Annotated in this window: 54 protein-coding genes (1 of these 54 running past the window's edge); 16 read left to right on the top strand and 38 right to left on the bottom strand. The window is 60.4% G+C overall.

Annotation, left to right across the window (positions count from 1 at the left end; genetic code table 11):
* The 3 genes from HHL08_RS22015 to HHL08_RS22005 form a co-directional block, all read right to left on the bottom strand.
* Window positions 1–640, bottom strand: the 5' end (the start) of a protein-coding gene (locus tag HHL08_RS22015; protein ID WP_169575105.1) for an efflux RND transporter permease subunit. 2,462 nt of this gene lie to the left of the window's left edge; 640 of the gene's 3,102 nt are visible here — the first part of the coding sequence; the start codon lies at window positions 638–640; its stop codon lies beyond the left edge, outside the window.
* Entirely contained in the window at window positions 640–1,374 is a 735-nt protein-coding gene (locus HHL08_RS22010) for an efflux RND transporter periplasmic adaptor subunit (protein WP_235955225.1), read from the bottom strand. The genes HHL08_RS22015 and HHL08_RS22010 overlap by 1 nt, the downstream gene beginning before the upstream one ends.
* Window positions 1,375–2,014: 640 nt before the next feature.
* A complete protein-coding gene (locus tag HHL08_RS22005) occupies window positions 2,015–2,413 on the bottom strand; it encodes a TfoX/Sxy family protein (RefSeq protein ID WP_328804733.1) in 399 nt (132 codons plus the stop codon).
* Between the two features lie 379 nt (window positions 2,414–2,792).
* Here HHL08_RS22005 and HHL08_RS22000 point away from each other — a divergent pair, with 379 nt between their 5' ends.
* From HHL08_RS22000 to HHL08_RS21990, 3 genes are all read left to right on the top strand, one after another.
* Window positions 2,793–3,290, top strand: coding sequence for a helix-turn-helix domain-containing protein (locus HHL08_RS22000; RefSeq protein ID WP_169575104.1), 498 nt, complete (start codon window positions 2,793–2,795; stop codon window positions 3,288–3,290).
* 257 nt (window positions 3,291–3,547) lie between these two features.
* A complete protein-coding gene (locus HHL08_RS21995) occupies window positions 3,548–3,835 on the top strand; it encodes a hypothetical protein (protein ID WP_169575103.1) in 288 nt (95 codons plus the stop codon).
* Entirely contained in the window at window positions 3,832–4,734 is a 903-nt protein-coding gene (locus HHL08_RS21990; RefSeq protein WP_169575102.1) for a TIR domain-containing protein, read from the top strand. The genes HHL08_RS21995 and HHL08_RS21990 overlap by 4 nt, the downstream gene beginning before the upstream one ends.
* A gap of 114 nt (window positions 4,735–4,848) precedes the next feature.
* On the opposite strand, the gene HHL08_RS21985 is transcribed toward HHL08_RS21990, so the two are convergent.
* The gene (locus HHL08_RS21985) at window positions 4,849–7,827 is read right to left on the bottom strand and encodes a RelA/SpoT domain-containing protein (RefSeq protein ID WP_169575101.1); all 2,979 of its coding nucleotides are present in this window, start codon (window positions 7,825–7,827) and stop codon (window positions 4,849–4,851) included.
* 56 nt (window positions 7,828–7,883) lie between these two features.
* Between HHL08_RS21985 and HHL08_RS21980 the strand changes: the two genes are divergently transcribed.
* A complete protein-coding gene (locus HHL08_RS21980; RefSeq protein ID WP_169575100.1) occupies window positions 7,884–9,158 on the top strand; it encodes a hypothetical protein in 1,275 nt (424 codons plus the stop codon).
* Window positions 9,159–9,189: 31 nt separating this feature from the next.
* Here the strand turns inward: HHL08_RS21980 and HHL08_RS21975 are convergent, their stop codons facing one another.
* From HHL08_RS21975 to HHL08_RS21960, 4 genes are all read right to left on the bottom strand, one after another.
* Entirely contained in the window at window positions 9,190–9,483 is a 294-nt protein-coding gene (locus HHL08_RS21975) for a nucleotidyltransferase family protein (protein WP_169575099.1), read from the bottom strand.
* Window positions 9,483–10,121 (bottom strand): hypothetical protein, encoded by a 639-nt coding sequence (locus HHL08_RS21970; protein ID WP_169575098.1) that lies wholly within the window; start codon window positions 10,119–10,121, stop codon window positions 9,483–9,485. Before HHL08_RS21970 ends, HHL08_RS21975 begins: the two co-directional genes overlap by 1 nt.
* On the bottom strand, window positions 10,118–10,810 hold the full coding sequence (locus HHL08_RS21965; protein ID WP_169575097.1) for an HNH endonuclease: 693 nt from the start codon (window positions 10,808–10,810) through the stop codon (window positions 10,118–10,120). The genes HHL08_RS21970 and HHL08_RS21965 overlap by 4 nt, the downstream gene beginning before the upstream one ends.
* A gap of 420 nt (window positions 10,811–11,230) precedes the next feature.
* Window positions 11,231–11,758, bottom strand: a complete 528-nt coding sequence (locus tag HHL08_RS21960; protein WP_169575096.1) for a hypothetical protein — start codon at window positions 11,756–11,758, stop codon at window positions 11,231–11,233.
* Between the two features lie 188 nt (window positions 11,759–11,946).
* Between HHL08_RS21960 and HHL08_RS21955 the strand changes: the two genes are divergently transcribed.
* Both HHL08_RS21955 and HHL08_RS21950 read left to right on the top strand, forming a co-directional pair.
* Window positions 11,947–12,204 carry a hypothetical protein gene (locus tag HHL08_RS21955; RefSeq protein WP_169575095.1) on the top strand — a complete coding sequence of 86 codons (258 nt, stop codon included), beginning with the start codon at window positions 11,947–11,949 and terminating at the stop codon, window positions 12,202–12,204.
* A 143-nt stretch (window positions 12,205–12,347) separates the two neighbouring features.
* Complete coding sequence (locus tag HHL08_RS21950) at window positions 12,348–12,740, top strand: hypothetical protein (RefSeq protein ID WP_120252699.1); 393 nt, start codon at window positions 12,348–12,350, stop codon at window positions 12,738–12,740.
* A 2-nt stretch (window positions 12,741–12,742) separates the two neighbouring features.
* Here the strand turns inward: HHL08_RS21950 and HHL08_RS21945 are convergent, their stop codons facing one another.
* The 22 genes from HHL08_RS21945 to HHL08_RS21840 all read right to left on the bottom strand — a co-directional run bounded on the left by HHL08_RS21945 (window position 12,743) and on the right by HHL08_RS21840 (window position 34,691).
* Window positions 12,743–16,486: a conjugal transfer protein TraG N-terminal domain-containing protein gene (locus HHL08_RS21945; protein WP_169575094.1), complete on the bottom strand. Its 3,744-nt coding sequence runs from the start codon at window positions 16,484–16,486 to the stop codon at window positions 12,743–12,745.
* A gap of 8 nt (window positions 16,487–16,494) precedes the next feature.
* Window positions 16,495–17,919 carry a conjugal transfer protein TraH gene (locus HHL08_RS21940; RefSeq protein WP_169575093.1) on the bottom strand — a complete coding sequence of 475 codons (1,425 nt, stop codon included), beginning with the start codon at window positions 17,917–17,919 and terminating at the stop codon, window positions 16,495–16,497.
* A 47-nt stretch (window positions 17,920–17,966) separates the two neighbouring features.
* Window positions 17,967–18,530 carry a hypothetical protein gene (locus HHL08_RS21935; RefSeq protein ID WP_169575092.1) on the bottom strand — a complete coding sequence of 188 codons (564 nt, stop codon included), beginning with the start codon at window positions 18,528–18,530 and terminating at the stop codon, window positions 17,967–17,969.
* A gap of 35 nt (window positions 18,531–18,565) precedes the next feature.
* Window positions 18,566–19,453, bottom strand: a complete 888-nt coding sequence (locus HHL08_RS21930) for a conjugal transfer protein TraF (RefSeq protein ID WP_169575091.1) — start codon at window positions 19,451–19,453, stop codon at window positions 18,566–18,568.
* Complete coding sequence (locus HHL08_RS21925; RefSeq protein WP_169575090.1) at window positions 19,450–20,046, bottom strand: S26 family signal peptidase; 597 nt, start codon at window positions 20,044–20,046, stop codon at window positions 19,450–19,452. The genes HHL08_RS21930 and HHL08_RS21925 overlap by 4 nt, the downstream gene beginning before the upstream one ends.
* Entirely contained in the window at window positions 20,018–20,614 is a 597-nt protein-coding gene (locus HHL08_RS21920) for a type-F conjugative transfer system pilin assembly protein TrbC (RefSeq protein ID WP_328804732.1), read from the bottom strand. The genes HHL08_RS21925 and HHL08_RS21920 overlap by 29 nt, the downstream gene beginning before the upstream one ends.
* 265 nt (window positions 20,615–20,879) lie before the next feature.
* A complete protein-coding gene (gene traN, locus HHL08_RS21915; RefSeq protein WP_169575088.1) occupies window positions 20,880–21,974 on the bottom strand; it encodes a conjugal transfer protein TraN in 1,095 nt (364 codons plus the stop codon).
* Window positions 21,971–23,902 (bottom strand): hypothetical protein, encoded by a 1,932-nt coding sequence (locus tag HHL08_RS21910; protein ID WP_169575087.1) that lies wholly within the window; start codon window positions 23,900–23,902, stop codon window positions 21,971–21,973. The genes traN and HHL08_RS21910 overlap by 4 nt, the downstream gene beginning before the upstream one ends.
* A 319-nt stretch (window positions 23,903–24,221) precedes the next feature.
* Window positions 24,222–25,235 (bottom strand): TraU family protein, encoded by a 1,014-nt coding sequence (locus HHL08_RS21905; protein WP_169575086.1) that lies wholly within the window; start codon window positions 25,233–25,235, stop codon window positions 24,222–24,224.
* Window positions 25,232–25,834, bottom strand: coding sequence for a conjugal transfer protein TraW (locus tag HHL08_RS21900; RefSeq protein WP_169575085.1), 603 nt, complete (start codon window positions 25,832–25,834; stop codon window positions 25,232–25,234). Before HHL08_RS21900 ends, HHL08_RS21905 begins: the two co-directional genes overlap by 4 nt.
* Before the next feature lie 58 nt (window positions 25,835–25,892).
* A complete protein-coding gene (locus tag HHL08_RS21895; protein WP_328804731.1) occupies window positions 25,893–26,129 on the bottom strand; it encodes a hypothetical protein in 237 nt (78 codons plus the stop codon).
* Window positions 26,126–26,506 (bottom strand): hypothetical protein, encoded by a 381-nt coding sequence (locus HHL08_RS21890; RefSeq protein WP_169575083.1) that lies wholly within the window; start codon window positions 26,504–26,506, stop codon window positions 26,126–26,128. The genes HHL08_RS21895 and HHL08_RS21890 overlap by 4 nt, the downstream gene beginning before the upstream one ends.
* Window positions 26,503–26,829 carry a hypothetical protein gene (locus HHL08_RS21885; RefSeq protein WP_169575082.1) on the bottom strand — a complete coding sequence of 109 codons (327 nt, stop codon included), beginning with the start codon at window positions 26,827–26,829 and terminating at the stop codon, window positions 26,503–26,505. Before HHL08_RS21885 ends, HHL08_RS21890 begins: the two co-directional genes overlap by 4 nt.
* A complete protein-coding gene (locus tag HHL08_RS21880) occupies window positions 26,826–29,348 on the bottom strand; it encodes a TraC family protein (RefSeq protein WP_169575081.1) in 2,523 nt (840 codons plus the stop codon). Before HHL08_RS21880 ends, HHL08_RS21885 begins: the two co-directional genes overlap by 4 nt.
* On the bottom strand, window positions 29,345–29,950 hold the full coding sequence (locus tag HHL08_RS21875) for a TraV family lipoprotein (RefSeq protein WP_169575080.1): 606 nt from the start codon (window positions 29,948–29,950) through the stop codon (window positions 29,345–29,347). Before HHL08_RS21875 ends, HHL08_RS21880 begins: the two co-directional genes overlap by 4 nt.
* A gap of 26 nt (window positions 29,951–29,976) precedes the next feature.
* Complete coding sequence (locus tag HHL08_RS21870) at window positions 29,977–31,305, bottom strand: TraB/VirB10 family protein (protein ID WP_169575079.1); 1,329 nt, start codon at window positions 31,303–31,305, stop codon at window positions 29,977–29,979.
* Window positions 31,302–32,021, bottom strand: a complete 720-nt coding sequence (locus HHL08_RS21865) for a type-F conjugative transfer system secretin TraK (RefSeq protein WP_169575108.1) — start codon at window positions 32,019–32,021, stop codon at window positions 31,302–31,304. Before HHL08_RS21865 ends, HHL08_RS21870 begins: the two co-directional genes overlap by 4 nt.
* Window positions 32,022–32,058: 37 nt before the next feature.
* Entirely contained in the window at window positions 32,059–32,688 is a 630-nt protein-coding gene (locus HHL08_RS21860; protein ID WP_408021799.1) for a TraE/TraK family type IV conjugative transfer system protein, read from the bottom strand.
* Between the two features lie 11 nt (window positions 32,689–32,699).
* Window positions 32,700–32,966 (bottom strand): type IV conjugative transfer system protein TraL, encoded by a 267-nt coding sequence (locus HHL08_RS21855; RefSeq protein WP_169575077.1) that lies wholly within the window; start codon window positions 32,964–32,966, stop codon window positions 32,700–32,702.
* 129 nt (window positions 32,967–33,095) lie between these two features.
* Window positions 33,096–33,410, bottom strand: a complete 315-nt coding sequence (locus tag HHL08_RS25395; protein WP_206378038.1) for a hypothetical protein — start codon at window positions 33,408–33,410, stop codon at window positions 33,096–33,098.
* Window positions 33,411–33,606: 196 nt separating this feature from the next.
* Entirely contained in the window at window positions 33,607–34,413 is an 807-nt protein-coding gene (locus tag HHL08_RS21845) for a DsbC family protein (RefSeq protein WP_169575075.1), read from the bottom strand.
* Window positions 34,410–34,691, bottom strand: coding sequence for a hypothetical protein (locus tag HHL08_RS21840; protein ID WP_169575074.1), 282 nt, complete (start codon window positions 34,689–34,691; stop codon window positions 34,410–34,412). Before HHL08_RS21840 ends, HHL08_RS21845 begins: the two co-directional genes overlap by 4 nt.
* Window positions 34,692–35,051: 360 nt before the next feature.
* Between HHL08_RS21840 and HHL08_RS21835 the strand changes: the two genes are divergently transcribed.
* The 6 genes from HHL08_RS21835 to HHL08_RS21810 all read left to right on the top strand — a co-directional run bounded on the left by HHL08_RS21835 (window position 35,052) and on the right by HHL08_RS21810 (window position 39,452).
* Window positions 35,052–35,465: a hypothetical protein gene (locus HHL08_RS21835; protein WP_169575073.1), complete on the top strand. Its 414-nt coding sequence runs from the start codon at window positions 35,052–35,054 to the stop codon at window positions 35,463–35,465.
* A gap of 159 nt (window positions 35,466–35,624) precedes the next feature.
* Window positions 35,625–36,038, top strand: coding sequence for a helix-turn-helix domain-containing protein (locus HHL08_RS21830; protein WP_051520135.1), 414 nt, complete (start codon window positions 35,625–35,627; stop codon window positions 36,036–36,038).
* A gap of 14 nt (window positions 36,039–36,052) precedes the next feature.
* Entirely contained in the window at window positions 36,053–36,703 is a 651-nt protein-coding gene (locus HHL08_RS21825) for a GntR family transcriptional regulator (RefSeq protein WP_169575072.1), read from the top strand.
* Window positions 36,704–36,863: 160 nt separating this feature from the next.
* The gene (locus tag HHL08_RS21820; RefSeq protein WP_161774400.1) at window positions 36,864–36,995 is read left to right on the top strand and encodes a benenodin family lasso peptide; all 132 of its coding nucleotides are present in this window, start codon (window positions 36,864–36,866) and stop codon (window positions 36,993–36,995) included.
* A 67-nt stretch (window positions 36,996–37,062) separates the two neighbouring features.
* Complete coding sequence (locus HHL08_RS21815) at window positions 37,063–37,728, top strand: lasso peptide biosynthesis B2 protein (RefSeq protein WP_169575071.1); 666 nt, start codon at window positions 37,063–37,065, stop codon at window positions 37,726–37,728.
* Window positions 37,725–39,452, top strand: coding sequence for an asparagine synthase-related protein (locus HHL08_RS21810; RefSeq protein WP_169575070.1), 1,728 nt, complete (start codon window positions 37,725–37,727; stop codon window positions 39,450–39,452). The genes HHL08_RS21815 and HHL08_RS21810 overlap by 4 nt, the downstream gene beginning before the upstream one ends.
* Here the strand turns inward: HHL08_RS21810 and HHL08_RS21805 are convergent.
* The 4 genes from HHL08_RS21805 to HHL08_RS21790 all read right to left on the bottom strand — a co-directional run bounded on the left by HHL08_RS21805 (window position 39,388) and on the right by HHL08_RS21790 (window position 45,788).
* Complete coding sequence (locus HHL08_RS21805) at window positions 39,388–41,454, bottom strand: Atxe2 family lasso peptide isopeptidase (protein ID WP_169575069.1); 2,067 nt, start codon at window positions 41,452–41,454, stop codon at window positions 39,388–39,390. The genes HHL08_RS21810 and HHL08_RS21805 overlap by 65 nt on opposite strands.
* Before the next feature lie 89 nt (window positions 41,455–41,543).
* Window positions 41,544–43,949 carry a TonB-dependent receptor gene (locus HHL08_RS21800; RefSeq protein ID WP_268932749.1) on the bottom strand — a complete coding sequence of 802 codons (2,406 nt, stop codon included), beginning with the start codon at window positions 43,947–43,949 and terminating at the stop codon, window positions 41,544–41,546.
* A 242-nt stretch (window positions 43,950–44,191) separates the two neighbouring features.
* A complete protein-coding gene (locus tag HHL08_RS21795) occupies window positions 44,192–45,241 on the bottom strand; it encodes a FecR family protein (RefSeq protein ID WP_169575067.1) in 1,050 nt (349 codons plus the stop codon).
* A 1-nt stretch (window position 45,242) separates the two neighbouring features.
* Window positions 45,243–45,788, bottom strand: a complete 546-nt coding sequence (locus HHL08_RS21790; protein ID WP_169575066.1) for an RNA polymerase sigma factor — start codon at window positions 45,786–45,788, stop codon at window positions 45,243–45,245.
* Window positions 45,789–46,167: 379 nt separating this feature from the next.
* On the opposite strand from HHL08_RS21790, the gene HHL08_RS21785 reads away from it, so the two are divergent.
* Window positions 46,168–46,326, top strand: a complete 159-nt coding sequence (locus HHL08_RS21785; protein WP_235955223.1) for a DUF6961 family protein — start codon at window positions 46,168–46,170, stop codon at window positions 46,324–46,326.
* Window positions 46,327–46,336: 10 nt separating this feature from the next.
* Here HHL08_RS21785 and HHL08_RS21780 read toward each other — a convergent pair whose 3' ends face one another.
* The 3 genes from HHL08_RS21780 to HHL08_RS21770 form a co-directional block, all read right to left on the bottom strand.
* A complete protein-coding gene (locus tag HHL08_RS21780) occupies window positions 46,337–46,930 on the bottom strand; it encodes an alpha-ketoglutarate-dependent dioxygenase AlkB (RefSeq protein ID WP_169575065.1) in 594 nt (197 codons plus the stop codon).
* Between the two features lie 520 nt (window positions 46,931–47,450).
* A complete protein-coding gene (locus HHL08_RS21775) occupies window positions 47,451–48,305 on the bottom strand; it encodes an HNH endonuclease (RefSeq protein ID WP_235955222.1) in 855 nt (284 codons plus the stop codon).
* A complete protein-coding gene (locus HHL08_RS21770; RefSeq protein ID WP_169575064.1) occupies window positions 48,305–49,948 on the bottom strand; it encodes an AAA family ATPase in 1,644 nt (547 codons plus the stop codon). Before HHL08_RS21770 ends, HHL08_RS21775 begins: the two co-directional genes overlap by 1 nt.
* Before the next feature lie 776 nt (window positions 49,949–50,724).
* Between HHL08_RS21770 and HHL08_RS21765 the strand changes: the two genes are divergently transcribed.
* The 3 genes from HHL08_RS21765 to HHL08_RS21755 are packed head-to-tail and all read left to right on the top strand — an operon-like array spanning window position 50,725 to window position 55,119.
* Entirely contained in the window at window positions 50,725–51,978 is a 1,254-nt protein-coding gene (locus HHL08_RS21765) for a metallophosphoesterase family protein (protein WP_169575063.1), read from the top strand.
* The gene (locus HHL08_RS21760) at window positions 51,975–54,098 is read left to right on the top strand and encodes an ORC-CDC6 family AAA ATPase (protein ID WP_422633769.1); all 2,124 of its coding nucleotides are present in this window, start codon (window positions 51,975–51,977) and stop codon (window positions 54,096–54,098) included. The genes HHL08_RS21765 and HHL08_RS21760 overlap by 4 nt, the downstream gene beginning before the upstream one ends.
* 40 nt (window positions 54,099–54,138) lie before the next feature.
* On the top strand, window positions 54,139–55,119 hold the full coding sequence (locus HHL08_RS21755; RefSeq protein ID WP_169575061.1) for a hypothetical protein: 981 nt from the start codon (window positions 54,139–54,141) through the stop codon (window positions 55,117–55,119).
* A gap of 617 nt (window positions 55,120–55,736) precedes the next feature.
* Here HHL08_RS21755 and HHL08_RS21750 read toward each other — a convergent pair.
* A protein-coding gene (locus HHL08_RS21750) for an IS3 family transposase (RefSeq protein WP_169575060.1) occupies window positions 55,737–56,875 on the bottom strand; the annotation gives its coding sequence in 2 pieces (ribosomal slippage) (window positions 55,737–56,608 and window positions 56,608–56,875; 1,140 coding nt in all).
* Between the last annotated feature and the right edge of the window lie 208 nt (window positions 56,876–57,083).

Genomic DNA, 57,083 nt, shown 5'->3' with positions numbered 1-57,083 from the left:
GCACCGCATCGCCGGCCGCGGTGCGCAGTTCGGCGAGCGTCACGCCGGCCGCGCGCAGCCGGTCGGGATCGACCAAAACCTGCAATTGGCGGTCGCGCAGACCCCAGATTGCGACGTTTGCGACGCCCGGCACCGCCATCAGGCGCGGCCGGATCGTCCATCGCGCCAGTTCGGAGAGCTGCATCTGATCGAGCTTTGCCGACGATATGCCGATCTTCATCGCCCGACTGGTTGACGACAGTGGCGGCAGCATCACCGGGGGACGCGCCGCGGCGGGCAACCGCGCCTGCACCTGTGTCACCCGCTCCTGGACGAGCTGGCGGGCGCGGATCACATCGGTGCCGCGATCGAACAGGATCGATACCGACGACAGGCCCAGCACGGACTTGGACCGTAGCGTCATCAGATCGGGGACGCCGTTGACCGCCGTTTCGATCGGTACGGTAATCAGGCTTTCCACCTCTTCGGTCGAAAGACCAGGCGCTTCGGTCTGGATCTCGACCATAGGCGGTGCGAACTCGGGAAACACGTCGAGCGGCACATCGCCGGTCGCGCGTAGCCCAAGGACGACCAGCAGCGCAGCGAGCGCGAGGACGAGAACGCGCTGGGTCAGCGCGGCACGGACCAGCCAGGCGAGCATCAGTGCGGCGTCCCGAACTCGGTCCCGAACAGCTCGGCCGCCCCGTCCGTCACGACTTCGGCACCGCGCTCCAGGCCCCGCGACAACAGCGCACGGCCGTCCGCGACGCTCGCGACCTCAATCCGCTGCCGGACATAGGTGTCGGGCGCAGTCTTCCGGTACACCCATTCGCCGCCATAGATGTCGCGGACGATCGCTGCGGTCGGGACCGACAGTCCATCCGCCCTCCCGCCAAGCGGCAACGCCACGGAGACGCGCTGGCCGACGCGGTAGGCACGGTCCCGATTATCGAGCGCGAAGAACAGATCGACGGTGCCCGCGACTGCATTGGCCGAGGGTGGGGCCTGGACCGGGCGCGCAGCGCGCGGAGCGGCGCGATTGTCGCCGAGGGGGCGAACCGTAGCGGTGCGACCGCGTTCGATGGCGCTCACGTCGGTGCCGAACACAGGCACCCGCACCCACAGCGTCGAGAGATTGCCCATAGACGCGATCGAGGGACCGAGCAGCCTGCGTTGCGCGCGGGCCGCATCCAGTGCTGCCCGCGCGGTGGCAAGTGCCGCCGCGGCTTCGTCGCGCCCTCGCACGCTGCCCGCCTCCTCGCGCACCAAGGCGTCGGCGCGGTTATAGGCAATGACGGCGAGCCGCACTTGCGCTTGCGCCCGCGCGACCTCGCCTTCGGCCGCAACCTGACTGACCCCGATTTGAGCGAGGTTGCTCGTAGATCCCGTTGGCACACCGGCCCCGCCGGTTGCCGGCACGACGACCTCCCCGCTCGTCTCGCGGACTTGCGCGGCCGAGCCATCGCCAATTCTTACCGTTCGGATGCCGAGACGCTGTTGCGCTTGCGTTGTGAGGGTGAGCTTCAGCAGATCGCTTTCGTGAGCGACCGCCTCCGCTTTCGCCGGGGGAGCCGGGGGAGCCGGATCACCGCCGCAGCCCGTCAGGACCGCCAGCAGGGGCAATGTGGCGATCGAAAGGTATCGGATAGGCGTCATGCTACGACGGTAGCAGCCTCATGTTGGCGGCAGCTTGGGGCGACTATACAAAATCCCAATGTTCGGCAGGAAGCGATGAGCTGGTGTCACAACCGGTCGGTTGTGACACTGCAGAACCTACCACGGTCGTCCAAGGGTTTGCGTGTGTCAGAACCCCGGTTCAGAATATTCGCTCCCGAGATCGGAAACGTGCCTCGCCTATGACTGCCTTTGGGTCGGAAGCTGCCGAAAGACTGAACCGCCGCGAACGGCCGGTTTGTCCCACAACCCGGCGTTCGCCCCTCCGATATCGACCCTTCCCGGGCATTCAACGATCCCACCTCCAGATTCCAAAGGCGGACATTAGGTTAACGAACACGGGCTTCTGCCAGGCGTTGCATCAACCGGATTTGCGCTTGGTCCTGACCTTGGGAGCAGGCAATTCCTGGGATGTGATACGAACGATCTCGGCAAGCCACTCACGGTCATCCCATTTTTCCGCGTCGATCAGGAGACAGGGCTTTGCACCGGGATATGGAGGGGCTTCTTCCGCACCGGCAGCGAATGCCCGCCCTCCAACTGTGGGCTTTACGAATAGGTGGTCGTCGCAGACCAATGCGACCATTTTCCCATCGCAATAAATGCCAAACTCGCCAAACATTGCCTTGGCTGAAACGGTGCTGCCGCCTGCCATCTGCTCGACAAGGAATTCAACGGTTTTACGATCGGACGCCATAAGGCGATATCGCCGGTCCTGATGAAAAGGTCGAGGGTCAATCGACCCTTCTTTGCCATTCACGGGTAAATTTTCGATACCCAGGTCCGGACGGTCCGCTACTTGAATGGCTACGCCCAAGAAGCGCCGATTGCGGATCGTCAGCTTCTAGCAGCAGAAAGGCGGAACCTGCCGTTCGTGGCGTTCACTCAAATTCTAGACCTACTTGGCGCCGGAATTTTATTGACCGACCAGTCATCCGCGACCGGTCCGCTTAGAGTGCTATGTTCGTATGCCCTTGTGTCGATGTGTAGGTTAACCGGCTGTCCTATTTCATCGGACGTAGGCGACCTGTCAGGACCAGACGCTGATGTCCATGCGCGATCGGACATAGAAGTCCACTCGGCTGCCATTGCAAGTAGACAGAAATCGCCACATATTGCGTTCAACGAGGTAACGCAACATGGTCAAAATCGTCTCATCTATCGAGCCTACCAAAGTCTTGCCGATCAAACCAAAGGCCGACACCCGCAAGGCGTCGGAGAAGAAATACGGCAAGCCGGTCATGGACCTGGGTTTCTGTATCGTACCATCGCTGCTGATGCAGGCGCAGGCACGCCTTGGCATTAACCCGGTGCAGTTCAACATAATTATGCATCTGGCCGACATCTGGTGGGACGTCGCGCAACGGCCTTGGCCGAAAAAGCAGCTGCTGGCTGAGCGCATGGGTATGAGCGAGCGGCAGGTGCAGCGTCAGATAGCCGAGCTGGAAAGTGCCGGCCTTGTTCAGCGTATCGAGCGCACCCGGCCTGGGCGCGGCAAAACCAGCAACGAATACGACCTGTCCGGTCTGGTGAAGCGATTGAAAGAACTGGAGCCAGCGTTCACTGAAATGAAGCAGGAGAACCAGAAGCGCCGCAAGGCGGTTTCCCTGCCCAAGCATCGCCGGGTCTCGGCGTAAGGTTTAAAGGTCGCGGTCCACAGCAGACTTTCAGGACATAGGACATGGCGCTTCGACCAGAAGCATCGGCCCCTTCCATAAGGGCAGGATGACTCCGCCACGTCCTATGTTCAATTATGTAGTGCTGTGCGCGGTATTTGCGAGAGTTTCTTACCGTAGCAGTCCGTCCAAGATTCCGTGTCGCAGGGGCACTCTGACATATTCGTTCGCCCGGCCATAGGCGTAGGATAGGCTAAAGGTTCATCTAAGGGGTACCCATGGTCAAGATTTCCGGTCTCAATAAACTGACCCGCACACTCAACGACGCCCAGAAGGCCATCGCCGCGATCGACGGCGAACTGGGAGCCGTCAATTTCAATCCCAACGATCCGGGTAGCATCGAGGCGGCTATCGCCCAGATGGAAGCAATGATCGACGAGCGCCTCGGAGGCTACGCTTCCAATCCCATTGTCGCGCCGATGATGGAAGGGATGAAGGAGCGCTATCGTGACGCAATTATTGAACGCGCCGCGCAGGCCCGTGTGGAAGGCGATAGCGACCAATGAGCCACAGTCCTGATCTGTTTGAACAAATCAATAATGCGGTGCTCGATCTTCAGAGCGCCCAATATCAGAGTTACGATCGTCCGCTGAAGACGCTGGCGCATTTGCTGAAGAACCCGGATTTGGCGCCCTACAACGTGCAACTGACCGATGGGCTGGACCTCGATGCCTTCTTGGCTGAAAATGATTCGCGTGGTGGCATGGTTGGTGGTGACAAGCTGGCCTGGCCGGTCGAACCAGAGAAAGTGTTAGGTCTAACTCTGCTACTCATTCAGCGATTCGCGGAAAAGCCGCACGACATGGCGAGTTTCGGACACACCTACTATTACACTGGCCGTAAGATCATCGGCGATGTTCGCGCCGTTACATCCCAGGTCATCATCCCCTTCGCACGAGATTATAAAGCCTATGTCATGAGCCACGGCAGCTCTGCCCCAGCACTGGCGCGCCCTTCGTCACACAATACCAAAGTGTTCATCGTCCACGGGCATGACGGCGAGGCGCGCGAGACGGTTGCCCGCTATCTGGAAAAAATCGGGTTTGCCCCGATCATTCTGCATGAGCAGGCCAATCGCGGCCGCACCGTCATCGAAAAGGTGGAGGCCAATAGCGATGTGGGTTTTGCCGTCGTTTTGCTGACCCCGGATGACGAAGGCTGTAAAAAGGGAGATACCCCAGAACCACGTGCCAGACAGAATGTGCTTCTTGAACTGGGCTACTTTATCGGGAAGCTGGGCCGCGACCGCGTGTGCGCTTTCCAACGCGGTACGGTGAATATTCCGAGTGACTTCGCCGGAGTGGTTTGGACCATGATGGATGAGAGCAATGGCTGGAAGCAGGAGCTGGCGCGCGAACTTTCGGCTGCCGGTTACGCGATTGACTGGAATACTGTCATGAAGTGACCAAATGCCCGCACACGTCGAGGCGGGCGTTGAGCCGCGGCGACTATCTCTCGCTGATGCGCAAGGAGGGTTTGCTGATCGAGGTGCTGTGACCGCCGACCGTCTGGTTGGACATCATTCCTCGTTCCAGTGGCGCCGTCGTTGGGCCACGTCGCGCGCCGCCCTTCGCTGTTCCCACGCCATATGCTGGGCAAGCTCGCGCGCCCGGTCCCTCGCATAAGCCCGCACGCGCGGCCTTGCATCGTCGCGATAACGCTCGATCAGCTCCTTGCGCCGGGCATGCGCCTCGACGAAGCCGAACTCACCGGTCACGACACCGGTCGCGCCCAGCATATCCGAGACTCGGTTGAGGAGCTTGTCGCCCGGCTCGAGGCGATCGACCACCTCCATCGCGACGGGATACAGCTGTTCGTCCCCCTCATAGGGTGCGAGGCTCTTGAGGATGAACTTCAGATCTCGCTCATCGCCTCGCCGGGCGAGGTCGGTGAGCTGTTCCGAGACCGCATCGGTCAGCTTGGGAAAAGTGTGCTTGAGAAGCCGGCCGCCGCGATATTCGTGGAAGCTCGGCTCCTCGTCATACCATTGACGCACCGCCGGCAGGAGGAGGTCCGCATGGGGTGACAGCACCTTCGCCAGATCATGCGGTTCGAACGGAACCGGGTCGAAGCGATCGCGGGATTCGCCGCGCTCTCTCCCCAAGCGGGTGCCGAAAAAATCTATGATCAGCTGCGGATGCCGGCTCCCGACATCAACCAGCAGCCGCACAGCCCGATAGTCGAGCATTGGGATGTCGATGAACGAGGTCAGCAGCACATCGGCTTGTTCCGGGGTCAGGTCCCGGAGAATTTGCCCATAGCCGTGCGCGTGGAAGCTGCCGATCCAGTGGGGCAGCCGATGGTCGGACGCGTAGCGGGCGACCGGTATCAGCACGAGCTCGATTAGAGCCGGATCGGCCGCGCCATGATACCATTTCGCCGCGATCGTTGCCGTGCTCACCACCGAGACCTGTTCGTCCCGCTCGATTGCCTTCGACACATAGGCGGTCAGCCGCTCTATGTCAGGAGCCGGCTTGCGGTTGAGATAGTCGCCGATCGCCGAAAGGTAGTGCCCGTCCGCAAGCCAGCGATCGATCAACGCCAGGGCCGCATCCAGGCGCCCCGCGCGCTCAAGCCCAGCGAGAATGTCGGAGAGAAAATAGGAGCCCTGCTCGCTGACACCCTCTGCCATCAGCAACCCGACCTCGGGTTTCTGTTCGGCCAGAAGGCCAAGGAAGGTACGCATCGGCATGAAATGTCCGCCATCGAAGCCGACGGCATCGCTATAACGGTCGATGCGCGCCTTCCATTCCGGAACAGTTTGAGCTGTCACCTCGGCGATGATTGCTGGGTAGCAGTCACGCCGCCACTCGTCTGTCGCCTCATAGTCGAAATGGTCGCCGTCCCAGGCCCCGGGATGGACGCTGTCGTGCCCGATCAGAGTCTTATAGAGCATGAAGTCGGGATCGGCGGCGAGCTGATCGCGCAGGTCGAGCAAAGCGTCGATCAACGCCCTCTGCGCTTCGACGAGTTCGGGCTTCTCCGCCAGGGTCGGCGGCAGGACATGGTAGCGATAATGGGTATGGAGCGCGTCCACCTCACGGCCGCGACGCAATTCCAGTCCCCAGTGCGGCGCGCGATCGAGAATGAGGCGCGCGACGCGAACGCCGTCCTCAAGCAGCATCAGCATGAGCTCATCGCCGCCCTGCATGGGCATGGAGTCAGCCTTGCCAAGCGCCTGCAGGATCGGCAGCCGCTCGGCATCGCTGGCCGCGGCATCAAGCCACTGTTCCAGCTCGGCGATCGACCTGTTCCGCAGGGCGCGTAGGACGTCCGACGGCCGAACTGCACCCTGGTGGATCATCACGCTGTCGGAGCGCCACGTCGCGCCGCCGACTTCGGCCGAAAGGACATGCGCCAGCATCGCCACAAGCAGCGGGCGCGCCTCGACGATCGCGTCGCCGTCGAGCCGATCCAGCTCGTCCAGGATTACCTGCTGTGCTTCCGGACCATATTGCTTCCAGACAGCAAGATTATGCTTTGCGAGTTCCTCGCCGGCCTCGATCCAGAGCCGTCGCTCATCCTCTTTGCGCGCGCCTTGGTAAAGCCGAACCAGCGCATGGAAGGTGCGGTCGGGCTCGAAATAGCGGTGCGAGCGGATCAACTGGGCGACCCGCCACGCGACATCGTGACCGGACTTCCCGGGAAGTTCACCATGCTCCCATCGAATGGGAATGACCGGATAGTCGCGCGATCGCTCGACCGCATCTATTAGAGCCTCGAGCCGGACTGAAAACTCTGCATCGGGCTCGTCGAAATGTGGCAGGACGAGATCGGTATAGGTCTCGAGCGCATCCTCGAGTTCGTTGTTATTGTCTGCGTACTCGATCGTCGCGATCATCGCTTCCGAAGCGCCATCGGCCCGTAGCAGCCGGCCGAAGTCGCCCGCGATCTTGTCGAAATCATGCCCGGCCGGAATCAGGTGATCCTGCATGACCTTGTTCATGCGTTCGCCGATCGCTGCCATCCGCGCCTTGCCGACATGAGTGAGCTTGGGCTTCTTGTAGATGGTGTCGTGCCCCATCTCGGCCCAGGCATGATTGAGGAGCGTTTGAATCTGGATTTCGGCGCTGAGGCCCTCGAATTGGCGATATTCCGTGAGCGCCAACCGCTCCGGCTTCAGCCGGACCAGGTAATTGGTGCTGTCAAACAGCTTCGTCTCGGTATCAGTGCCCGGCACCGGGTGATGGACGTTAACGCTCAGCACCTCGAAATTCTCGTGGAGTGCGCGGGTGTTATTGAAGGCGTCGACCTGGGAATTGGTCAGGAACACGACCCGACATCCTGCCAGATCCTTGATCTCGTCCATCGGCTGATCGAGCCCGATTTCGCGATCCCCTAGCTTTTTACGAAGTGAAGCAAACTCCTTTGCTCGGCCGGTCAGCCCGTGCGCGACCATCTCATGCTGGGCGAGCGCATGCCGAAGAATGTTTTGCACTGCGTCAACGAGCGCGAGATAGCGCCCGCGCCCGCCCTGCTGATAATCCTCGAATGTCATTCGCCCCCCATCTACTGTGCCAGACCGTCCCGTTACTCACACGATTGGCTAATAGCATGCGTCTCACAGTCCTCTACCCCGAAGTGATGCCGCACATTGCCGAGTTTGCCGCGGGGTTGATGCCTGTTCGTCTGGGCGATGATGAGCGGCTTTCCCTCGTCGTGAAAACGCAGAAGGAAGCGATCCTTGCCGCCCAGATGCACGGACTGTTCGCCTTCTACCTGCCGGCGCTGCCCGCGTCCTCGGGCACAACCACCTCGCTCATCACCGCGTTTTTCGATGACGATGACGAGCCGCTCGCCATTCGCACGCCCTTGTTCGGCGATGATGCCTTCTCGCAGGGCATCATCGAGATCCTGAAATATGACGAGGTCGACGTCTATTTCTTCGACGAGCACAATTACGAGTGGATGAGCTATCGAACGGCTCTGGAGGATAATGGAAGCTGCCTCATTGGCGACAAGAATATCTGCCTGCTCGGCTACCATCCTGAAACGGTGAAGAGCATCCACGCCGTGTTGAACGACTGGTTCGGTGCGCGCACGGCCGAGGATGACGAGCGCACGATCCAGGCCGTGTTCAAGGAGGCGCTATCGCCGGGCGATCTTTTCGTCCTCGACATGACGCCGGAAATGAACGGCTATCACGGCGGCACCGGCTTCCGCCACGACACGTTGACGAGAACCGATCCCGGTTATCATCAGGAGCGGGACATTTCGGCATGCCTGCTGCGAGCCTTTGAGCCCGGCCAAATCATCATGAACCCCAGGCGCAAGGATAATTGCAAGGAAATCCTCGATCATCTGGTCCTGACCGACGAGCTGGCGATCCTCGTCCAGGCAAAGGACAGTCCAACGACGGAAGCCGGGATAACCCGAACGCTCCAGCGCAAGCGACTGGCAACCCATAACCAGATCGACGCGGCGATACGGCAGATCAACGGAGCCGCCCGTTACCTGGATCGCGACGGCGCTGCGAAGCTGGTCGTTGTCGGACAGGATATCGATGTCGACCTCGGCGATCGGCGCGTCATCGGTCTCGCGATTGTCAAGGAGAGTTTCGACGATGAAGGCACCGCCTATGCGGCAGCATGCGCGAAGATGGCGGGCCTTTCCGGGGGCGGCATGGTGATGGACTATAATTCCTTCCATGCCTTCACCCATCGCTTCGCGTCGCACGATGCCTTCGTGGAGGCGCTTGAGAAGCTCATAGCCCATGTGCGGACTAAAGGATGGATTCGGGTAAAAGACGAAGTGTTTGACGCTATTCTGGATTGGATAGAGCGTTACCGCGCCAACGGCTCGGAAGGCAGCGACACCCCCAGCCTGTGAGAAGGCATGCGCGAAGTTGTAGGCGCGCCGATTAACTCCGTGGGGCGATGGCCAGCTGCGCGAGCGGGACGCACTTTTCCCTCGTCACAAAATCAGTGTGGCGCGCTTCGGAGGGCTGCATGTAGAGAATGTGGAGCGGCAGGCACTCGCCTGCTGCCTGCATCTCCCGTTTGAGTTGGGACAGAGCGTCGCCGCCGAGGCCGACGATCAGGATGTCGATATCCTCGCCGATCCCGCGCAGGGTCGAACCGAACATGTATGACTCAAACTGCCCCAGCGATCCGCAACAGCTCAACAGATGGGCGGCAACCTCACCGGCGGTCATCAGGCCGTTCTCAGATATTCCCTCAGTTCGTCCCATTTCATCACCTCGCACCCAAGCTCTTGCCCAGCGTTAATCGCGTCGGGCGAAGGATTTCCGTTAGGATTGATGTTCCAAACGGTGTCGACGGGCCCGAAGTCGTCCCAAAGGCTGCGAACGGCCTCGGCGGTGGGTTCATAATCTGCAATCATGCCGATCCTGACACTGGTCCCGCTTTTGAGCGAAACCCGGTGGATACGATCATATTCCCGGATCACCTCCTGCACCTGACCATATTGACGAAGGAGCCTGTCAGCGAATTTGTACACCTTGTGGGACGCGCTATTCGCATTTCCATCGAGCGCGGCCGAGCCGAGGGTTCCGAGGCTTCCCCAGCCGATGCCGGCGTCTTCGAGATACTGGATGGCTTCACCGTACCAGACGCAGGTTTTCCGATAGCCACACAGAAAATCCAGTTCGGGATACTTCTCCCTGTAACTCGCCGCCGTCGCCGCACCGATCTCGTTTGCGGCCGATATCGCAGCCGATACGTCCGGCTGATCCGGCGTCGCAATCCGGATCAGCTCGCCCTCCACATGCTCCGCGGTTGACCGCGTCTCCTTGGCAATATTGGCGAGCGCGTATTTGACCTGCCAGTTCAAGAAAAAATGCCTTCCATCGTTTCGGGGAAACGGATTGCGCGGCCGGCGACGCCGCAGACGTGGCGTTCCGACAGACCACGAACATGTTCCTGATATTCTGCAAATGTCCGGCGTTCGTCGTCAGTGGCAAGCCCCAGGTTCGCCTTGATAATCGCCTGAGCGTGATAGTGGTTGGGGAGGATGACGCTCCTCATCCGCTGCCTCCAGGCTTGGGAGGCTTCGGACTCCGGATCATACTCGAATTCGGAGCCATGCTCGGGGGCGAACTTGTCCCAGATTGCTTTGTTCTCGGCCATCACCCCGACGACGGCAGCTCTTACCTGAGCGCGATCTTCATAAGTCCTGATCCCTTGCTGTGAGGCCAGGTTAGCGAGGTGGTTCTGCTTCCACTCCAGGAGGATGGTGCGCGGGAAACCAACGGGATCCTTATCGATCTTCGTATGGCACGTCGGGCACAGCAAGATCAGGTTTTCAAAGGCGTCGGGGTCGAAATCGCCAGCCGGTCTATCTCCATGACGCGGTCCGGCCTCGCCATGCGGAATGACATGCGCCATTTCAGCAATGTGCTTGTCCCCGCCCAGTTCGACCGGGAAAAGAGCATCGAGGCATTCCGGCTTCTGACAATAACCTGCTGCTTCGGAAAACAACCGAAGTCGTGTAGCCACCGGTAATGCCTTTCGGTCTGCCATCAAGAAACCTCATCTTTTTGCTCACGGCCAACATAGGAATGGCCGCATGATCGTCAGCAGTCCAGCTTCCTTCGGTTGAAAGAATGGCGAGCGTATTTTGGCCTCCGATCAGCGCGGCAAGCCAGATGAACGTACGGCAGGTTCCAAGATCAGGAATTTAGGTGCTGAAAGGCCAGAAGAGGGCGCGAAGCGGCAACGCCGCACCACGCCGAAAATGTCCGCTATCCTATTGGATTTGCTCTGAAGCGGACCGGGCATAAAGTCCCACTTATGCATTCACCCCGCTCTCATTTAAAACCCTTAACCTGCGCCAAAGATGCAGCATACCCTGATCGTTGTGCCATTTCGCAAGACGCTGCAACAGGCCCAGCCCACTGACCCGGACCCGAATACACCGGAGACTGCTGTATAAAGTCCAGCTCAGATATCGTCGCTAAGACAAAGGCCTCGTTCCCACAGCCAGGCTTCTATCTCGGCAAGAGTGACCTTGCCCGAATTGCCTACATTCATTATTTTACCGCGCGTCAATGTTGCAACCCGCTCCGGAAGTAGCCGGTCGCGCTCAGCAGGGTCCGCTTCCGGCTCGATGACTAAATATCGTAACACGTTGTTGGCCCGGCCTGACAATGCGGCACGGTTGGTTTGAATAGCTTCTTCCCGGGCACGCAACTCTTCACGTGACATGACATCGCGCACCCGGCCGATGCTGATCCCAAATGCTGCGGCAATTTCGCGCTGTTTCATGCCTTTGGCTTTCATGGCAATCATACGCTTTCCGCGCTCTTCTGCATCTCTTGGCTTCTTCCTGGGTTGCCGCATCGCAGGGCGTTTCACCTCGATTACGCGAACACCGTCCCAGAAGCGGATGGTGTGCAATGACGCAGATCTGATCGCATCCATTGCCCATCTTTTCGCAGCGTCAACATCTGGCACATCGACCAGCCTCATTGATGGCTCGCCATCGTCGGAAACTAGATAGAATGCAAACGCTGGCACAAGTTCGTCCTTAGGAAAGACCGTGATTTTCAGATAAAATCATCCTGTGGGCAAGATCGCAATTGCACCGCCGTACGGCGCAAAAATACGCCGACACAAGCAAGGAATAGCGGCATATTTGCCGCAACATTCGGCCGACAATGGTTCATCTGAGATTGAAAGGGCTGGACACGCAAACCTCATTCGCACGATTTGGGCGGGACGTCGGTGCGCTTTTCTCGCTGTTGTCGTTCCTGATCAAGTTCACGCGCGATCTGACGGCCCAGGAGGCGCGCAAGTCGCAGGATGGCGGCATCCGCTTCGGTAGAAAGACGGGGAGGTGCATCTCGATTGGGCCGCTTCTTCTTCATTGCGGCCATGTCCAGGATTTGAAGTACGCCCAGTTGTTAGAACCGTAAAACAAAGCTCGATGGAGGGCAGGAGGAAAGGAGGGGGCAAGATGATTGCGGTGGCTATGGGCGATCGGTCCACGGTGATCAGGGCGGATCGGTTTCCAGTCGGATGAACCTGTGCTATTTTTCCAGATGGAAAGGCTCTGCAAATGCAGGATGTTGATCATGTTGAGCAGACAGATGAGGCAGGCTCGCCATCGCCGCGCGCTGCCGATTGGTTTTGGCGGCCATGGTACGCGAAGCTCTACTGGGTAACGGCGCTGCTGTACTGGATTGGCCTGGAAATCATGATAACCATCCCGTACGATCGGATTAATACGTCCGTGGCTACCGCGATGGTGCTGCTTATCTTCATCTTCAATCCGATCACGGTCGTGGCGGTTCTCGGTTATGGGTTTTTGAAAGCCAAGGTTTCGTGCGGCGAATGGGTGATCACGCGGGGACAGCCTTCGCAAACGCCGACGATGGATCCCTACACTGATCCGTTTGATGCTCGGTCCGGTTTCCGCCACCTTCGCCATCTCGGCGTGATCAAAGACTGACATCATGGATCCCTCCGCTCCTTAAAGCTGGAATCTCCGTCCGCCATTCCATTGTCGCGATCGAACAGCAGTCGACCGGAACTAAGAATCGAAGACTGCTCGATTGATGTTATTGGGCCTGTGACATCAACAGTCCCACGACCTGCATCCGCTTGCCTCAAATATCGGTTGCGCAAGCCATCATCACCAAGCACTTGCTCACTCAGATATTTCGCAAAAGTCTCTTCTGGTCTGCTGGTTCGAGCAGCGGCCTTTTCAGCCGAAGCAATTGCTTCCCGAACGTCGTAATTTACAATATCGATTGATGATTGCGCGGATACGGCGGCGCTTCCGCGATCCACAATATCCATTCCGACCTTGCCCGTGAGCGAACCGGCAGCGCTTCCTCTACCGCTGCCCTTGTGGTCCTTGCTTCCACCGTCGGCTCCTACAGCTCGTGCTGCCGAAGCGGTAAGATCGCCCGATATGGTCTGATTGTCTGCAGTTTGATGTTCTGCCATCCGCGATAGCGATCTGTTCCACCCTGTCTGAACCATAATCGCGGTGACGTCGCGCTCCAGCGTATCAGCGACCTGCGGTTTCAGCCGCCAGTCACCCCGCCGATCCATCTCGAACCCGCCGCGCAACCAGTTGGCCATGGCGGTCTGGCCTTGCGCGCCGCTGCCCAGGAAATGCTCGATCGTATCTGGCCCCGCCTGTTTGCCGGCTTCGAACCGCGTGCTGGTATCGTTGCGCGCAGACTGGCTGAACCCGGTGCTGCTGGAGACGAGCAGATCATTATGCGCAAAGCTGAACCGGGCATGCCCCCCATTGGCGATAGCGCCAAGCTGGCTTTCGTTGATCAGTCCCCCGCGCCACATCTGCGCGGCCAGTTCTGGCGTCAGGTTAAGGCCGATGTCGCCATTCTGGTCCATGGCGATCTGGCGCTTCGACATCTCCACACCATGCTCGCGGAGCAGTGCCTGGGTGCGGGTGAGCCGCTCCTTGTCGACGATGCCGGTCAGTCGCTCGTTGCGCGCACGATCGGCGATGCCTTCTGCGCCGCCTTCAGCCATATCGACCTGGTTTCCGGCAGTGCCCGCCAGCGTGCGAATGAAAGAATCCAGGCGCGCGGCTTCGCGAACCGATACACCAGCGGCAGCGGCGCCTTGTGCAAAACCGGCATTGTCTGCCTGGCGCCGTTGCTCACCGATCTGGGCCGAGCTGCGCACGCCATCAGGACCGATCTCGCGCTGGGCATCAAGCTTGCCCGACCGCTCGGCAAAATCATAACCAGCAGCCTCGCGCGTGCGGCCATAGACACTCGTGCCCTCGCGCGCGGCTTGCGCTGTTGCTCCGTCGGCAGTGCCGACCTGAACAGCGGCATTATAGCTTTCCAGCGCGCGCAGCACCTGGGCCTCGTTGCGTCCGGTCGAGCGTGACAACTGGCTGATCGCGGTCGATCGCGCTTCGCCGGATAGCGCGTTGATGAACCCGATACGCCGGCTGGTCTCGGTGACGGAGAGACCGAGCATCCCGGCGGCCTCGCGCTGCCCCTGATTATGTCCGGTACGATGCGCCTGTTCCGTCGCGACATTGCCGCGTTCGACCTCCGCAACCCTGTCGCCGGCATAGTCGCGTCGTCCTTCCATCGCGCCAACCTGCGTCTGCGCGGCAGTCAGGTCATTGCGCAGCATCTGTTCCTGATCGAAGGCGTTGGCCGTGATCTTGGCGAAGGTCGGATCAGCACCGGCCTGGGCGATCACGGTCGACGCCTTGAGCGCCGCATCCTTTGCATCATAGCCGCTGCGCTCAAAATGCCGCTGCGCGCCCGACTGCATCATCTCATAGGCTTGGCTGTCGCCGAACGCCTTCCACTGCACCATATTCTGCGAGAAGGCGGCAAAAGCGCGTTCGCCGCCCTGGCCTTCGCCGAAGTAGCTCGTGCCAAGCTTGCGAAGTGCGTCCCCTTGCGCAAAATTGTGGATGGCAGAGGTCGCTGCATTGGCCCGGATGGCGCTGGTCGTGGCAGGATCGCTCAAATCCCGCCCGGCAAGGGCAGGGGAAAGCCCGCCCAGTTCCCGTGCGGCATCGGCCCGGCCAAGCCCGAACGCCGCCGTTCCGGTCGCGCCGCCACCATGTTCGCCCAGTACCGATCCGGCAGACGCGAAGGCGCGGTCGAGTCTAAAGCTGCTGCGCTCGCCAAAATCGCCAAAGCCTGACGATGTGGAACGCCGGGCCATCGTACCGCCGGCCGAAGCCTGCGCTTCGAGCGCGGAGGCATAGCCCTCGCTTGTCCCGACCGTTGCTGCCGCCATGCTGCCCTGGCCCTGGACGCCGAGCATGCCTGACGTGAACGCGGTGAACATATTGCCCGAGAAGCGGAACACGGTGAACACGAATGCGCCCGCCAGGCCCGCCGCTGCGGTTCGGAAAGACCCGAAGATGGCGAGCGCCTTCATCGCTGCCGACGGCGCAAGGATCCAGCTATCGGCAGCCACGTTGGTCGCGCGCAGTTCGGCCAGCACATCCATCGCCCGGCCCAGAGTAAGCTGGTAAATGCCGGCATCGATCACGCCCCACAGCGCGACGAACACGAACAGGCCGAGCGCGAAGCTTGCGACCCGCAGGTTGATCGGCGTCAGGATGAACAGCAGCGCGATCGGCATCATCATCAGCATGATCGCAAACACCGAAGCCCGGATGGTCGGCATCCACGCATTGGCCGTCGAGAGCGTGGCAAGGCCGTTGGATTCGATCGCCCGGTTCGCCATGACCCGCGCCGTGGCTGCAGGCGAATCCTCGAACAAGACATCGCCGACCGTCTGACCGAGCAGGATGTTGGTGAGGAACGTCTGCCGGCTCATGGATTGGCCCAGCATCATGTCGCCCAGCGCATCGATCTGCTGGCGGCAGCGATCGCGCTGGCTCGCCTGGTTCACATCGAACCCGGTGCGGGCGCAGACCTGATCGCTGTAAGCGTCGAACGCCGTGGCATCCGACAGACGGTCGGCAATATGGTCCCAGGCTGCATCGCAGCTCATCGTCGTCCCGCCTTTGTCGCTCGCCGTGAACACGGTCGAGAAGGTGGCGGGGCCAGCCATAGCCGCAAAGGAAGCGGGGAGGTCAGTCGAGGTGCGGAACAGCTGATCGTCATCGATGCCATAGGCCGGCGAGACACGTGCGACCGGATAGCATTGCCGCACATAATCCTTCACCGTTGCATCAAGGAAGGTGTCTATGATCGGGCTGCGCGGCGAGACTGCGTTGAGGAACAGGTCGAACGCATGGCCGCCAGCGCCAAATTCCAGCTTGGCATTAGGATCGGTGGTGTTGTCATCGATCGTTTCAGCCAGCGCCCGTTCCATCAGGTTGGTGACACCCGCGACCAGCACGATGAGATTGGGAACGTCGCCGACCGGCTGATAGGCATTGCGCACCCTGTCATAGATGTGGACGGTACCGGTCGTGGCGATCATCCCGGCGAACAGGCCTATACCGACCAGCATCTGGAAGCCGAAGGCAACCAGGCCCATGCCCGAACCCCGAATGCTGGCGATAACCGCGCCAAGGCCAATGCCGACCACCGCGACAATCAAAACCAGTGTTTCATAGCGCGGATCACCGAAGATCATCGCCACCAGGTGAAACGCGTCGACGGTTTCGGAAAAGCCGTCCCATGTGTGATAGCTGGCATCGATCGCCAGCGCGGGCGTGGCGGCGAGCAAGCCGAACAGGACGCATGCCAGGCGGATGAGATGACGCATGGCTCGCCTCACCGGTTGCGATTGGCGTTGGCGCCAACGGCGTCACGCGCATCACGGTCGCGCTGGCGCACCACCCCGGCATAGTTGGCCGAGAGGTTCGCCTGGTTCATGGCCGCGATATAGGACTGGCGCATCTGTGCGCGCTGGCGCAACACCTCGTCGCGCAATTCGCTTAGCTGCTCGATGCCCTTGGTCAGGATGCGCGTCTGGCAGATGTTGGTGTTGTCCGCGTCAGCCGCGCCCGCCGTTGTCACGCCGCGCTCGGCATTCTGGAGCGCAAAGTCGATAGAGCGGGTGAGATCATTGAGCATCTGATAGGCGAGGGTGAGGGCGACCAGCTCGTCGGTGTCGGCGATCACGCTGTCGGTCAGGCCCTGCCGCACGCCCCATTCGAGCAGGCGGTAGACCGGCAGGGTCCGCACATTGGCGACGAACTGCTTTTCTTCTGTCGTCAACGCGGCGCGGGTACGGATCTTGGCGGCCACCGATTCCATCCTTTCCCGCGCCAGCAGCAGCGCGCCGCGCCCGGCGCCGTTCACCGAGCAATCCGAAGCGGTCGCGGGAATGTTGAGCGCACGGGTGGGCACCCGTCCGGTCAGGAAATCATCGGCGCTCTCGCTATCCTGGCGTGGGCAGGCGGGGATTGCCGAGAAGAGCGGCACCTTGTCCTTATCATCCCAGCGCATATAGACGTCGCCCACCCGTGCTCGCATCACGCCCGCCCAGTCGGACGCGCCGACGCGCGCGGCAGCATGGCCAAGAAGCGAGCCGGTCTTGAAGATGTCAGTGACCTCGGCCGGGCAATTGGCGAGCGCGTCCTTCAAATCCTCGGTCGGATTGCCCTTATTGGCCTGGATCTTCTCGCGACTTTGCTGCCAGCTATTGGCATAGCCTGCACGGATCGACTTGTAGCCGGTCATCTCCTCGACGATCCCCGACATATTATCGTCGCCCCTGGCGATCTGGACCATGCGATTGGCGAGACGGCAGTCATTCACCTGGATGGAATTGAGATAATTGGTCGCCGCCTCCATCTTTGAAATTATATTTCCCATTTTCTCGTCGAGGGTTTCGAGAAGATATTGGAAAGCGACGGCGGGCGCGGCCTGCAGGATCGTTTCCAGCTTCTGGACCAGATAGTCGGGGTCGAGAAACGACATGCCCCCTAAAAACATGTCGATGCCGCCACAGCCCGCCTTCACCTTGGGAAGCGTCAGGCTCATCAGATAGTCGTCATGCACGTCGACGCGACCCGACATGCCGCCCGCAGTCACATAGCCGCGGGTCTGGTCCTCGAAGCTGCCCGGCGAGGCATAGGTGACATTATCGAACCAGCTTTCGGCCCAGCCTTGCGCATAGGCAGGGGCGGAGTGACCGCACGAGGCGACAATGATGGAGAGCGTAAGGATCAGACGATGTGAATGATGTCCCATGGCAGGCTTCCTCATGAAAATGGACATGTGACGCTGCCCCGCCATGATCAGCGTCGCTTTGGGTTAGAGGAGGTCAGCGCCCTCACGCCGACGATCCCGGTAAATTTCGACATGGCGCGCACGCCAACCGCTGCCCGGGTTCCAGTCAGCATGCGGGCGGCAAGCCAGGCGTTGCGCGCGATATTGGCGCCATGATCAGTGCCGATCGCGATCGGCACCATGCGGCTCGGGTCGGCAAGCAGCCTGACCCATGCGACCGGGTTTCCGACCCAGGGAATGCCGAGACGTCCCGATCGCAGCATCGCTTCCTCTTGCCCCAGCGTCCGGACCTGCCAACCATAGCGGGTGCGGAAAGCGGAAAGCTTGGTCCACAGATCGCCGCATGGCAGGCAGCCGGGCGATGTGCTCATCTCGATAGTGTAGAGCGACGCTTGGCCACGCAGCATGCTCTCGAAATCGGCAGGAAAGTCTCGCGTCACCGGCACGCGGGCCAGCCAGAGACGCATGTCTGCGGCTGTCGACGCCGGATGAATGGCGGCTCGCCTGGCAAGGTCGCGATCTGCCTGTTGTGCAGCGGCCATTGCGGGCGTCTGCACTGATATTGTGAGCATGAGAGCCCAAGCAAACCGGGCTTGGCCAAGGCGCGTCACGGCCTTGGCCCTTGGGCATCGACGAGGTCGCCGCCGATCACGCGCGGATCGGTCGCGGAGACGGGTCCATTGGCGAGCGCATCGAAAAAGCCGTCTTCTTCGCCGGCTCCCGTCAGCCATTGTTCGGGTCGGATGTCGCCGCGCAGCAGCCGGACCGCCTGATAGGCCATCTGGGCGAGATTGGGATAGGTCTCGACGCCTGCTGCGATCACCATGCGCTGGGCGCTGTTCCGGCGAATAACCATGGTGGTCGGCGTGACTTCGACCCCGAAACGTTGGCTGAGTTCGGGCTTGCGGTCGAGATCCATGAGGCTGACCTGCCAGCCCATATCCTCCTGGAACCGCTGCACGATCGGCCATTGCACCTTGCAGTAGCCGCAGGAGTCCCGTGCGAACATGACCAGCGCAAATTCCCCGGCATGCGCGCGCAGATATTGGCGGCGGACCTGATCCTTATGCGCGCCCAGCGCATCGCGGGCCTCGCCCACCATCGGATTGGCGGCCCGGGCGTTGAGTTCGGGGTGAGTGAGCATGGCAAGCTGGGTCACGCCGGCAAAGGCGCGCGCCTTGCGCCGGGCAAAATCCTGCAGCCGCCAGAAATCGGCGACCGCATCGATCGTGAGAATAGTGGCGGCATAGTCGCGCTGCTGTTCGATCAGCTTGGCGATCCGGGGCGGCGCCCATTTGGCCAGTTCAGCCATCGGCGGTATGACGGGTTTTGGGATGACATCATCGGCCGCTTCTTCCGCAGCGTCGGCTTTGGGGGTTTCATACCACCAATAGCCCCGCGTCCCGCGATCTCCCGGGCCTGGAGGCGCGGGCTGCGCACCCGCAATATCGACGGGCAGCAGCAGCAGGACACCCAGAGCGAGGAGGCGCTTCACAGCAGCTTCTCCATGCGGGTGAGCCGCGCAATGGAGACCGGACCATAATAGCGGCTGTCATATCCGTCGGGATGGCGCGAGCCGACGAAGATCATGCCATCGGGAATATGCGGATTTTCCGGCCGCCAACGGTCAAGCGCCTTGCCGCTGCGCGATAAGGGTTTGGCGACGCCCATCAGCCTGCCATTGCAATAGTACCACCCGGTCCAACCGCGACCCACGGTGGCAGGCTTTTCAATCATCATGATCCAGTCGCCTGGCAAGCACAGCGCATATTTGGTGACATTCACTGGCTTGGGGCCGGCAAGCGGATCGGACAGAAGGAACGAGACGAGGTCGCCGTGACGGATCGGGCCGGGGGAGCGGTGCACGACCCAGGCATCGATGGAGGGCGTCATAACCAGGGTTATCTGCGGCATCGCCCACCAGGCAAAGAGGCCGATGGGCAGCACGATCCCATAGGCCTTGAAAAGCTGACCCGGACGGGGCGGCTGCCCAGGACCAGCAGCGCCCAGCGCCACGGCTGCGCGCAGCGGCAGATCCTTGAGTTCGCGCCAGACCCGGTTACCGGCGCGCCATGTGAGCAAGAGCATCCTGCACCTCCGCCTTGCCGCCAAGGCGGCCATATTCCTCAAGAAGCCCGGACAGGGCGGCATCGCCCAGCACAAGATGCGCTGCACGCTGGCTCGCCTCGTCGCGCTCGCAATAGGGCCGGGTCGGATCGCCGGGGATCATCGCCAGCGCCGGCACCTGGGTGACGCGATGCCGCCGGAAAATCAGTGGATCGACGATCAGCTGCACGTCGCGCATGGCGCAGGCGGGACCTTCGCATCCCGGATCGCGGCGCAGTATCGCGGCCGACAATTGCGCCATCGGTCCAACCTGCCGCATCCCGCCCGGCATGCCGCGAAAAGCCATGACACCCCTGGCCCGTTCGAGCTGCCCTGCGTAAGTGCGCAATGTTTCAACCGGCATGGAGGAGGACACGAACAGTAGCGGGACCCACTGGTTCGCGCTGCTGCCGGAAACAACGCCAGCCAATGCCGCTTCTTCGGGCTGTTCCAGGCCCAGGGCCTGCGCGATACGCCGACTGGCGGTCTCCCGTTCGATGGCAAGGGCTTTGCGTGCCGCCGCGACGTCTGCCTTGACGCGATCCGCCATGGCGGGATCCTGCTTACGCCGGCTTATCCCCTCGAACGCGCGGCGCTGCGCCGCGGCGTCAGTTTTGACGGGTAGAACCGGTGAAGATGGCGCAGACGCCTTGGCTTTGCCGACCGCGCGTTTTACGCGTTCGAGGGCCGCATCGCCCTGGTCTTCAATCCGCGTCCGCGTATTTTGCCCTGCCGGCTGACTGGCCACAGCCTGCGGTTCACTTGCTCGCACCGATGCGGGATAGAGCGCGAGAGCCGCCAGGAGCAGGGCGCGGCTAGTTGCTGATCGTCTGCATATGGGCATCGATCTTGTCCTTCATCTCGATCTGGATGTCAGATTGGGCGCGCGCCTCGATTTCCGCATAATATTCGGAGAGGTCCATTTTGCTGAAATCGAGCGCCTGGAATTCTTGCGGGCTAAAGCCCCGGCAGTAGGGTTGCTTCGCGGTGCCCCAGCCGATGGCGCTAAAGGCCTTCAACTGCGGGCGGCCCTGTTCCTGGATGATACGGCCAAGCTTTGTGTTGAAGCAGCAATGGCCCCGCGCCTTCTGGACGCACACGCCAAGGATGCTCGACGAACAATAGCTGCCGATCTCATGGCACATGCCCGAACCGCGCAGCATGCCCACTTCCATATCCTGCTGGTCGCAGCCCTGGAGCAGGAGATCGATCATGAAATTGACCGCAAGACTGATCGCGATCGATGTGGGATCGATGCCGACAATGATCGCGTTGGCACCGGCACTTGCCGCCTGGCTTGCGGTCGCGCCTGCCTTGAAGGCAGTGTAGGCGGCTTTCATGCCGGTGAAGACGCCCTTGGCGACCGCGATCTTGGTCGTAATCGACGAGATCGAACCACCCATGCCGTCCTTCACGATTTTTCCCTTGTCCTTGCAGCAATTCTGGAAGGTGGTGCTGAGCCCAGCAGGACGGCAGCGCGCGGCGCGGCCGGAAAAAATCTCGATCGTGCCAAGGCAATTGCCATCAGCATCGACGGCACCGTCGGCTGCGACACCGGGATCATCCACCACCGGCTCCTCGACGATCGGATTGGCGCTGGTGTCGATACAAGCGTTGACCGAGCAGGTCGGCGCGCCGCCGCTCGCGGGCACAGCGCAGGCATATTGCTCGCCGAGGGGGCAGCGCATTGCTCCACCTTGATCCGCCTCACACGGTGTTTCGCCGATGGGGCACATCCATCCGCCCGCGCCGGTCAGGTGACAGCTTGCCGTCTCGCCGTCGTCCGCCGCATCGCCATTGCCGTTAAGATCGACAGCGCAAAGCTGCTGGGCGATCGCGGCACCGGGGAACACAGAAACAGCGCCCGCGAGGAGGATCAGCCCCAAGAGCAAGATACGCAGCGACCTCATCGCACGGCACTCGTGCAGACCATGTCGGCACCGCCCAGATGTACGGTCTGCATCATCACTACCGCTTCGGGAAAATCATCGATGCAGCCACAGCCCTGCACCAGTTCCTCGCCCTCGCCCGCAGGGCAGACACCGTTCTCCTGGCAGGCGTGATAATGATAGTCCCAGCCCATGGGATCGCTCTGTCTGGAACCGGTCACGCCATCGGGGGCTGCGGCTATATTGACCTGCGCCTTGCGGGTTTTGCAGATGGGCTCGCACGCATTGACGCTGCCGGACACGGGCAAGGAGAAATTGCGGGTTGTCAGGCTATGGCTGCCATCGGCATTCGTCACCCGGTCAGCGAGCAAAGTCTCGGTCGAATGATCGATGATATAGGTGCCGCGCGAGAGATCGGGCTTCGGCACCGCGCCACTATCGACCGTGCAGGCGTAGCTGCGCTGGCGTTCGAAGAAGGCGCGGCTGATCGTGGTCGCGCAGGCGCCGGTGCCGATCAGCCGCGTCTGGGGCAGGGGAGTGAGCCCGGTCTTGACGCCGTTGCGATAGGTGATGACGCCATCGACATCCTCATCGTCGAGACGGCAGGCGTCATTGGCTGCATAGCCTGAACAGCTATCGACAAGCTGCTCGCTCGTCTTGCAGCCGGCGTCCACCTTCGCTTCGATCGCGGCATAGGCTTCGCCGCCATCGGCAACCGCTACCCGCAACCAGATATCATGATCGCCTTGCGTCAGCCTGGAGGTGAGATCGAGGTTGGGATCGACATAGAAAGCGCTCTTCTTCTCGCATTTAGCGGGCGGAAATCCCGACCCGGTCCAGACTTCCGGGCCTGAGCCAACCAGTTCGCCATCGATCCTGATCTGCGCCCAATCGTCCCCGCCAAAGCGGGTCAGAAGCACTTGTTGAAGCCTTGCGGCGTCCTTGACCCGCAGCGTCATATGAAAATCGATCAGCGTGCAGGATCCGCCAGACAGACTGTTGTCGGAGGGCGAACCCATGACGAAGGTGCGGCTGCTTGGATTTGCAGCATAGGTTGCGTAGCCGCCCGCCACGCGATCGATGATCATCTCGGCGGTCATCTCTTCCTGAGTGATCTGCCGCGTGATGGCGCAACTCCGGCGCACCTGCGATGTGCCGGTTCCGGTTGAAGACGCGACAAGTGCCTGGAAAATGCTGCTCGTTCGCGCGGTGCCAAAGGCGTCGCCTGCCATGGTCCCGGGATTGGCCTTGTAGGCCGTGGCGCCAATCTGGGGTTGCGCCGTGCAGGATGTGGTTTGCGCGCCGGTATAGCGGATGAGCGGGCCATCGATGGACGCCTGCGCGATGCCGATACGCGGATCGGCCGTGGTGAGCGCGCCGACAACGCCGCCGCCCAGATCCTTGAGGATCGAGGCCATATTGCCCCAGACCAGATTGCTGCCGCAGCTATTATTGACGCAGTAACAGCCGGCCAGATCGGTCAGCTCGACCTGGGACAGCTTCAACGATCCGGACGCCGAAGCGTCCCAGCGGAAGAAGCGACACGCGTCCCAACTGCCCGGCGCGCAGGAGATGATCCCATTGGCGCAAATCCCGGACGTGGGAACCGGGACGGTCAATGCCTCATCGAAGCTCCCGTCGAGATCGCTGTCGCGCGAGATGCTGAGCGTGCCGATATCGCCGGTGGCGCTGGGCTGGGCGAGCAGTTCGAGCAGCGTCGCGCTTTTCTTGCAGGCAAGATTGGGGGTGAAGGACTTTTTGGTGTCGACGGTGGTGATGGGCTGTCCCGCCAGACCCGGCGTCACATAATTGCCAAGCAGCGCGTCGCTGTCCGCGCTCTTCGACCGCGCTGCGGCCGCCGCAGCGCGGGCGCGGTCCTGCGCGGTCTGAGCATGCAGGGGACTTGGCAGACTGAGCGCTGCGACAAGGACGAGGGTAGCTGGCCTCATGGCCGGTTCTCGCGTAACGCGATCTGCCGCGATCCGCGCCGCAGCCGGAACAGAAATATAGCAGAAACGGGGTCGGCACGCTCTGCCCGGAATACAGCCTGACCTTCAAAAACGGTCAGCGTGGCCACGACCACATGCGGCGAAGAGGGGCGCGCCGTATGATCGTCTGTATGTGTGGCCACGCCAACCGTCCGACCGGTGCCGCAGGGGGGATGCGACACCGGCCTGACCGCATGGGGAACGCCTGGCTCGGTGGAATGACGGGCAGACCATCGGCTGATGCCAGGCGAGGGCATGCGGATCGGGACAGGCGACCTGTTCATGGCGTCGAAACCCCGGCGCAGCAGATCGTCTTTTCAAACAGCATGAACTGGGCATTGTCCTTGCCCGGCGCATGTTTGGCGCTGGTCCAAAGCGCGCCTGGCCGCCCGACATTGACGCACTGGCCACCCTTGACCGGTTCCATCAGCTGGAACTTGTAGCGGCTCTTGGTCCAGACCGGCTGCGGGATGAACGAGCAGCCGTCCGCTGAACTGACGGTAAGGGCACCAAGCCGCCCCATCATGAAGACGCCGCGCGCGGCGAGCCCCGCCCAGGCCTCGACGCTGTCGCCAAAATGGATGTCGCCAGCGATCGGATAGGTCGCGCCCCAGGACCCCATGCACCAGAAGAGCGGATCGACGACCTTACCCGCAGCCGCCGCAGCGCTGTCGGCCATGCAGGCAAGGCCGGCGGCCGGATTGCCGAACAGGATCGCCTCTGGCTGGATGATCGCGCCCAAGGTCGCCGACTGCCAGGTCGGCAGGACCTCCGTGATCAGCGCCACGTCGAAGCCGTCATCCTCGATGCAGGGCAGGTCGGTGAACATGTCGAGCATCTTCCAGACCGGCGCGATATAATAGTGCATCTGCGCGAACATCTTGCGCGTGTTAGTGCCGTCGGAAAGGCTGGTCTGGCTGCCTTGCAGCCTGCCACCGGTCGGCATGATGTCAGCGCCCAGCGCCATCATGCAGCCAGGCTCGGTCACAACATCGACCATGCGATTGGGCGACCAGAAGCTGACCTTCACACCGAACCAGAAGGTCACGCCCTTGCGACAGGCGCATAAGGGCTTGGAGGCCGATTGCGCGTCGAGCGCCTTGCCGAGCGGGTCGGTCGGACCCACCTTCACCCCGCCGATGGTGATCGGGAAGATGCAGTTCCAGCGCACCTTGGTGATCGGATTGAAGATCGTGCCCGCCTCGCATTTGGAGGCATGGGCGGGGGACGCGATCGCCAGTGCCGCAAGGGCTGAGCCCAGCGTCAAAACGCTTCGGACAGAAAGCATCTTCATCGCGCAGCCCTCCCCAGGCTTGGGGGCATGACGACCTCGGTCAGCGCCAGCTTCTGGCCCGCCTGCGCGACGATCACCGGTGCGACCGTCAGGCCAAGCCGTGCCTTCACGCGCTCCTCGAGCAGGAACAGCGCCCGGCCGTGTCGCTCGCCCAATGTGATCGCATCGGCGTGCGTATCTGCGGCCTGGGAAAGACCACCGGCGGCGAGCAGGATGAAATCGGCGGGCCTTGCGGTGCGTAGCGCCCAGGCCAGATCGCTGGGGTGCACGATGATCAGCCGTTGGGGCAGTGACACATAGGCAAGCGGATTGAAGCTGTAGCCTTTGGCGTAAAGCCGCTTTCCGCTCGGCAGCCGGATATCCTGATCGAGGGTATATAAGGGCACCACCGTTCGGCGGCGATCGTCGCGGGCGATGCCGAGCGTGGCAGGTTTCATCGCCGACCAGCGCTCGCGCGGGCCAAAGGCGGCTTTCATGTCGGGAACATGCGCGGCGCGGCTTTCGATCTCGCTCAGCGCATCGGGCTCGGCGATCGGCCAGGTGCGGCCGATAATGCTGGTCGCGGCTGTGACGGGGGCGTGCGTCAGCAGTCCAGTCATCAGCGCCAAGGGCGCTATTGCCCATAGGGCATGACGAGGGCGCCCTGGGCCCGTGGTTCTAGCGATCACGACGCCGTCTCCAATATGGCGCACGGTTCTCGCGCCCCTCGCCGATAGCGGCGCTAATCAGCGCCACTATCGCAATGACCGCTAGGACCGCGCCGAGAATGCGGACGACCGCGGGCACGGCGGGTAACTGCCAGGCGATGCAGGTTTGCACGAGCACAAGGCCCTGGCTGCCGATGAGCAGACGGATGGGTCCTGGCGCGGGCGTGGCCGAGAAGATGCCGTTCACATCCGCCTCCACCGCTGGATGATGGCATGAAAGCGCTCGGCGATTGCATCCCAGGGAATAAGGATCAGACCTGTCGAGCCCGCGCCTATTCCGGCGCAGATGCCGATGAAGATGCCTTCGGCAAGCGGTGCCTGAAAGAGCCACGCTGCGGCAAATGCGCAAAACGCGGCATTGGCGATGCCGCCGGTCACCAACATTGTATAGCTCATCCGCGCAAAGCGGCGTTCCGCCTGGATGACCGAGACGATCGCCTGCGCAACCGCGTCGATCCCAAGCGCCGGGTTACTCACGCTCCTCGCATAGGCCAGAAGCCCATGGACATCGTCTCCGACGTCCAGGCCAAGATCGAAGCCATTGCTGTGATCGGCCTTCATCACGCCCTCCATTGCCGCAGGCGTGAGAAGACCATCCCGCATGCGCCAGACAGGCCGATCAGCAGCATGCCGCTCGCACAGCAGGCGGCAGCCACAAGGATGCCTGCCCGTATGGCCTGCAGCGGCTGCTGATGGAGCGCGATCCCGGCTATGATGACGAGACTGCCCATCATGCAGGTTTCGATGGCCACAAGCCGCAGTCGCCAATGGAAGGCGGCGGCCTCGGCGCGACGGGCGACACGCGCTTCGATCATCGCTTCGATTGCCGGGTCATTTTCCCAGTCGAGCGCCAGCTGATCGGGATGGGTTGCAGGCTTGTGCGTCATGCCGCCCTCCCGCCCTGGCGAGTATTTCCGCCCAGTATTTGGGCCGGATCGACACCGGCCAGTTCGCAGACCGCTTCCAGCGGATTGCGACCGGCCCGCACCAGCGCCTCGAAGGCGGCAACCTCGTTGGGCGCAGAAGTATTGATCCAGTAGCTGAAGGGGTCGACCACCAGTCGCGCGATGCCGAGGCCCAATGGACTGTCGATGAACACTTCGGAATAGTTGGGCTTGGCGTTGCGGACCGATTTCAGGAGATCGAGGACGAAGCCTGAATAGTCGAGGATCTTGTTGTCCACCGCCTTGTCATAGGTGGAGCCCTGCAGCAGGAATTTGGTCGCGGCATTTTCCAGGATCACCTGTCCGGTGCCGCCAAAGAGCATGAGGTCGTTCATGCTCTGGAGCACGATGCCAAAGCTCCCCTGATATTTGCGCGCGCGGCGATAGCCCTGGCCGAATGCCTCGGCGAGACGGGAGAGATCCTGCCCGTCGCTGCGGGTCATGAACTGCGCGGCCTCGTCGCACAGGACGAAGCGGGGTTTGTCGCGGGCCGAGAGATAGAGTTCCTGGGTGACCGCGTTCACCACCACCATCACGATCACGTTGAAGAGGTCAGGCAGCGCCTTCAGGCGTTCGAGCTCCAGCACCACAAATTCATCGCGTGAGATGTCGAGCGTCGAAGGACCGTTGAAGAAATGGCCATAGGCGCCCTGCGACCCGAAATCGCGCAGGTTGAACGCCAGTTCGCGCGCGACCGGTACGAGATGGTCGACCCGGTCGAGGTCGGAGGCTGCATTGTCGGGATAGCGGCCGAGCCAATGGCGCACCGCGTCGATGCCGTCTTCGCCGCGCCCGCTATCAACGGTCCATTGGACAGCGGATTTAAGGAGGTTCCATTCCGATGTGGTGACGGGCTTGCGGGTCGAGGCGTTCGCCATTTCCGCGACGATCGCGACTGCCATGGCGATCGCCGACTGCTTGTCTTCGCCATCGAGCGCCAGCCCCATGTCGAAAGGGTTGAGCACCAGGCGCTCCTCGCCGATGTCGATATAACGCCCCGAGCAGAGCGTGCAGAGCTTGCGGTAGCTGCCGCCGATATCGATGATGCGGATCAGCGCGCCCTGCGCATAATATTGCTGGCACAAATTATTGAGCAGGAAACTTTTGCCTGCTCCGGACTCAGCCGAAACGATGAAATTATAATTGTTGATCCGCGGGTCGAAGAGATCGAGTGTGATGAGCTGCCCCTTGCGGCCCACGTAGAGGAGAGCCGGGCGGCCGCCGCCGCGAAAATCGGTCTGGACCGGCGCCATGAGGCTGGCGGCCTTCACGGCCATGCGAAAATCGCGCTCCAGCAGTTTGATTGTCTGCTTTTCGGGATAAAGCCCGAAGGGCAGGCTGGCAGCGAGCAGCACGGGCAGCAGATAGCTTTCCTCCTGCACCATGAAGGGCAGGGGTTCTGATTCCCATAAGCGCTTGGCGCGTGCTGCCATCTCACGCGCCTGGGCGCTGTCGCGGCCGAATACCCACATGGTAGGGATCACCGAGACGAAGCGGCTGTTGGACGCTTCATCCAAGATCCAGCCAATCTCCTCGATCTGCTTGCCGACCTCGACCGCGAAACTGCCCGCGGCCTTTTGCGCCGAGAGGATCTGCGCGCGCTTGTGGATTTCGAACTGGGAATGGTCGAACAGTATCGAGAGGCAATAGAGGAATGGCCCACCAATCTGGTCGCTGTCCTCGGCGCTCCCGCGCATCCCGCCCATGAGACGGTTGGCGCGCTCGGCGGTGATCCGGCGTGCGGGTGCCTTGGGCGTGAGGCAGCGCGCCACCTGGTTGCCCATAAATACTTCCGGGCCCTCGAAGCAGAGGTCAGGCCCAGCCTCGATAATCTGCCGCGCGATCGATGGGGCGGGCATGCCGCCCATGCTTTCGCTGAGGAATACCCCCGGCGCGGGCGCGAAGACGCCGTTGAAGATCCGGCGATAGAAGCTGACCAGTTCGTCGGGCGGTAGCCGCCGGATACCCATCTTCGCCAGTTGCTCCTCGACCTGGCGGCGCAGATCAGCGCCGAGCTTCACCCGCGTCTTGATCGCGAGGAACAACCGGAAGTCGCGTACCGGGATGGCATGGAGCGCATCCAGGCCCCTCGTGCCGCTGCGCAGATAGTCGGCCGTACGCCGGGCCGAGGCCTGGACCAGCGGGTCTGGTCTGACCTTCATATCGAGATAGGCATCAAGCGCAGGATCGATCAGCGGATCGGCGAAGGTGATGAGCTGGAGGACCGTGCCTTCGGGGAAATGGATATTGAGCAGCCCGAGCAACGCCTGTTGCACATGGGCGAACATATAAGCGGACGGAACAAGCTCCCAGGCCTGGCCCCAGCCATCGTCGATGCAGAGGAAAGCTTCCTCCTCTTCGACCCAGGCGACCATCGGCAGGAAATCCGAATAGGCGTCGCGGGTCACGGCGGCGCGCAGGCGCTGATAGCTCAGACCCTTGTGGCCGGGCCGCGCGCTCATGGCCGTTTCTCCGGATGGATGGTAAGCGGCATGGCCTCTTGCGTCGGCACGTCTGTGCTGCCCGGTTCGGGCTCGCGCATCGTGCGCAGCACCGGTGGCGCAGGCGTTCGCCCGCCCGGTTCCACCAGATAGTCGCCTACGACCCAGGCGGGCCGGTCGATGATCGAATAGACATAGCGCGCCATATAGAGCCGGTCGGGGCGCTGCTTGTCGGCATAGGGCAGGATCAATGTCCGGATCGTGCGCGAAGGGCGCAGCATCGGCGATCCGGGAGCCTCGATCAGCGCGCCGACATGGCCCTGGCCAGGTTGCGATATAGCCTGGGGTGTCGCCGCAGCCCTGGCGGGCCCCATGTCTCTGCCGCGGCCTTGCTTCTTGTCCGGAGCGAGCAGCTTGCGATCATGGGTGACGGCAGGATCGGATCTGGAGGCACGGCCTGCGACCGCATCGGCATAGGCTTGGCCCGGATGGATGCACTGGCCATGATCGCTATTCTTGCACGAGAATTTCTCGCTATAGGGTGACATCACCGATCCCATGGTCGCGCAGCCGGGCAGCGCGAGAAGGGGCAGCAGGAGGAGGCAGGGTCGGAGTATCTTCATGACTTTGTCTCCCGTGGGCGCGGACATCAGAATTTGACTCCCGCGCCGGGTTTGATTTCGAGGGTGGCGCCCTCCTGGATCACCACGACCACATCCTTGGCGGCACCCACCTCGACGATGGGACCAGCCTGGCGGGCGAGATCGAGATAGAAGTCCGTGAGCTTGTCGGAGGATTTGGAGAGCCCGCCGGCAATGCCCGTCCTTGCGGCGTCGCCCGCATCAAGCGTGCGGACCGTTCCCAAGGCTGAGGTCGAGGTGTTGCCGAACGTGCTTTCGACCGATTGCGAGATGCCGCTGATGGTCCCGGCGATGAAGGCGCGCGCCAGCGTCGCCCCGGCCCGCGTCACCACCTTGCCCGACAGGCCCTTCTTGCCGTCGGTATCGACAAAGAAGCCCTTGACCGGTTGATCGACGATCGAATGCTCGTCGAAATCCACACAGGACAGCGACACGAGCTGGACCTCGACCCGCTCCTTGGCAAGACTCCCGGTGGCGTTGCCGACCACAAAGCAGCCCGCTAGGTTGGCCTTCACCTCATTGGGCAGGACCGCGGGCGCCTGCACCCTGGCGATGATGGGTTCAGGATTACTGGTCGCGTCCCGGCTCGCCAGCGCGTCGATCCCGGTCAGGAGCCGCGCCTTCATGAAACCAGGCGGTAAATAGATCGTCCGACTCTTTTTTTTGGACGATGCGGCATGGTCGGTCGCGCCCTGCGCCACGACCGGACCGGCAGCCGAGCCGATCGCGCCGACCGTTTTTTCGACTGGCGGTGCTGGTGGAGCAGGTGGCGCAACTGGACCGGAGGGCGGCGCAGGCAGCCTGTCGGCATCCGCGCTGATGTCGCCGGTATCGGGCGGGTAGGGCAGAGCTGGAACGTTGTCGGGCAGGGCGGGGGGCAGGTCGCCATCCATGGTCTGTCCGCCTGGAGCCGTTGTGTTGCCCGTGAGCACTTTGCCTTCCTCGATCGCGCTGACCCGGTCGCCCAGCAGCTGCTGGCCATCGAGGACCTTTTTCAAATCCCCGCGCAGTTTGACCTCGAGACTGTCGCCGCGCAGCCCCGCACCCATGTTGAGCGATGCGGCGGGATCGGTGGGCTTGACGTCCTCCTTGCTGCCGGATGCCGCGTAGAGTCCGATCCCGAGTGCGCCGACGGCAACGCCAACGGCGAGCTGGCGCGCGCGCAGTTTCTGCCGCGCTGACATTTTGGCCCATTGCGCCTTGAGGTCGAGCAAGGCCGGAGACGGACGGCGTATGGCCTCATCCTTCGGTCCGGCGCTCTGAGCGGCAAGATGGGCTTGATAGGGCGACAGGCCTTCCGGCGTCTCCGCTGCACCTTTGTTCTTGTCGCCGCTCATTGTCCGGCACCCCGACGGACCACGACAAGTCGGGCCGTTTCGTCCGCATCAAGGCGGACCCGGTCCAGCGTGACCGAAAAAATGCCTGCCCCAAGGGCCGGATCGACGAGCTGGCGCTCGTCCAGCGTCACCGCTGCCGTGGTTCGCACATGATATTGTGAAGCTGAAAGTCCGGCGCCCTCGACGGCGATACGGCGTTGTTCGGTTATCGAGAGGCCCGGCAGCGCTGAAATGCCGACCGCGTCACCCGACGGCGCGACCTCGCTGAACGAGGCAGGGATGCGATCGTCGAGCAGGGCCACGGTGATGGAGACAGCGCGATCTTCATCGGCGAGCGCAGCCATCAAGGCGCTATTGGCCTGGGCACGCTGCCGCGCGCCGGGCACAAGTATCACCGTCTGCGCGGGAATTTCCGCCGGCTCGGCATAGAGCGGGTAGGTCGCGCCGTTGCAGTGCACAAAGAACTCGGAAGGTTGCGTCACATAGCTGCGCGTCACTTGCCCTGCGTCGTCAATCTCGCGGGCGAGGAACTTTATCCAGGCGTCCGATCCGCCTTTCTCGACGGCAAGACCCTTTTCGGCCGAGAATTTGATATCCTCGATCTCGCCGCCCTCGCACACGACATGGTTGATGTCGCGGTTGGAGAGACGGATCCGACTGGTCTGATCGGGCAGCGCATGGAGCGTCTGGCCTGAGGCCGGGATCGCCAGCAGCATGAACCCGGTTAGAGCGGCGCACGCTCCTATGCGCTGATTAGCGTGTTTCGACATCGAATTGCTCCTCGGAAAGGCGCGTCAGCCAGAAACGGCCATTTTCGATGCCGTAGCCGATGCGTAAAATGCCCCGGAATTTGCGGATTACGCCGCCGATGACACGGACCTTCTCGACCGGGACGACGATCTCATGGGCGGTCCAGCGGACCGGCTGATCGCCCCGGATATAGGTGGCGATCGACAGCGTCGGGTTGTTCGCCAGTTCATCGAGCATGGCGTTGAGGCTGTCGCGCATCGCGCCATAGGCGGACGGGTGAACGAGCCCCAACAGCTCCTGGAACTGCCGATCGGCCGAGTAAGCCGACCAGGTGCCCGACAGCGCGACGATGTTGCGCGTCATGGCGACGATATAGGCTTCGGACGGTGTATTGCCCGAAACGTGAAGATCGCCGGTGGCTCCGAACGGGACGATCACGGTCCGGGCATTCTGGTTGGTCGTGTAGATGACCACGCCCAGCACGGCGGTGACGCCGAACATGCCCGCAATGGCGACCTTGAGCAGGCGGTTCTCCTCGAACAGGTTCGCCGAGCCCTGCAGGTAGCGATGGATGCCGTAGCTGGCCGGTTTGCCCAGCAGCGGATCCTCGTCCGTCTTTTTGTGCCCGAACATGCTCATGGCGCTCACTCGAAGAAGCGGGTCTGGGTGGGACCCGGATAATAAGGAAAGGAAACAAGACCCCAGCGCCAGGCGAGATGGGGGAGATAGCCCTTGGGCTTGTTCCGCTTCCACGGGATGAAAAGGAGAAGGGCAGCGATCAGCGCCCAGCCGACAAGTCCGCCCACGATCGCGGCCACGAAAATGATCGAGGTCGCGAGCAGAAACTCGTCCGATCCAAACCACAGGATCTGGACGGGCCGATGCAGATATTGCGGAAGGCGTTCGTTCATCTGCCCTTCTCCTCTTGGCTTCATGACACCTTCAAAGGTATCATTTTCCAGGAACCGACCATCGGTCCCCAGCCTGTTGCCGGTGGGGGAAGCGCCTGGTCAGCCAGGTGCCTGCCCCACCTTCGCGTCTCAGATGACCATCCCGAAGGTCTGGAGAATGGAGTCGGCCTTGATGAGGCAGACGGCCGCGACGATGGTCGGGATGCCGATCATGATATTCGAGAAAAGGCGCGAGACGCCGAACAGGAAGGCAGCGACGCCGCCCACAAATCCCATCGGACCTTTCACGCCCTGGTTCACGACGATATCGTATATGTCGTAACCAAGATCGCCCTGGGCAGGTGCCGAGAAGGCATGAAGCGGGCCACCCACCAGGGCCATCGCGCCTAAAGGGAGGCCGACATTGGCCACCGCCAGGACCTTGTTGCCAAATTTCTGCATCATAGCATTGCTCCAAAAAGGAGCCGTCCAACCTAAGCCTGCCGGCATCGAAGGAAGATCGGTGTCGGCCGGGGCGTCGGTGGACGGCTCCATGAGCCCGCCGCCGCCGGCATCCTGGTTCATCCGCGCAGGCCAGTTGGGGCCGGGCCGGATGCCCTCCGCAATGAGAGTGTGCGCCGCCGCGATGACGCGCGCCTGTTCAGCGCCGCGCATCGGACACTGCCTTTGCGAGCGCAGGCTTCGCGTGCCGATGGAGGAACGCGTCGAGTTCGGCCTGCTGAAAGCCCGATATGAGCTTGGCATCTGCGATCAGCGTTGGCGTCCCTGACACGCCCACTTTGGCGACCAGTTCAGCGTCCTCCGCAACCTTGGCACGGCCCTGCGCGCATTGGCGCAGGACGGGCGGTGTCTGGCCTGAATAGGCCGCGCGGAAGGCCGCCTCGCGATCTGTCGAGCATAGGATATGCTCGGCCTTGGCAGCAGCGGTCGGATGGATGCCGCTCACGAAGAAGATGAGACGCCTTACCGGCTTGCCCTCGGCGGCTTTGGCGCTCCAGAAGCGGTCGAGCGCCTGGCAGTAGGGACAATCCGGGTCGGTGAATTCTATGACCGTGGGCGCATCTGCAGGGCCGATCGCCAATGCCTTGGCAGGGTCGATGGCCTTGAGGCGGCGCGTGGCGCCCTGTTCCTGCGCCAGCGCGGTCAGGTTGACGCCGTTGCGGTCGTAGACCGTAGCGAACAAAAGATGCTCACTTTGCGGCGCATAGTAGATGATGCGGCCTCTGGCGCTTGCCTGATACAACTGACCCGTGACGGGAGCCACGGCAAAATCCTCGAACTGAAGATTCGTAAAGGTCTGATGGAGCTTCGCCTCGGCTTCTGATGCGGCTGCCCTTAGTATCGCAGCCTCATCGGCTGGGTCTGCGATTGCTAGGCTGGGCGATACGGCCAATGCGGCTCCTGCGAGCAAAGCGAACAGCGACAGCGGGTGAGATGTGACCGTCATGGGCGTTGCTCCGGTTTCCTGGAATTGAGCGAGAAAAGCGCGGCGTCAATGCCGATGGATCGTCCGATCGGCACTGTTGTCGGCCGGGCCAATTGCCGCCGCGGCGTGGCTGCTATGATCGCATAGTCGCCGCCGACGTTGCGGATGACGCGTGTCGCCCTGTCTACGGCGCGGGTTGATCGGACGAAGGCCTCTTGTTTTGGAGCCGCAATGGAGGGCATAGTGACGGCCATAAGAATGACGAAGGTCGGTGGCCTGTTTGGGAATCCGCTGGCCATGGTTCATACCTCCTTGGACTAGAGCGGCCATTGGCCGCCTGGATGAAGGGACTGTGTGACCGGGGAGCTTCGTTCGTTCGGGTAGACTTGCCATCACCGGTCCGTTGAAATGGATCGTTGTCCAAGCTTCCCCAGCCCTGCAATGGCCAGGGCAATGTCGTGCCGGTGCAGGGTAGTGACGTGCCGCTGGAAGGCAGTGAGATGCCGCGATCAGGCAACATCATGCCGAATGGGCACGTCAGTGCCGATGGGCCGTTCACAATGCTTTGATCCCACGCTGCTCCCACGGCTGGGCACGGCGTATTTTCAACGGGCATGCGGGCTCAATTCGTTGGGCCACCGCGGGGAAAGGAGGCATCTATGGCCGCGCAGGCGACACGAAGTTACAGGCTGACAATGTCCGAGTGCGGGCTAAGCCTTTTCTTGCAGTGTCATTCACGGTTCTGCACCGCCGCTCATGATCTTTTGTCGTACGGCAATACCTTGCATGCGGCCGTCACGCTGCTAGCCGCTCGGGACCTTGACGAAATGGTTGCCGACCTTGCCGATCCCGATATTGCGCGCCTTTCGGGGACTATGCAGCATTATGTAGGGGCACCGCAGGAGCTGGGAAGCTTGGCCCGAGAAATCAGAGAGAAGGTCTCGCGGGCCGGTGCTATGTATGCGCCGCCTCTCAGCACCGTGTATGTCGCAGCCGTAAGTCATATGAGCGTCGCCAGCGAAAGGGATATGCGTCGCCTATGTGCGCTGTTGCGCCGGCCTCAATCAGCATGAAAAAGGATGACTGTTCATTCGTGATACCTGGAATGACAGGAGAAAATTCGTCTCAGATTGAGAACGATAGCCTTTGACCGCATGAGCAAAATGCATAGCCTATCGTAATCGGGTAAGTGCCATTGGGAGTTTCGAGACAATGTCCGGGGGTGCCTGTACATGCAGACTCGAAAACTTCAGACCAAGGATGACGGGCTGGTTCTCTCCACGATCAAGGAGATTTCCGGCAAGCGCATCGAAGAGCGCCGCCGACGTGACCGGATCACTCAGCCCCAGCTGGCTCGCGCCGCCGGGGTTAGTGTTAGATGGTTGCGGGAGATTGAGGCGGGCAATCCAAAATCCAAGCTGGACGAGCATTTGGCATGTGCACACCGGCTGGGGCTATCGACGGCTCATATCATGATCCCGCTTCTTCTCATGGAGCGAAAAATGTCGATCCCCCAGGAACTGCTTCTCGACGAGGACCTGTCCGAGCTGGAGGATCGCTGCATCGCTCTCATTTATGAACATTCGTCCAGCACGATCAGCAGGCGCAGAGCCTCCTTTTTTACAGATGCGGGCGATCAGGAATAAGGGCTTGTCGCGCAATGTCTGCCGAACCGATCACCGCCGATCGCATTTACCGGCGGCTCAAGCAGGATATTCTGGACGGTATATTGAGACCAGGCGCGCCGCTTGTCGTGCAGGCGCTCGCCGATCATTATGGTGTCAGTATATCACCCGTACGCGATAGCGCCCACCAACTCGTTGGTGAGCAAATCCTGGTATCGAACCAGGGCGGCGGTTTTGTTGTGCCGCCTGTTACTGCCGATATGCTGCGTGATCTCTACACCTGGCACGGATATCTGGTGCGACATGCGCTCAAGGCCAAGGCGCCATTCCAAGGTGATCTCGAACCTATCAAGGCGCTCGACCGGCATGGGCCCTTTCATCCCCGCGAATTACGTGATGCGGCCAATAACCTGTTTTCCTTTATCGGAAGCCGACCCAAAAATGCGGTCCATGCACGCGCAATCATCATGGCAGGTGACAGATTGGCTATCGCGAGACTCCATGAGCCGCTTGTTTTCGACAATGTCCAAGAAGAACTGCTGTCGATCTGGAACCTGACAGAGATCGGTCGCGATGCGGCCGTCCGGGAGGCTATCTGGGCCTATCACCGACGCCGAATAAGGCGGGCTTCGATTGTCGCGCATCAGATCCTATCGAATATATCCAGTTTTAACACGCCGAAATGAAATTAGATTTCCCAATCATGCAACAAAGCTTGTTGGCGTACGCCAGCGACCAACAGATTAGCGCGCATATTGAGAGCTTATAAGATCGCCAATATGTTGAGCTGCCACCTAAACTTCTCGTCGCTGCCACTTGGTAGCTTTTTTGAAGATGGAGGTTGTTATGGAACATCTGGAAAATATCGAGGGTGACATGATCGATCTGGGCGGCGCGAGCGCCGAAACGCAGGGCATTGGCCTGGTCGATCAGGACAATCCCGCTGGTCAGCAGCAGACCGGCATTCTCGACGAATAATCGGTCGACCCGGCGCGCGTTTTAGCGCGCCGGGTCATATTCAAGAATTTTACGGGAGCTTTGCCCCATGCTGGTCATGCTGCGGCCGGGCCTTGCCTATTGTGTGACCGAAGGGCAGGCCGTCTTCCTCGATCTCACGGCCGATCGCTATTTTGCTCTCAGTCCTGCAAAGACCGCCGCCTTTTCAGATTGCCTCATCGAGGATCATGGCCCCGAGGCGAAACCGGCTTTGCGCTATTTCATAGACGCCGGGATATTGGTCACCGACGTTGCGGACGCAACAGGCCTGGCGTTGCCAAATATTCAGTTGCCAGCGCGTGATGCGCCTCTTCTGCCGGACGTCTCGGTCCGCCGGCAAACCCTGGTGCGGGCGATGGCTATTTTGCTCGCCACGCGTTTCAAGCAGATATATCGCCCGAAAGCATTGTTCACGTTCGGGCTTGAAGCGCGCTGGTGGAAATTGCGGGCGAACGCTTCTGGCCGGGCCCAGATTGTTGATCTGCTTGAGGCCATGTCGTGCGCGGAGCGGCTGCTGCCGCTCCGGCTGAACTGCGTTAGCCGCACACGAGCACTCAAATATTTTCTGGCGTGTTATGGCGTGGATACCGACATGATTGTCGGGGTGAGGCTTCATCCATTCTCGGCGCATTGCTGGCTTCAGGTCGACGACATCGTGCTGAACGACACGCTGGAGGGCATCGCCCCTTATACGGTGATCAGAGGCATCAAATGAGCAGCTTCTATTCTTTCGCGATCGACATTCGGCCTGCGGCTTCGAGTTTTCCTGGTCCCGTGGAGAGTGGGGTGGGGAATGCAGAGACGCCGGTCTCCCTGAAGAGCCTGTCCAGCGACCTTGATCGCTATGAAGCTGTCGACGATCGCGGCCGCCATTTGCTGTTATTGGGCAATCTATTCGACAGGACCGCAAATCGAATTGTGTCGCCGAGCGATTTCTCGCAGATTCTACGGGAGCAGGATCCGATTCAGGCGCTGCTCGTGGACTATTGGGGGCGGTATGTCGCTGTCCTTCACCATGCCCCGACTGGACATGTTGAACTGGTCCGAGATCCGTCTGGCCAAGTCCCATGCTATTATCGCCAGGATATCGGTCAGCTTCACGTCGCGCATGACGCAGATCGGCTGTTCGTTGAGGCTGGGGTGCCCGATCCCGACTGGTCCATCCTGGCAAGGCATCTGCGCAATCCCATGGTACGAACGAACGAGACCTGTCTTCACAGCGTGTCTGAGCTTTTGCCGGGTTTGTGCGTCACATGGTCGGCTGATAGGCTGACATGCAAGCCAAGGTGGATTCCGCAGATTGAAGCAAATCTGATCGAAAAGCCTGTCGAGGCGATTGCGGATCGACTGAAGCGCGAGATCGAAAATGCAACTACCGCCTGGGCGCGGCGCTTTCCTCGCCCTTTACTGGGTCTGTCTGGAGGTCTGGATTCCTCGGTCATTGCTGCGTCGCTCAGGGCACACGAGTCGGATGTGAACTGTTTGAATGCCGTCTTTGGCACAGGGAGGGGAGATGAGAGAAGCTATGCGGCGGCGGTCGCTGGCATGTACGGTTTCCCGCTCCATCAAGTATTGCTCAAGGTTCATGACATTGATTACAGTAGATCGCTAGCCTCGGCCAAGCCAAGACCGTTATCGAGCGCCTTTACGCAGGCAATCGACAGAGCCTCCGCCGACGTCGCCGACGTCTGCTTAGCGGACGCCCATTTCAGCGGGGGAGGCGGTGACAATATCTTCGCCTTCATCCATTCTTCCTATCCTGCTACCGACTGTCTCCTGGATACCGGCTTCGGCGCGAAATATCGGTCAACCATATCCAACCTGACGCGGATGACCGGCTGCGACATGTGGCAGATATTGGCGCGCTCAATCAGGCATGGGGTCTTTGCGCATCGCCCATTTGCCCACAGGGTGGACGTGCGATTTCTAGGCGAGAAGAATGCCGACGCCTTGCCCGTTCATCCGTGGATTGAGCGCGGCGGCAAGCGGCGTCCGGGAAAGCGTCAACATATCGCGGCGACGCTGGAGGCCATTCATTTCACCGAGTTTCTCAACATCGGCGGGCGCCCCACTATTTATCCGCTACTCTCCCAACCACTTATGGAATATTGCCTTTCCATCCCGGTTTGGCGCTGGTCGCACAAAGGCGTTGATCGGTCGCTCGTGCGTGAGGCTTTCCGCCGAATGTTGCCAGATGAGATCATAGCGCGCCGGACAAAGGGATCATTCGGCCAGCTTTTCGAAGCGGGCTTCATGCGTAACATCGGCGTCATCAGGTCCATGCTCGCGGATGGCCAACTCGCGGCCCAAGGTCTTCTGGATCGTGCGGCATGCCTCGATGCCCTGAGCAGACCGGAGAAATTGCGTCCGGAGGTCATGAGCCGTCTCGCGCTTTTCGTGGATGCGGAGGCGTGGCTGGCGGGGCGAAGCGCCCGTTAACGGCTGACCCGTTCAGGGTGCGTCGCAACCAATCGAGCACACGGCGATACACCGCAAGGCGGTGCGCGGGCTGGAATTTCACATGCCCTTCGTCTGGGAATATGTACATCTCAACGGGCCATCGTTTGGCGCGCAGCACTTCAAACGTGTTGAGCGCCATTCGATATTCCTCTTCCGAAGCCTGAATGAGGATAGGGATGGGGCGCTTATCTGCATGCATAGCCAATGAGGATTGCGACCAGAAGGCATCCGCCCGACTGCCGGGAAGGGGATAACCCAAGCTTCCATACCATCGCTGATATCCTTCGCCGTTGCCGACCATCATGCTCGCATCTTCGCAGCATGTGCTCAGGGCTGCGGCGGCGAACTTGTTGGAATGGATCAGCGCGAAGGTCGCTGTTGTGGCGCCATCGCTCTGGCCTGTGATCGCCACCCGGCGCGGATCCACGACGCCGCTTTGTTCGAGACGATCGATAATGGTCTCAAGCGAGGACAATATGCTCCGGCGATCTATCCAGTCTTTCTGGTTCGCCTGAAGATATTCATCATAGGTGACAGGCGGCCCGTGCAACGCATAGGCCTTGGGCTTGTTGAAGCTGAGAACCGCAAACCCATGTGATGCGAGAAGCTGTATCGGATATTCGTCCGCCGTTCCGCCGCGCAGAAAGCCTCGTGATTCATACTGGACGATAACCAGTGGCAACCGCGTTCCCGGCCTAACTCCGGCCGGAAGGACGAGGTCGCCAAAAGCCTCTATCCCGAAGCTGTTCTTCCACGCCAGGCGCTGGACTCTACCAAGCCGAAATTGCGCGAATTCCGGATTAGGATCGAAAATCGTGTCGAGGGAGCCGGTCGCTACGTTGATCGAGACAATATGTCGGGGCCGAAGGGAGGTTTCGCGAGCGCAGATAAGCTGTGTGTCTGCTACTCCACAGCCAAACAGCGCGTCGTCAGTGAGCAGGATCCTGCGTGGGCGACTGCTTCCAGGAATCCAGCGGTAAAACCCGGTCTTCTCGTCCGATGCGCCTTCGCGCGTGGCAAATATCAGCTGCTTGCCGCCAGGCAGCCACCAGGAGTCGGTAACGTTCCGGCAAGCAATGGCCAGGCATTCAAATGTCCTCGCGCCGACACGAACGTGCAGACGCGCTGGCTGTCGAAATTTTGCGGGATCGTCGGCGATGGACCAGGCGACATGATCGGCATCGAACCGAGCATGGGCTCTCGCCCCAGCGGGCCGGGCCCCGCCAGGGGACACTATTCGCGTTATCTCTTCCTGGCTCGCCGGCCGGACGGTAGCGCTGCCAATATCAAGCGCTTGGACGACCGATGGAATTTGGTTTGTGGGCAGGGGCCGATTGCTGCCCAGCGGCCAGAAGCGGTCGTCATAGCGAAAGCCGTTCAGGCCTTCTCGCGTGATTTCATCTCTTGCCTCCACAAGGCCGGGACGGCTCCGAAATAGGAGCGCGTCGCCAGTTTCTGACCATTCCAGTGCCTCGACATCGACCTCGGACTGAATGAGCATATGACGGTCTGTTCCGTCGGGCTTGATGATCCAGATTTCTGCCTTCCCGCTACGCTGTTTGACATAGGCGAGATACCGGCCGTTAGGATGCCAGCGGACCAAGGGAGGCTTGGGAATGCCGAGCGGTATGCCGACCAGACCATATTTGTCGAAGCTTGCGCGCTCGATGTCGCCCGCGTCGTCGATCACACGCGCTGGGGTACGGCCATCTGTTGGAACCAGGACGAGCGCCGAGCAGAAGCGGTTAGACGCCGGGTTCGCCTGGCGAAGCTGAAGCGCAATCATGTCGCCGTCCGGGGACAGTTGTATTGGTGCGCCATCCAACGAAACGCCGCCAAAATCGCGTAAGCCGATCAGGGCTTCCGCGGTGATGTCCCTGAAAGCCCGGTTATTCGTCCAATTGATCGGGAGAGAGCATGGGATGCTCCCTCCCTCCGTTACGGGGTTGCTGTGGGGTTGGGCAATGGCATGCGTCGCCATGAACAAGGGCATGGCGGCGCATATCAGGGCCCTGGCAGCACCGGACGGATTGGAAGGAGTCGGCCTGGCAAATGCTCTGGTCATCATTGTCACCAATGCTTTGTGACGCTCAGGCTTACGAAGCGACCGATGGGAGAATAGTTGGTTGAATCATAGTTGACGTAGAAGCTGTTGCCCCCGCTTGGTGCAGCATAAGGTGGCCGGGCATTGAACAGGTTACGAGCGCTGAGTGCAAAATCCCATGCACCAAGCGGGGTGTCGGCTGGCAGGGTGAGAAGCGCGTTCAGATCGAACGTGGTTTGCGATTTGACGTCATTCTCACTTGTGGAGCGCGTATCGCGCAGCCGCCCCGAATGGTTGACATAGCCTGCCAGCGTGAAGCTGTCCTTGGTCCAGCTTATGTTAAACCGGCCCCGGAATTTGGGTGGATTGTAGATGATACCAGCGAGGCGGGTAACCGGAGCGTTCTCGTTGATCTGTTCGGTCGATTTAAGCCAAGACCCGTTGCCGCCCACATTCAGTTCGCCCCATGCGCCTATTGGAAGGCTATACCGCCCGCTCAGATCGAAGCCGTGGATTTTCTGCTCAGTGCCATTGATGAAATTGTTGAAGGCAATGGCGACGACGGACGATGGATCATAGGGCGCTCCGCTGTAATTATTCAGCTGCCCGTTGGTCGACGCGATGAGAGCAGCCTGCGTAGCCGCGTCCGGGGCGTAGATCACATAGTCCCCGAAGATGGGATTGCTTAACGCGGAATATTGATTGACCCCAGAGATGGGCTGGATAATCCGGTTTTTGTAACGGATGTTGAAATAGGAAGCGTCCAACTGAAGGCCTGGGATCGCGCTAGGATGCGCACCAAGGGTGATCGTCCAGGTTTCCGCCCTTTCAGGCTTCAGATCGGGATTGCCGCCTTGGCTCATCATGGCGACTGAGCCGCTTGGGAATTGGGATCCGCCATAGGCGGACGCCGCGCGCAGGGTGACGTAGCGCATCTGATATTGCTGCAACAGCGTGGGCGCCTTGAACGATTTGCCCCAAGAAGCCTTGAGATCAAAATCGCGGGTCGGTGCATATATGAGGCCGAGCTTGGGCGTGGCGACTTCGTCGATACCGGGATAGCGCTCGTAGCGCAGGGCTCCATTAATCGAAATCCGATAGGCCCAGCTCAAGTCTTGTTCGGGCGATATGAGGGGGACGTTAAGCTCGCCGAAGGCGTAGCTGCTATCGATGCTGCCACCCCCGTTGGACCGGCTGCCAGATGCGTTTGTATCCTCGAAACTATTATATCGGTAACCGCCGCCGATCGCCAGGCGGACGTCTCCCGCCGGCAGACTAAGAAGCTTGCCTTCCGCGCCCAACTCTACCGATCGCGCAACATTGCAATAACAACCATAGGCCCTGCTCGCGACAGCGCCGTTCGAGTAATAGCGTTGATCGTAATCAGTGCGGTCCCGGCCATAAAGGCCGCTCAAGTTCACCGTCCAGTCGGGATTGATCCTCCAGGCCAGTGATGGGGCCAACGCGAAGCTCTTGTTGACTGGCGTGTTGAGATAGCCCGAACGCGCGTCGAGCGCGAGCATTGAGGATATCTCGCGGCGATTGAAAAGTGCATCGACCGCAAATTCGAGATTTGGGCCGATCGCCTGGTGTCCGCTGAGAATGACGCTGTGATTTTCGCGCTCGGGCAGCAGGGTGGCTGCGTCCGGCATATAGTCGGTGTAGCTGCGATCGCGCGCGGTTATGTCGCTGCCCTTCAGGAAGTCATAGGCCACGATGAATCCGCCAGAGTTCCAGCGGATACCGGCAGTGGTATTATATTGCTGCTCGACATCGCCGCCGTCCGTTGCCGCGCCCCATCTCGCCGAGGTCGAATAACCCTCATAGTCTCGCTTCAGGATGATGTTGACGACGCCGCCCACGGCGTCCGATCCATAAATGGCCGAAGCGCCATCGGGTATGACCTCCATGCGGCTCACGACCGAAACAGGTATCGCGCTGATATCGACTGCCTGGACTGCGGATCCGTAAGAGAGACGGTGGCCGTTGAGCAGGGTCAGCGTGGCGTCGCCGCCGAGGCCGCGGAGGTTTGCCGTAGAACCGCCGGAGAGGTTCTGGTTTGCGATCCCGACGTTGCCCGGTGCGACTGAGGGGTTTTGTCCGCCGCTGAAGCTTTGTGGCAGGGATCGAATGACTTCACCCAGATCATTCTGCCCCGACCGGCGCATTTCCTTTTGCGATACTTCGATCACGGGTGCCGCGATACTGGCACCCCTGATGCGGGACCCGGTCACGAGGATGGTATCGGATGAGAGGTCGCCATCCTCCGGCGATCGCTGGGAGGTTGAGCGCGCCACAATTACAAAGCTGCTGCCATTCTCAATGGCACGCAGACCCGTGCCTTTGAGGAGCAGCCGCAGCGCTTGCGCGGGGGAGTAGCGGCCGTCCAGCTTGGGCGACAGGTGCCCCTCCACCAGCGCCGGCTGAAACATGACTTCGCGTCCGACTTGGGTCCCCAAGGCGCGCAACGCATCGGCAAGTTTCTGCGCCTCGATGTGAAATGTCTGCTCGGGCTGCGTGCCCGCTAGCAGTACCGGCGAGGCGGTGGCGATGCCGACTGCACTGGCAACTGCGATGGCGTTAGCGAGATTGTGAGAGATTTTCCGCATGAGGACCCCTTGTCTTCGCATCGTTCTTCGATGCTCTGACAGGCTCCACGTTGCCGAATTTGAATTTATGGGGTTTCGGCCCCGCTCTGTGAAATATTTGTGTCGGATGGCGTCAGGGTTATGGAGCTGTCAGGCGTCTCCGCGATCTTCAAGCCGAAGAGAAGGCTGAGGTTGGTGGCCAGCCTTCGAGGTTCGTCGATCGCAAATGTGCCTGACGCCCGCCGATCAGCAATTTCCGCGACTGGCTGCCTGATCTGGATATGCGAGTAGCGATTTGCCTCACTGATGAGATCGCCTACTCTCACATTATCGAACTGCCTCATTTTCGAGGTCCAGCTTTCCCCTGCTGCCGGAGCGAAGGATGCTGGCAGGTCGCGCACGCCAAATCCCCCAGCTTCGACCACCTGCCCGGGGCGCAGCAATTTCGGTTTGCTGGTAATATCGTGTCCAACAACATGGTTGGCTTGCGCGACGTCCACCGATCCGCGCAGGAGGCGGACGAAATATATATGGTCCGAGCGGAAGCCGACATCAAAAACTGTTCCGTGAGCGGTCACGGTGGCGTCGCCGACAGAAACGGTAAACGGCCTCTTTTCATGGGCCACTTCGAACCGGGCCTTGCCCTGCTCCAGGCGGAGCGACCTTGAACTTGGCGTAAATCGCATCGACACGATGCTGTTCGTGTCGAGCGTAATCTTTGATCCGTCTGCAAGCTGAACCTTTCGGATCTGCCCGACCCTGCTTGCGAATGCGGCGGTATGTTGCCCAGCGTCGGCGACTATTGCGGGTCCGTTCTTTTGGCCTTCATTGCCAGCTGGCATCCAGACGATGGCAGAGAAGGAAAGCAGGATCACAGCGACCGCCGCCGCAAGAGCCACCACATGTCGGCGGTGCGTCGGCGCAGCGTCTGCTTCGGCTTTGGTCGGCGACACCAGCGACTTTCCCATGCTGTAGACTTCCGCGATCCGCGCGTAGGCAATTCGGTGGTCTGGATCTGCGGCAAGCCATGCCTTGAATTCCTGGTCTCGGCTTTGGGCATCTGGACCCTGCATCGCGGCGAACCAGGATGCGGCTTCTTCGCGCAAGGCGGAGCGCTTCTCTTGTTCATCGAGCATGTCAGTCGTCCAGAGCTTGTGCGATACGCGCCAGTGCGCGGCCCAGATGATATTGAACGGTGGGTACAGCGATTCCAAGCTTTTCACCGATTTCTCGATAGGTCAGATTGTCCACCCGATGCATGAGGAAGACTTGCCGGGTCTGCTCAGGGAGACCATCGACGGCCGCCTTGTAGAGACGCATAACATCCTGCCTTTCGATTCCGAAGCTTTGTTCCGGGGCAGCGCCGATCTCGGGTAGTTCATCCAGCGTCGGCCCTATGGTCGCCGCCGCACGTCTCGCACTGCGCATTCGATCCACGAGAAGATTGCGGGCTATGCGTTGCAGATAGGACGCTGGATGAACGAGTATCTTCGTACGCATATGGGCTGCAAGCCTGGCAAATGCTTCCTGCATGAGATCGTTGGCGTCCTCGTCATCCCGCATGCGTTGCTTGAAATAGCGGATGAGGCCCGGAGCTTCTGTGCTGTAGGTATCACTTAGAATCGCCGTGTATGCGCTGTCTTTTGCGACAGATAGACCGCCGCCTGGATGCTTGTCGGGCATAGGACGCGGTTGCGCGCGATCTGTCTGGGATCGATTGATGGGGAGAGGACGTAACACGCGAGCTTGGCCAACAGGCCGACAGAATCGGTCCCGAGAATCCCGGGGGCGATTGCGCTAGGTGTGTCTCAAGCGATGGCGCGCCGTCGCTCCGACCGCCCCAAAAATCAGAGGGGCGTCAGTTATGCCTGACAGGATAATCCTACAGCGGGGCTGTCAGCTAAATCCCCCCTGCCAGCTTATGATGCAGCGGCCCAGTCCGCATATCAAGAGGCCATGACGAATAGTTATTCCTGATGGCTACGCTGGGCCTTGGTACTGCTGAGCGCTGATCCTGCATTGCTTCGATTCTCTCGAGCATGATCCAGGCTGGGCCGAAGCGTTGGCGGTCGAACGGCAACATGGCGCGAACGCCGCCGACTTTATTACAGAAAGGGTAAGAACGCTGGCGCTGGCGGCTGATCGCGCCGGCGTTGCGCGGTGGCTCGACATTGCGACGCGCTTGGACCTGCTTCTTGATGCGGGCACCATGGAGCATTGAAGGTGGGCAGCTATCTGATCATGTTCCGGCCCGCCAGTTTCTCAGCGAGCGTACGGAAGGTGATCGACCAGCGGGTCTCTCCCATTTCGGCTATGCTATGCTCCCATTGGAACCGCGCTTCGCCATAAAGGTGATAGACCGAACGCGGCGCGAGCGGAACGGTGACGCGGTCGAACCCGCTGGCGTTGCGCCGCCGAAAACGCAAGGGGGCCGACACGCCCAGCGAAATGCCGACGACATGGTCGAAGACCGGGCGATCACGGTGCCAGCCTATGCCGGCATCAAGATCGTAGCGGATGAGGAGCGCCTGGGCTAGGCTGGCGGGCTCAAGGTCGGCAAAGGCAGCGGCTTTTGCACGCACCGGTAGCAGCCAATCCGGCATGGGATCTGTAGGTCCGAAGCGTGCGTCGTCGAAGTCATAGCGCCAGCCGAAGGAACTGGTCAGGCGCTTGCCGAGCCAACCCTGGAAACGAAACGGCTCGAGCGCGGATGCGTCGATCCCGTCGATCAGCCTCAACTCTTCATCGCGGGAGATAAGGTCTTCCCGATAGGACAAGCCCGGGATTTTCGGGGTCTCAAACAGGTCGGGGAACAGGCTGGCCATACACGTATAGATTGGGAGGCTACGCGCACAAGGCAATCGCATAGCTGATTTTTTGATGGAGAGCGCGAGGTCCGTAAAGCGTTCAATCAATTCGAGTCAGTTTTGGGCACTGACCGGATTCCGACATTGATTTTATATTGTTTGGCAAATGGGGTCGGAGCGGTGCGGCTTGGAAAACTGCAATCGTCAGTGAGCCGCCGTGAAGTTCGAGCCATTTTAGTAGGCTGGGGCGTTTATTTCCACCCATTGGATTAAGAGAGGGGCAAGTGTCCTTCGTAAAATCCGACCCTTCCCGGCCGTTCAGCGCTCGATTTTCGATACCCAGGTGCCGACCGTCCGCTTGTCGGCCCTCGGAGCTTACCAATGGCCGATCCGGACTGGCACCCTGCAGATTGAAATCCGCAATAACAGAAGCTGAGAGGCCGAAACGCTATTCAACAACGGTGATGGAGCGCTGTCGCAGCGTCCTGGCGCTTTGCTTCCAGCGGAAGGCGCAAGCCCCTCAGGCTTCCGATCTTTTTCAAGTCGGCGACCGTGCTAGTAGATCGCGATATCCGCCCGAACAGAACCCGGCTTCGTTCGCGAGCGCGCGCGACATGATCGCCTGCCAGAATCCCACGCGATGCTGTTCTTCGATCCGGTCAGCATTTGCATGGAGATATGCCTCGATCAGCGGCTGGTCGATGACACCGCCATTGGGCTGGACGATTTCGCGCTCGATCCGAAGTGCCAGTTCGTTGAGCAATTCACCGACCTCGGGGAGCAGTGCCTTGTTGAAGTCGACCCGCTTTAACTGACGCTCCATACGACCAGCGAGCATGGCATCGGGAATCGCTGCAGGCGTGAACGTGAAACTGACGGTGTAGCTACCGTTTGCTCGCGTCACGGTCGGGGCAAAGAAGGAGACCGTGGGAATCTGGTCGATATAAGGATGAATGAAAGCAGTGGCGATCGTTTTGCCAGTCGACGCCGACTTGTGTTGGTTGCATGGGCCACACATCGCAACAAGGTTGAGCGGGAAGATCGCGAACTCAGGAAACGGCGTCTGCGCCAGATGGTGATCCAGCGTCACGGGACGCGCGCCGCCACAGCTTGGACAGCGATTGCCGGCAACTGCTAGCAATTCGGTGCGCAACCAGTAGAGTTGCTTGCCCTCATATGTCTTCTTGTACGCAGCGCGCAGTTTCGCACCATATTTGACCCGAAAGGGCTTGTCCGCCGTGATGTTGCAGCCGGCGCCCGCACCCATGAAATAGCTGAGATATAGCGGACGGAGCTTATCCTCCATCGCCCTAGGCACCGCTGAGCTCAACCCGCTCTTGAGCACGTTGAAGGGGTCGCCGACCTTTTTGTGCGGATAACGCAGCGTATACATCAGTCGTGGACCTTGTCTTCTTTCGCCCGCCGCACGATTGTGGCCATGACATGGGCGAGCGCCTGCGAGGACAAGCGGGACCCTAGCGCTTCCTCCACCCCTTCGACGGTCTCATAGGTAGTGACCATACGGTCGAGCACATTCCGGTAATCCCCGGCGGTCGGATAGAAACCGAAGACCTCGCGGCTCAGCGCGCCGACATTCTCGCCATAGGTCTCGATCGACGGGGGCTTGGAGATGGTCGGCTCCCGCCCTGCGAGAATGACCACTTGGTCCGCCAGCGCTTCCTGTACGACGACCGGCGAATGGGTGGCGACCAAGGCATAGGCTCGCTGGTGAGACAGTAAGCGGCGGATTGCCGACATCAAGGCGGCGAGCAAAGGCGGATGCAAATGAGTTTCTGGTTCGTCTATCAGCACGAGGCCGTGTCGCTGGAGCAGAGCGGTCATACCCGCCAATTGGTGCAGGACGATCTTGTGCCCGCTCGACAACTTCAGAAAGGCGGCGGCGGGATCTTGGCCGATCCAGCGGTTGAGCTGCTCGACGCGGATTTCGTCCAGCCCCCAGAAATCCTCTTCTTCCTCCGGTGCGTCATGCGGTGGAATGCCAGCATAGGCGCGGACCGATACTTCCTCCAGCACCGGCCGCATGACTTCGGCGAACGTCTTGAACCGGTCGAGCTCGCGGATACGCGCAATGTGGCTGGCGAATGTGTCCGCCATTTCTACTTGGGTGACCAGCCGTGGCGTCACGTCACTGCCTTCGATCAGCGCCGCTGGATCGCGGATACCGAGATAAACGTATCGTCCACGGCCAGCGATGAAATCGGCGCGACGCTCTTCGGGATCGTCGCCCTCGAGCATAGGCGGAACAAAATTATCGAACGAGCTGTAGGAGACTGCCAAGATATTGGGGAAACCCGGACCATCGGCGATGGCTCCCTCCACGGACGCCAGCTGCTCACGCTCGGCGGGTGGTGCATACGCTACGCGGGCGATGCGCGCGAGCAGGTGTGTCTTTCCAACCCCGTTCGGTCCGATGATGATGCCCGCGCGCCGAGACGGCTGGGGCTCGCGCAACCCCACCTGCGCTTCTGTTCCGCCTAGATTGAAGGTTATCGGCTCGTTGGAACCCATCGGCGTGAACGCGAGGGTGAACTCATCGTCGCCCGGTGGCGCTCCGCCAGCAGCTACCGTCCGCCCGATCTCGTCGTAGAAATCATCGGGTCGATTGTGATCGCGGTAAAGTGAGATTGCGAGGCCCGGTTCCTTGGCGAAGGCGTCGCGCAGTTCGGGATGCGAAGAAAGATCATTGAACAGCCCCCGTACTTTATCAAGGAGCCCGAGCTCGATCAGGCGGATATAATAGTCGATAGAGGTGCCAAGCGAGACGACATGTTTCTTGAATTGCAAAACCTTTGCCTGCCCGACCGGCAGCGGTATATTACCTTCCCGCTGCCCCTCTTTAAGGATTTTGAGCCTGCCGACCTGATGGATGGTGCCCTTGTGCTTGTAATACAGCGTATAAAGGGTGCGGTAGCTATAGTCGTTCCAGTTATCACCTAGAAGAATGAGGGCATCGTCTGCATTGACTGACGCGATGTTGCGAGCGGGTGGCTGGATGAAGAGGCGCAGCTGCGACATGTATTTTTTGTCCCAGAAAGAGCATTCTTAGCACAATTGATCTTTTATGAGGCCCTTCGTTAGCGATGCGGCGGCGCGATGCAACTCATTTGTCCTGATCGACTAATGGGCATTCGACCCGCAATCGCCGCATTGATAGACGGCAGCTTTCAGCTAAACGTCGCGGCTGCCACAATGACGATATTGGCGCATTTCCGCCGCAGCCGACCCTTATGAGACCCTCAGCGACCAAATCTCGGTCCCTGGGTGCAGACCGTCCGGTTCCAGCAGCTCGCGACCAACCATGCCGTTCCAAGACCAGCGCGAAACGTCTGCCCTGTCCCGAAATCTGCCATCCCCGCTTCATTGACCAGACCGGCGGCATTACGACTCAGTTCAGTCATTCCAGCCGCCTGTGAAGGCCCGTATCCCGTCATTTGTCGCTCTGCAAAAATTACTTATCGAAGCTGAAAGGACTTGGAGGGACTTGTGACGAGGGTGTTCGCTGGCAAATTATTAGGGGCTCAAGCGGAGCTCGTTCCGCGAGCGCGAATGGTCGCACCGAAATGGCTTCGAATGTGGCGCAGTTTTTAAGCTGTAGTCATACACAGAAATTTTGGGTTCTGGCTGCCGAAAATGCGCTTAGGCTTATCAATTCGAGTCTCGTATTTTCTAATGACATTTTGATGGACTTGGCGCGCGAAGTGCCATCATAGGGATTGCAGCTAACGAACGCCTACCGATTATGTCAGATCAGGAGAGGATGCCACTGACCAATGCTACCGCGCTTGAGAATATTGCAGGTCGGCGATGTTCATCTCGCACGGACGGCAAAATTGGGGCTGAAGCTTGACGAAAAGGACCGCCGGTTTCCGCTGGAACTGCGGAACCGGATGGCTGGCGGGCCAATAAAAACTGTTTTTAGGCGGCTTCATCAGTTTCTTGAGCAGGACGACTTTGCCTTCCTCCTGTTCATGGGCGATCTCGCCGAACAAGGCGATCTCAACGGTTTCAGGGCCTGTGTGCGTTACCTCGCGGAAGCGTTGCAGCTCGGCAAGGGACGCCGCTTTGAGGCTCTGAAGGTCGGCATCGTGCCGGGTAATCACGATATCGATCGCGTGCTTGCCGCCAAGCCCAGTTATACGACGAAGTTCACCCCTCTTCAGCAGGCCATGACGAACGCCGGCCTTCCGCTGCTCCCGGTCGACAAGCCCATCTGGCTCGACCATCAAAAAGGACCATGCCGGATCGATGTCGCGCTTCTCAATAGCTGCTGGGGATGCGGCTCGCCAGAATATATCCCGGAGGAGTTTCGCGACGAGATCGTGAAGGCTATTAACTCCGCTTTGACGAAAGGTGTCGATGAGAAGGCGACGCGGTCGTATTATGATCGCCAGCTTGACACGCCCGCCTTCAGCAAAAATACGGTCCAAGGTCTTGTCGAAGGCGCCTCGAAATTACCTGGCGGGTCGCTAATCATCGCTTGCGCTCACCATAATATCTTGCCGCAAAGGCTGCCCAGGCTGGCCCCCTACACCGAGCTCGTCAATTCGGGCGCGATCCGCAGCGAACTTAGTAAATTGGGAAGGCCGGTCCTTTACCTGCACGGTCATATCCACGAGGACCCGGTGGAAATTATCCAGACTTCTGCAGGCGCTCCTCTCGTGTGCATATCCGCGCCAGAGGCGTCGGAAGGCTTCAACGTTGTCGAGATCGTCTTCACCCCGGCTGGCTTGCCTCTGAGCTGCTACATAGAACCATGGCGCTTCGCCGAATCCGGTGTGTTCGCGGCCATGCAACGACAGGTCATTCCGATCGGGGCGGGACGTAGGCGCCCGCCTAACGCAGTGGTCGTGGCCATCTATCAACAGATCATCGCAGAACAGAGCTGCTTCTGGGGCGACATGATGAGCTGCGCCCAGAAGGCTGGCGCAACCCACGCGGCCGACGCCACCGAGGAAGCCCTGGAACTTTTAACCGCTGATCAGCTGGTGACCATCGAACATCATGAACTCGGACGCGAACATTGGTTGGTGAGGTCGAGGCTATGAAAGCAGGCGACCTTAATCCGTTTCGCCCGACCCGATGGGAACATCAGCGCCGGGGGCACCACCTGATTTGGTTTCCTCCGGCCGCCGATAGGTTGACCCAGGAAAAGTCAGTCTATGTCCGCGGGAGCCGCGGAAGTGGAAAGACCACGTTGCTGAGGAGCATCTGCTGGGAGGATCTCATGAGGAATCCTTCGCTTCAACTTCAGCACAAGCTCACCGATTTCGATCACATCGGCGTCTATGTGAAATTTCCTGACCACATCAGCGCCTCACTGTCCCACTCGGCTTGGGAAACGATCTACCCTGATTCTCCAAATCCCGACTTCGAATTGCATCGTTTCTTCTCGCTTGCGGTCGAACTGGTCTGTCTTGAACGGTGCTTGACAGCCTGCCACGACCTGCGTGTGGCCGGGGCCCTCCTCTATCGTCCAATCGAAGAGCTCAAGATCGTCGACACCGTGACAGGTGAGTTTCCTCGACTTGTCGATTTCGGTCAGCGCCCGTCAACCTTCCTCACGCTCGCTCAGCTCTGCCGCACGATAGTCCGGGAAATGAACCAGGCATGCGGTCGCGGCACAGTGAAGGAGCTCGGCGATCGTCTGCCACCGCGCGACGCAGGGGAAATCCTCAAATTCGTGACCGAAAAGATCACGGCTGTCATCCAGATGCCAGGGTCCGCCAACGCAGAGATTGGATTCAAGTTCTGTTTGGATGATTGCGAAGTGTTGAGTCCCATCCAGCAGCGCAGCCTCAACACCCTCGTCCGGATCAGCAATCACCCGATATCGTGGGTTGTCAGTTCGGTCGGCTCCTTCTTCGACACGTCAGAGACCTTCATCGAGCAGCAGCCGCTCACCGACCATGATCGCAAGATTGTCCGTCTCGACCTGCGAACCGCCGAGGAGTTCAAGGCGCTTTGTCAGGCAGTTCTCAGCCTTCGCCTCTATTTCGCCGTCAGCGAGGAGGCGAAAAAAGCCTATGAAGGCCGCATTGAGCAATTCTTCCCGCTCGATATCAAATTGGGCAGCCGCGACATCAATGACCTGTTTGCAGCGATTATCGACGAGTCTGAAAGCCCTTACGCAAAAAGGCTTGCGGTGGTTGCGACAAGCCTGCGCGCCGCGCTGCGCAGCCGTTTCAAAAGCTACCGTCGCGCCTATCCGCCGCGAACGAAGGACCTGCCTTATTATCAGACCTATGTCCTCCTTCTTTCGGAGGATGGTGAGGACGCGTTCAAGTCCGAGTTCGGACCGGCGGATGAACGACGCCTGCTGAGCGGATTGGATATATTCGAGGATGGCGCGAAAATCGCTTGGCTGCGGCGCAAGCAGGCGGCCGCCCTTCTTCATTTCGCCTCACGCCTCGGGTTCAAACGCCTTGCTTATGGCGGAGTGCCGATGATCGCTCAGCTTGCAGACGGCTCGGTGCGGGACTTTCTCGAGATCGTCGGCGAAATCTTCGACGCCTATTGTCATCGCCACAACATCAACCGGGAAACGGTCGACGCGCTTGATCGCTTTGCAGCTTCCCGGACCGAAGTAGCGGCTTGGATGCAGGAGCGCGGCATATACAATGCCAGCACCTCCTATTTGAGTGGGATCAGCAATCGATCGGAACTAGATGCGAGCATCGTCACCAAGTTCATCGACGGCCTCGGCTATTTCACTGCCAACCTGCAAAGCAATTGGCATGATCCAACGACCCTCGGCCGAGCGGAGCGCGGGGTTTTTACGGTCCGCTTTCCCGATCGGACAAAGGCACGCTCAAACCCCGAGCGTCAAGCGAACGAGGATATCGTCTGGAACGTGATCCGGCAGGCTGAACTCGCCGGCTACATTCGCACGTCGGCGATCCAGCTCGGGGCCGGGGTGAAGCCTTCCGAAGGCGAGGCGCGCAATATTAAGTTTCGCCTGCATCATCGCTTCGCGCCTCACTATAGGTTTTCGCACCGCGGTGCATATGAGACAGTGGCGATCCAGGTCGATGATCTCGCCCAACTCTTGGACCGGAACAACCAGATCGATTCTGCCGCATGGGGTCAGCGCATGGCCGCGCGTTTAGGCGGGGGCAGCGGGGGGCAGCTTGATCTCGACCTTTCGATCGGGGTTGATGATGTCTGAGCCCTTGTCGATAGGCCGTTTTCTTGTCAGGCAGAGCCAGGTGACCGCTAATACGGCGATGACGGCGATCTATGATCTCGTTATTTGCGCCGTGAGCTGGGAATCGCGCAATCCCACTTCTTTGCAAACGATCGGTGGCACCAACTATCCGACGGTCTTCGTGCGCTTCGCTTCGTCGAAGCCCGCAACAGACGATGCCAAGGACGCCAATCTCGCCATCTTGCAGGAGCTCTGTCCCAACAATCAACTGTTGATGCTCGGTCGCTCGACTGAACTCGACGCCAACATCGCGAGCTTGCAAGCCATGGTGCGCGACCAGTTCGTGCGCCATAAGCGCCCCCTCAGGATACTACTCGACATCACTTGTCTTCCTAAATCCTACGTCAGCTTCCTGTGCGGCCTAGGATTCAACGAGGACTATCTCTGTCGCCTCGACTGTCTTTATGCAGCCGGTCACTATGATCTGACCGGCGACGCCAGCGGCGGGGGACCGCTCTCGATTGTGTCAGAGGGCGAATGGACTTCCATCCAGATCCCTTTTCTGGAATCAGCGAATACCTTTTCGCCGGTGCGCGATCTCGTCGTCATCCTCGGCGGCGAGATTGGTTACTCCCTCCCTTTTATCGACCGATATGAGCCAGCGCGGTTGAGCGTCGTGTTCATCGAAGATGGGGTTGCGCCCGACAAACTGACTGGGAGCGAGAAGGCGGCTTATGAGGATCTGACCAATCAGCCGACCCTCGTCCGCGCGGACTTCAAGATTAACGACATGATCGGCGTACTCGGACATGTCCATGATTTCTGTTCGAAGGATCCAACCCGCGCTATCGTCGGCCTGGCCATTGGCTCCAAAGCCCAATCTCTCGCGCTGGCCCTAGGGGCGCTGGACCTTGATAATCTCGAAGTCGTGTGTCGAATTCCAAGCTCCTATGCCAGCAAGGACGTTGCGCCGACCGGGCAGGTGTTCCTCTATAGTATCGAGGATCGTTTTGAACCGATGGGCTATCTCGATGCACACTGAACGTGGGACAGCGGTGTCCGAGCAGCGAACTGACGTGTCCTTGGCATTTCGCAACACTAATCTGGCGTGGCCGGCAGCTATATGCGGGCGCCATACCGAGATCGGTCATTCTGCAATCGGCCCAACTTTCTGCGCTCTGCCATGCCGATCGAACAAGCTCTAAATGTCGGCTTCGGACAAGACCTGTCGTTCGACATACCGATTGGGTATGGCAGGAAAGCCCCAGGGCCGGGCGTTCCCGTTTTAAGTGGCGCTAATCAGGTGGGTCGATAGTCGACCCTTTGTGGTCCTTCCCGATCGCTTTTTCATTCCCGGTAAGCGGACATAGGCCAACGTGCGATTGTCGGCTTCTCCACGTCCGAAAGGTTGGACGATCCGGCAAGTCCGCTTCCCGGCGGCAAACTGGCTGGAGCGGTCGTTCGTTCAACTAGAGGGCGCGCCGCACTTAGTGAAGAAGAAGGCAGCAGTATCGCGCAATAGAGGTGGCCGGGTTGATTTGAACAGGGATCTGCAACGGTTAAGTGGATCGTCTGCCGATTTCATCGAACTGCCGATATGGGGCGTCATGTCGGGAGGGCGTAGCCGACCAGAGTGACGCCCCATATCGGCGGCCAAATTCAAGCTGCCATCAACATGGGCAGGTTGTCAAAATAGGTCTGGTCCGGCGTCTTGGCAGCAAGGCTCGAATGCGGCCTCCTACTATTGTAGAAGCTCAGATACCGACCGATCGATGATCGGGCTTCGCTGACCCCGCCGTAGGCGTGCAGATAAACCTCTTCGTATTTCACCGAGCGCCACAGGCGCTCGACCATCACATTGTCGCGCCATGCGCCCCGACCGTCCATGCTGATGGCGATTTCTTCGCGGAGCAACACGCTGGTGAAGGCCATGCTCGTAAATTGGCTGCCCTGATCGGTGTTCAAGATCTCCGGTTTGCCGAAGCGCGCCAGAGCTTCCTCCAGTGCCTCGACACAGAAGTCGGCTTCCATCGTGATCGACACCCGCCAGGCCAGGACCTTGCGGCTGAACCAGTCGACGATAGCCACGAGATAGACGAACCCCTTCGCCATCGGAATGTAACTGATGTCGGTCGCCCATACCTGATTGGGCCGTACGATCGCCAGCTTGCGCAGCAAATAGGGATATACCTTGTGCCCCGGCGTCGGCTTTGAAGTGTTCGGGCGGCGGTAAATCGCCTCGATCGCCATCTTCTTCATCAGCGTAGCTACATGCTGGCGGCCGATCTTCATGCCTTCCTGCCGCAGTAGATCGCGCAGCATGCGACTGCCTGCGAACGGAAATTCCAGGTGCAACTCGTCGATGCGCCGCATGATCGCCAGATCAGCCTCCGAAACCGGTCTGGGCAGGTAATAGACGCTGCCCCGGCTGATCCCCAGTTCCCGCGCCTGCCGCGCCAACGGCAAACTGTGCGAACGATCGATCATCGCTTTGCGCTCGGCAACAGACCGGCCTTCCCGAGCGCGCCGGCCAAAAAATCGTTCGCCAGCGTCAACTCGCCGATCTTGGCGTGCAGCGTCTTCATGTCAATCGCCGGCTCGGCCGTTGCCGACGCATTGTCCGAATCAAATACCCCGGCCGCGCCCTCCAGCAACTGGCTACGCCACGTCGTGATCTGGTTTGGGTGCACGTCAAACTGCTGCGCCAACTCGGCCAGCGTCTTCTCCCCCTTCACGGCAGCCAATGCTACCTTCGCCTTGAAAGCCGGGCTGTGATTCCGGCGTGGTCGTTTGCTCATTTCTACTCCTGTCACGCGGCCATCCTGGCCGCCGTCAGGCAGAAAATCCACTCATCTCAATGTCCAGATTTCCCAGGCCACCTCTCAATCTCGCAGCCAAGAAGCATGACTTAAGCCCCTTTCGCATTTGTACAGGTCAAACTTTGGATCTCATTTCCCTTGAAGTACAAGCTTTGCCTGGATCAACCGGAATATCTCCGCCTGATAG

The organism is Sphingobium psychrophilum (assembly GCF_012927105.1).
GTDB lineage: Bacteria > Pseudomonadota > Alphaproteobacteria > Sphingomonadales > Sphingomonadaceae > Sphingobium > Sphingobium psychrophilum.
The sequence above is the reverse complement of the archived record's forward strand: the minus strand, read 5'-3'. Positions and strand labels throughout refer to the sequence as shown.

What these genes read in the sequence shown, in the direction of transcription:
- HHL08_RS21945 (WP_169575094.1), bottom strand. Translation starts at nt 16,486, where the DNA reads ATGCGTCATCTCATCCGCCTGGCATGCGTCCTGTTCGGCTTGCTCGCC.
- HHL08_RS21810 (WP_169575070.1), top strand. Translation starts at nt 37,725, where the DNA reads ATGAGCAGCTTCTATTCTTTCGCGATCGACATTCGGCCTGCGGCTTCG.
- HHL08_RS21910 (WP_169575087.1), bottom strand. Translation starts at nt 23,902, where the DNA reads ATGAGGCCAGCTACCCTCGTCCTTGTCGCAGCGCTCAGTCTGCCAAGT.
- HHL08_RS21905 (WP_169575086.1), bottom strand. Translation starts at nt 25,235, where the DNA reads ATGAAGATGCTTTCTGTCCGAAGCGTTTTGACGCTGGGCTCAGCCCTT.
- HHL08_RS21980 (WP_169575100.1), top strand. Translation starts at nt 7,884, where the DNA reads ATGCGTCTCACAGTCCTCTACCCCGAAGTGATGCCGCACATTGCCGAG.
- HHL08_RS25395 (WP_206378038.1), bottom strand. Translation starts at nt 33,410, where the DNA reads ATGATGCAGAAATTTGGCAACAAGGTCCTGGCGGTGGCCAATGTCGGC.
- HHL08_RS21800 (WP_268932749.1), bottom strand. Translation starts at nt 43,949, where the DNA reads ATGTTTCAGCCGGCGCTGGTGGAGGGGCACCTGTCGCCCAAGCTGGAC.
- HHL08_RS21825 (WP_169575072.1), top strand. Translation starts at nt 36,053, where the DNA reads ATGTCTGCCGAACCGATCACCGCCGATCGCATTTACCGGCGGCTCAAG.
- HHL08_RS21830 (WP_051520135.1), top strand. Translation starts at nt 35,625, where the DNA reads ATGCAGACTCGAAAACTTCAGACCAAGGATGACGGGCTGGTTCTCTCC.
- HHL08_RS21865 (WP_169575108.1), bottom strand. Translation starts at nt 32,021, where the DNA reads ATGCTGCTGGCGATCCCGGCCTCAGGCCAGACGCTCCATGCGCTGCCC.
- HHL08_RS21995 (WP_169575103.1), top strand. Translation starts at nt 3,548, where the DNA reads ATGGTCAAGATTTCCGGTCTCAATAAACTGACCCGCACACTCAACGAC.
- HHL08_RS21820 (WP_161774400.1), top strand. Translation starts at nt 36,864, where the DNA reads ATGGAACATCTGGAAAATATCGAGGGTGACATGATCGATCTGGGCGGC.
- HHL08_RS21805 (WP_169575069.1), bottom strand. Translation starts at nt 41,454, where the DNA reads ATGGCGACGCATGCCATTGCCCAACCCCACAGCAACCCCGTAACGGAG.
- HHL08_RS21770 (WP_169575064.1), bottom strand. Translation starts at nt 49,948, where the DNA reads ATGTCGCAGCTGCGCCTCTTCATCCAGCCACCCGCTCGCAACATCGCG.
- HHL08_RS21880 (WP_169575081.1), bottom strand. Translation starts at nt 29,348, where the DNA reads ATGAGCGCGCGGCCCGGCCACAAGGGTCTGAGCTATCAGCGCCTGCGC.
- HHL08_RS21790 (WP_169575066.1), bottom strand. Translation starts at nt 45,788, where the DNA reads ATGCCCGACAAGCATCCAGGCGGCGGTCTATCTGTCGCAAAAGACAGC.
- HHL08_RS21835 (WP_169575073.1), top strand. Translation starts at nt 35,052, where the DNA reads ATGGCCGCGCAGGCGACACGAAGTTACAGGCTGACAATGTCCGAGTGC.
- HHL08_RS21855 (WP_169575077.1), bottom strand. Translation starts at nt 32,966, where the DNA reads ATGAACGAACGCCTTCCGCAATATCTGCATCGGCCCGTCCAGATCCTG.
- HHL08_RS21900 (WP_169575085.1), bottom strand. Translation starts at nt 25,834, where the DNA reads ATGACTGGACTGCTGACGCACGCCCCCGTCACAGCCGCGACCAGCATT.
- HHL08_RS21975 (WP_169575099.1), bottom strand. Translation starts at nt 9,483, where the DNA reads ATGACCGCCGGTGAGGTTGCCGCCCATCTGTTGAGCTGTTGCGGATCG.
- HHL08_RS21990 (WP_169575102.1), top strand. Translation starts at nt 3,832, where the DNA reads ATGAGCCACAGTCCTGATCTGTTTGAACAAATCAATAATGCGGTGCTC.
- HHL08_RS21960 (WP_169575096.1), bottom strand. Translation starts at nt 11,758, where the DNA reads ATGAGGCTGGTCGATGTGCCAGATGTTGACGCTGCGAAAAGATGGGCA.
- HHL08_RS21840 (WP_169575074.1), bottom strand. Translation starts at nt 34,691, where the DNA reads ATGGCCAGCGGATTCCCAAACAGGCCACCGACCTTCGTCATTCTTATG.
- HHL08_RS21965 (WP_169575097.1), bottom strand. Translation starts at nt 10,810, where the DNA reads ATGGCAGACCGAAAGGCATTACCGGTGGCTACACGACTTCGGTTGTTT.
- HHL08_RS21860 (WP_408021799.1), bottom strand. Translation starts at nt 32,688, where the DNA reads ATGTTCGGGCACAAAAAGACGGACGAGGATCCGCTGCTGGGCAAACCG.
- HHL08_RS21955 (WP_169575095.1), top strand. Translation starts at nt 11,947, where the DNA reads ATGGTTCATCTGAGATTGAAAGGGCTGGACACGCAAACCTCATTCGCA.
- HHL08_RS21795 (WP_169575067.1), bottom strand. Translation starts at nt 45,241, where the DNA reads ATGCTCGATGAACAAGAGAAGCGCTCCGCCTTGCGCGAAGAAGCCGCA.
- HHL08_RS21815 (WP_169575071.1), top strand. Translation starts at nt 37,063, where the DNA reads ATGCTGGTCATGCTGCGGCCGGGCCTTGCCTATTGTGTGACCGAAGGG.
- HHL08_RS21985 (WP_169575101.1), bottom strand. Translation starts at nt 7,827, where the DNA reads ATGACATTCGAGGATTATCAGCAGGGCGGGCGCGGGCGCTATCTCGCG.
- HHL08_RS21950 (WP_120252699.1), top strand. Translation starts at nt 12,348, where the DNA reads ATGCAGGATGTTGATCATGTTGAGCAGACAGATGAGGCAGGCTCGCCA.
- HHL08_RS21775 (WP_235955222.1), bottom strand. Translation starts at nt 48,305, where the DNA reads ATGTATACGCTGCGTTATCCGCACAAAAAGGTCGGCGACCCCTTCAAC.
- HHL08_RS21885 (WP_169575082.1), bottom strand. Translation starts at nt 26,829, where the DNA reads ATGACGCACAAGCCTGCAACCCATCCCGATCAGCTGGCGCTCGACTGG.
- HHL08_RS21875 (WP_169575080.1), bottom strand. Translation starts at nt 29,950, where the DNA reads ATGAAGATACTCCGACCCTGCCTCCTCCTGCTGCCCCTTCTCGCGCTG.
- HHL08_RS21845 (WP_169575075.1), bottom strand. Translation starts at nt 34,413, where the DNA reads ATGACGGTCACATCTCACCCGCTGTCGCTGTTCGCTTTGCTCGCAGGA.
- HHL08_RS21920 (WP_328804732.1), bottom strand. Translation starts at nt 20,614, where the DNA reads ATGGCGGATCGCGTCAAGGCAGACGTCGCGGCGGCACGCAAAGCCCTT.
- HHL08_RS21760 (WP_422633769.1), top strand. Translation starts at nt 51,975, where the DNA reads ATGAAAGCAGGCGACCTTAATCCGTTTCGCCCGACCCGATGGGAACAT.
- HHL08_RS22000 (WP_169575104.1), top strand. Translation starts at nt 2,793, where the DNA reads ATGGTCAAAATCGTCTCATCTATCGAGCCTACCAAAGTCTTGCCGATC.
- HHL08_RS21940 (WP_169575093.1), bottom strand. Translation starts at nt 17,919, where the DNA reads ATGGGACATCATTCACATCGTCTGATCCTTACGCTCTCCATCATTGTC.
- HHL08_RS21870 (WP_169575079.1), bottom strand. Translation starts at nt 31,305, where the DNA reads ATGAGCGGCGACAAGAACAAAGGTGCAGCGGAGACGCCGGAAGGCCTG.
- traN (WP_169575088.1), bottom strand. Translation starts at nt 21,974, where the DNA reads ATGAGGTCGCTGCGTATCTTGCTCTTGGGGCTGATCCTCCTCGCGGGC.
- HHL08_RS21780 (WP_169575065.1), bottom strand. Translation starts at nt 46,930, where the DNA reads ATGGCCAGCCTGTTCCCCGACCTGTTTGAGACCCCGAAAATCCCGGGC.
- HHL08_RS21925 (WP_169575090.1), bottom strand. Translation starts at nt 20,046, where the DNA reads ATGCTCTTGCTCACATGGCGCGCCGGTAACCGGGTCTGGCGCGAACTC.
- HHL08_RS21935 (WP_169575092.1), bottom strand. Translation starts at nt 18,530, where the DNA reads ATGCTCACAATATCAGTGCAGACGCCCGCAATGGCCGCTGCACAACAG.